General features: G+C 68.1%; 34 protein-coding genes (1 of these 34 running past the window's edge). 25 read left to right on the top strand and 9 right to left on the bottom strand.

The window, feature by feature from the left end:
* The 3 genes in view from AUP43_RS16985 to AUP43_RS16975 are tightly spaced (at most 10 nt apart) and all read left to right on the top strand, a layout consistent with a single transcriptional unit that may run on beyond the window.
* Positions 1-821, top strand: the 3' portion of a protein-coding gene (locus AUP43_RS16985) for a tripartite tricarboxylate transporter permease (RefSeq protein WP_067559881.1). 688 nt of this gene lie to the left of the window's left edge; the window shows 821 of its 1,509 coding nt (coding positions 689-1,509); its start codon lies off the left edge, out of view; it ends in the stop codon at positions 819-821.
* A gap of 10 nt (positions 822-831) precedes the next feature.
* On the top strand, positions 832-1,725 hold the full coding sequence (locus tag AUP43_RS16980) for an NAD(P)-dependent oxidoreductase (RefSeq protein ID WP_067559879.1): 894 nt from the start codon (positions 832-834) through the stop codon (positions 1,723-1,725).
* Positions 1,722-2,801 (top strand): Ldh family oxidoreductase, encoded by a 1,080-nt coding sequence (locus AUP43_RS16975; protein WP_067559877.1) that lies wholly within the window; start codon positions 1,722-1,724, stop codon positions 2,799-2,801. The genes AUP43_RS16980 and AUP43_RS16975 overlap by 4 nt, the downstream gene beginning before the upstream one ends.
* A 13-nt stretch (positions 2,802-2,814) precedes the next feature.
* Here AUP43_RS16975 and AUP43_RS16970 read toward each other — a convergent pair whose 3' ends face one another.
* Positions 2,815-3,576 (bottom strand): 4'-phosphopantetheinyl transferase family protein, encoded by a 762-nt coding sequence (locus tag AUP43_RS16970; RefSeq protein ID WP_067559875.1) that lies wholly within the window; start codon positions 3,574-3,576, stop codon positions 2,815-2,817.
* 265 nt (positions 3,577-3,841) lie between these two features.
* Between AUP43_RS16970 and AUP43_RS16965 the strand changes: the two genes are divergently transcribed.
* Genes AUP43_RS16965 through AUP43_RS16955 form a run of 3 tightly spaced genes read left to right on the top strand, consistent with a single transcriptional unit; the run spans position 3,842 to position 28,922 of the window.
* The gene (locus AUP43_RS16965) at positions 3,842-10,240 is read left to right on the top strand and encodes a type I polyketide synthase (RefSeq protein WP_067559873.1); all 6,399 of its coding nucleotides are present in this window, start codon (positions 3,842-3,844) and stop codon (positions 10,238-10,240) included.
* The gene (locus AUP43_RS16960; protein ID WP_067559871.1) at positions 10,240-25,422 is read left to right on the top strand and encodes a non-ribosomal peptide synthetase; all 15,183 of its coding nucleotides are present in this window, start codon (positions 10,240-10,242) and stop codon (positions 25,420-25,422) included. Before AUP43_RS16965 ends, AUP43_RS16960 begins: the two co-directional genes overlap by 1 nt.
* Positions 25,419-28,922 (top strand): alpha/beta fold hydrolase, encoded by a 3,504-nt coding sequence (locus tag AUP43_RS16955; RefSeq protein WP_067559869.1) that lies wholly within the window; start codon positions 25,419-25,421, stop codon positions 28,920-28,922. The genes AUP43_RS16960 and AUP43_RS16955 overlap by 4 nt, the downstream gene beginning before the upstream one ends.
* Here the strand turns inward: AUP43_RS16955 and AUP43_RS16950 are convergent.
* The gene (locus tag AUP43_RS16950) at positions 28,895-29,668 is read right to left on the bottom strand and encodes a thioesterase II family protein (RefSeq protein ID WP_067559868.1); all 774 of its coding nucleotides are present in this window, start codon (positions 29,666-29,668) and stop codon (positions 28,895-28,897) included. The two genes, AUP43_RS16955 and AUP43_RS16950, sit on opposite strands and share 28 nt — an antisense overlap.
* Before the next feature lie 28 nt (positions 29,669-29,696).
* Positions 29,697-30,584: a LysR family transcriptional regulator gene (locus tag AUP43_RS16945; protein ID WP_067559866.1), complete on the bottom strand. Its 888-nt coding sequence runs from the start codon at positions 30,582-30,584 to the stop codon at positions 29,697-29,699.
* A gap of 100 nt (positions 30,585-30,684) precedes the next feature.
* Here AUP43_RS16945 and AUP43_RS16940 point away from each other — a divergent pair, with 100 nt between their 5' ends.
* From AUP43_RS16940 to AUP43_RS16915, 6 genes are all read left to right on the top strand, one after another.
* The gene (locus tag AUP43_RS16940; protein WP_067559864.1) at positions 30,685-31,410 is read left to right on the top strand and encodes an SDR family oxidoreductase; all 726 of its coding nucleotides are present in this window, start codon (positions 30,685-30,687) and stop codon (positions 31,408-31,410) included.
* A 21-nt stretch (positions 31,411-31,431) separates the two neighbouring features.
* On the top strand, positions 31,432-31,794 hold the full coding sequence (locus tag AUP43_RS16935) for an Atu4866 domain-containing protein (RefSeq protein ID WP_067559862.1): 363 nt from the start codon (positions 31,432-31,434) through the stop codon (positions 31,792-31,794).
* Positions 31,795-31,836: 42 nt separating this feature from the next.
* Positions 31,837-32,328: a nuclear transport factor 2 family protein gene (locus tag AUP43_RS16930; RefSeq protein WP_067559860.1), complete on the top strand. Its 492-nt coding sequence runs from the start codon at positions 31,837-31,839 to the stop codon at positions 32,326-32,328.
* A 70-nt stretch (positions 32,329-32,398) separates the two neighbouring features.
* A complete protein-coding gene (gene gmd, locus AUP43_RS16925; RefSeq protein WP_067559858.1) occupies positions 32,399-33,430 on the top strand; it encodes a GDP-mannose 4,6-dehydratase in 1,032 nt (343 codons plus the stop codon).
* 103 nt (positions 33,431-33,533) lie between these two features.
* The gene (locus tag AUP43_RS16920; protein ID WP_067559856.1) at positions 33,534-34,700 is read left to right on the top strand and encodes a glutathionylspermidine synthase family protein; all 1,167 of its coding nucleotides are present in this window, start codon (positions 33,534-33,536) and stop codon (positions 34,698-34,700) included.
* Positions 34,693-35,244 carry a DUF1190 domain-containing protein gene (locus tag AUP43_RS16915; protein ID WP_067559854.1) on the top strand — a complete coding sequence of 184 codons (552 nt, stop codon included), beginning with the start codon at positions 34,693-34,695 and terminating at the stop codon, positions 35,242-35,244. Before AUP43_RS16920 ends, AUP43_RS16915 begins: the two co-directional genes overlap by 8 nt.
* Before the next feature lie 13 nt (positions 35,245-35,257).
* Here the strand turns inward: AUP43_RS16915 and AUP43_RS16910 are convergent, their stop codons facing one another.
* A complete protein-coding gene (locus AUP43_RS16910) occupies positions 35,258-38,461 on the bottom strand; it encodes an efflux RND transporter permease subunit (protein WP_067559852.1) in 3,204 nt (1,067 codons plus the stop codon).
* Between the two features lie 49 nt (positions 38,462-38,510).
* The gene (locus AUP43_RS16905; RefSeq protein ID WP_067559850.1) at positions 38,511-39,731 is read right to left on the bottom strand and encodes an efflux RND transporter periplasmic adaptor subunit; all 1,221 of its coding nucleotides are present in this window, start codon (positions 39,729-39,731) and stop codon (positions 38,511-38,513) included.
* A gap of 165 nt (positions 39,732-39,896) precedes the next feature.
* Here AUP43_RS16905 and AUP43_RS16900 point away from each other — a divergent pair, with 165 nt between their 5' ends.
* On the top strand, positions 39,897-40,517 hold the full coding sequence (locus AUP43_RS16900) for a TetR/AcrR family transcriptional regulator (protein WP_067559848.1): 621 nt from the start codon (positions 39,897-39,899) through the stop codon (positions 40,515-40,517).
* A gap of 38 nt (positions 40,518-40,555) precedes the next feature.
* On the opposite strand, the gene AUP43_RS16895 is transcribed toward AUP43_RS16900, so the two are convergent.
* A complete protein-coding gene (locus tag AUP43_RS16895) occupies positions 40,556-41,287 on the bottom strand; it encodes a GntR family transcriptional regulator (protein ID WP_067559846.1) in 732 nt (243 codons plus the stop codon).
* Between the two features lie 177 nt (positions 41,288-41,464).
* On the opposite strand from AUP43_RS16895, the gene AUP43_RS16890 reads away from it, so the two are divergent.
* From AUP43_RS16890 to AUP43_RS16865, 6 genes are all read left to right on the top strand, one after another.
* Positions 41,465-42,319, top strand: a complete 855-nt coding sequence (locus AUP43_RS16890) for an isocitrate lyase/PEP mutase family protein (protein WP_067559844.1) — start codon at positions 41,465-41,467, stop codon at positions 42,317-42,319.
* A 5-nt stretch (positions 42,320-42,324) separates the two neighbouring features.
* Positions 42,325-42,834, top strand: coding sequence for a LeuD/DmdB family oxidoreductase small subunit (locus tag AUP43_RS16885; RefSeq protein ID WP_067559842.1), 510 nt, complete (start codon positions 42,325-42,327; stop codon positions 42,832-42,834).
* Positions 42,815-44,074 carry a 3-isopropylmalate dehydratase large subunit gene (locus AUP43_RS16880; protein ID WP_067559840.1) on the top strand — a complete coding sequence of 420 codons (1,260 nt, stop codon included), beginning with the start codon at positions 42,815-42,817 and terminating at the stop codon, positions 44,072-44,074. Before AUP43_RS16885 ends, AUP43_RS16880 begins: the two co-directional genes overlap by 20 nt.
* A gap of 64 nt (positions 44,075-44,138) precedes the next feature.
* A complete protein-coding gene (gene dctP, locus AUP43_RS16875) occupies positions 44,139-45,137 on the top strand; it encodes a TRAP transporter substrate-binding protein DctP (protein WP_067559838.1) in 999 nt (332 codons plus the stop codon).
* A gap of 64 nt (positions 45,138-45,201) precedes the next feature.
* Positions 45,202-45,717 (top strand): TRAP transporter small permease, encoded by a 516-nt coding sequence (locus AUP43_RS16870; protein WP_067559836.1) that lies wholly within the window; start codon positions 45,202-45,204, stop codon positions 45,715-45,717.
* Positions 45,714-46,991 carry a TRAP transporter large permease gene (locus AUP43_RS16865; RefSeq protein WP_067559834.1) on the top strand — a complete coding sequence of 426 codons (1,278 nt, stop codon included), beginning with the start codon at positions 45,714-45,716 and terminating at the stop codon, positions 46,989-46,991. The genes AUP43_RS16870 and AUP43_RS16865 overlap by 4 nt, the downstream gene beginning before the upstream one ends.
* A gap of 102 nt (positions 46,992-47,093) precedes the next feature.
* On the opposite strand, the gene AUP43_RS16860 is transcribed toward AUP43_RS16865, so the two are convergent.
* Both AUP43_RS16860 and AUP43_RS16855 read right to left on the bottom strand, forming a co-directional pair.
* Positions 47,094-48,296, bottom strand: a complete 1,203-nt coding sequence (locus AUP43_RS16860) for a CaiB/BaiF CoA transferase family protein (protein WP_067559832.1) — start codon at positions 48,294-48,296, stop codon at positions 47,094-47,096.
* Positions 48,297-48,306: 10 nt separating this feature from the next.
* Positions 48,307-49,002 carry a GntR family transcriptional regulator gene (locus tag AUP43_RS16855; protein WP_067559830.1) on the bottom strand — a complete coding sequence of 232 codons (696 nt, stop codon included), beginning with the start codon at positions 49,000-49,002 and terminating at the stop codon, positions 48,307-48,309.
* Between the two features lie 103 nt (positions 49,003-49,105).
* Here AUP43_RS16855 and AUP43_RS16850 point away from each other — a divergent pair, with 103 nt between their 5' ends.
* The 6 genes from AUP43_RS16850 to AUP43_RS16825 all read left to right on the top strand — a co-directional run bounded on the left by AUP43_RS16850 (position 49,106) and on the right by AUP43_RS16825 (position 55,832).
* A complete protein-coding gene (locus AUP43_RS16850; protein WP_067559828.1) occupies positions 49,106-50,011 on the top strand; it encodes a hydroxymethylglutaryl-CoA lyase in 906 nt (301 codons plus the stop codon).
* Between the two features lie 210 nt (positions 50,012-50,221).
* On the top strand, positions 50,222-51,883 hold the full coding sequence (locus tag AUP43_RS16845) for an ABC transporter substrate-binding protein (RefSeq protein WP_067559826.1): 1,662 nt from the start codon (positions 50,222-50,224) through the stop codon (positions 51,881-51,883).
* Positions 51,884-51,967: 84 nt separating this feature from the next.
* Positions 51,968-52,921, top strand: a complete 954-nt coding sequence (locus AUP43_RS16840) for an ABC transporter permease (protein WP_067559824.1) — start codon at positions 51,968-51,970, stop codon at positions 52,919-52,921.
* 3 nt (positions 52,922-52,924) lie between these two features.
* On the top strand, positions 52,925-53,815 hold the full coding sequence (locus AUP43_RS16835) for an ABC transporter permease (RefSeq protein ID WP_067559822.1): 891 nt from the start codon (positions 52,925-52,927) through the stop codon (positions 53,813-53,815).
* Positions 53,812-54,852, top strand: a complete 1,041-nt coding sequence (locus AUP43_RS16830; RefSeq protein WP_067559820.1) for an ABC transporter ATP-binding protein — start codon at positions 53,812-53,814, stop codon at positions 54,850-54,852. Before AUP43_RS16835 ends, AUP43_RS16830 begins: the two co-directional genes overlap by 4 nt.
* Positions 54,849-55,832 (top strand): ABC transporter ATP-binding protein, encoded by a 984-nt coding sequence (locus AUP43_RS16825; RefSeq protein ID WP_067559818.1) that lies wholly within the window; start codon positions 54,849-54,851, stop codon positions 55,830-55,832. The genes AUP43_RS16830 and AUP43_RS16825 overlap by 4 nt, the downstream gene beginning before the upstream one ends.
* Here AUP43_RS16825 and AUP43_RS16820 read toward each other — a convergent pair.
* Entirely contained in the window at positions 55,829-57,535 is a 1,707-nt protein-coding gene (locus tag AUP43_RS16820) for an acyl-CoA dehydrogenase family protein (RefSeq protein ID WP_067559816.1), read from the bottom strand. The genes AUP43_RS16825 and AUP43_RS16820 overlap by 4 nt on opposite strands.
* Positions 57,536-57,671 lie beyond the last annotated feature (136 nt).

Here is a 57,671-nt window from a genome sequence, read left to right as displayed (position 1 = left end):
GCTTCGATCTGGACCAGGAGGACAGGGCGCGCAACCGCATCAGCCTGCCGGAGTGGCGCAGCCTGCTGCTGCCGATGACGCGGGCCTCGGGCATCGGCTCCTTCATCGGTATCCTGCCGGGCATCGGGGCCACCATCGCCTCCTTCATGGCCTATGCCGACATCAAGCGCTCGGCCCGCAACCCGGAGGCTTTCGGCAAGGGCGACATACGCGGCGTCGCGGCCTCGGAAAGCTCGAACAACGCCGTGGTCGGCGCGACCTTCATCCCCACCCTGGCGCTGGGCATTCCCGGCGATGCGGTGACGGCGATCCTGCTGGGCGCGCTGGTGATCCAGGGGGTGACGCCCGGCCCGCTGATCTTCGTGAACGCGCCGGAGGTGGTTTACACCATCTATATCGTGCTGTTCGCCTCCACCGTGCTGATGGGCGTCATCGGCTATTTCGCGATCCGGCCGCTGGCGCTGACCCTGCGCATCCCGAAAATCTACCTGATGCCCTGCGTCGCGCTGATGTGCGTCGCCGGCTCCTATGTGGCGCGCAACAACATCCTGGATCTGTTCGTGATGCTGGGTGCGGGCGTGCTGGGCTTCATCTTCAACCGCACCGGCGTGCCGGTGGCGCCGCTGCTGATCACCTTCATCATCACCCGGCCCTTCGAGGAGGCGGTGCGCCAGGCGCTGACCCAGTCCGAAGGCTCGATGGCGGTGTTTTTCACCAATCCCATCTCGGGCGGGCTGATCCTGTTCGCCATCGGGCTGATGGGCTTTACCTTGAGGTCCGAGAGGCGGCGCCGTAGCACCGCTCGATCCGCACCGCAGTAAGGATATTTCAATGGCTGAAAAAATTGGTTTCATCGGCTTGGGCGTGATGGGAAACGGTATGGCCCGCAACCTGCTCAAGGCCGGCTTCGATCTCACCGTCTGGACCCGCGACCCGGCGAAGGTGGCGGCGTTCCGCGAGCTGGGCGCGTCCGTCGCCGAGACCCCCAAGGCGCTGGCGGCGGCCTGCCCGCTGGTGATTTCCTGCGTGCCCGACGCGAGCGCGATCCGCGCCGTCGCATTCGGCGCGGACGGGCTGGTGGCCGAGGGTTGGCCGGGCGGGCTGCTGGTCGATTGCTCGACCATTGCACCGTTCGAGGCGCAGGACATCGCCGCCGGCCTGGCCGAGGCGGGGGCCGCGTTTCTCGACGCGCCGATCAGCGGCGGCAAGAAGGGGGCGGACGAGGGCACGCTGACCATCATGATCGGCGGCGAGGCGGCCCTCGTGGCGCGCGCCCGGCCGGCCTTCGAGGCGATGGGCAAGAACATCCACCATGTCGGCCCGTCCGGTGCGGGACAGGCGCTGAAGGCCTGCAACCAGCTGATGGTGGCGATCAATCTGATGGGCGTGTGCGAGGCGGTCGGCGTCGCCCGCGCCGCCGGCATCGACCCGAAGCTGATGCGCGAGGTGCTGTCCACCGGCACCGGGCGCAGCGGCGTGCTGGAGGGCCACGGCCTGCGCTATCTGGAAGGCACGCTGCAGGGCGGCTTCCGCGCCGCGCTGATGAAGAAGGATCTGGGCATCGCCACTGCCGTCGGGGCGCATTACGGCGTCTACCAGCCGGCGACCGGGCTGGCGCATCAGCTGATGACCGGTCTGTGCAATGCCGGCCACGCCAATCTCGACAATGCGGCGCTGGGCTTGCTTTACGACATGCTGAACGGCGGGCGGGAGAGCGCCTCGTGAATCACGCGGCCGCCAGTAGGGGCTTTCCGGTCATTGCGCTGCGCGACCACGCCGCCCGTCTGTTCGAGGCTGGCGGCGTGCCCCCCGCCGATGCCGCGATCATCGCCGAGGTGCTGGTGCATGCCGACCTGCGCGGCCATGGCTCGCACGGCGTGACGCGCATTCCGATCTATCTGGAACGCATCCTGAAGGGGGCGGCCAAGGCGAGGCCGAATATCCGCATCGAGCGCAAGGCCCCCGCCCTGCTGTGGGTCGATGGCGATAACGGCCCCGGCCCCGTGGTCAGCCTGAAGGCGGTGGACGCCGCCATCGGCGTGGCGAAGGAACAGGGCGTCTGCGCCGCCGTGGTCGCGCACAGCAACCATAATGGCGCGGGCTCTTTCTATGCCGAGCGCGCGGCGGCGGCGGGCTGCCTGCTGCTGGGCATGACCAACGCTCCACCCTCCATGGCGGTGCATGGCGGCCGGCAGGCGGTGATCGGCACCAACCCGATCACCTTCGGCTCGTTGCCGGCGGGCGATGTGCCGGTGCTGGCCGACATGGCGACCTCCGTTGTCGCGCGCGGCAAGATCGTCGAGGGGGCGAAGCGCGGCGAGAGCATCCCGGCAGGCTGGGCGCTGGATGCCGAGGGCCGGCCCACCACCGATGCCCGCGCGGCGGAAAAGGGCGTCGTGCTGCCGCTGTCCGGCGCCAAGGGCTCGGCGCTGGCGGTGATGGTGGAAATCCTGGTCGGCGTGCTGTCCGGCGGTCGCTTCGCCGGCTCGCTCGGCAATCTCTATTCCGATTTCGAGACGCCGCAGGATATCGGCCATTTCTTCCTGCTGCTGGATGTGGCGAAGCTGATGCCCGCCGTCGACTATCGGGCCCGCCTGTCCGCTCTGGTGGCGGAGCTGAAGGCGAGCGCCTGCGCCGATGGGTTCAGTGAAATCCTGATGCCGGGCGAGATCGAGGCGCGCCGCGCCGCCGACCTGGCGGCCAGCGGAATCGTGCTGCCGGACAATGTGATCCACGATATCGACGAGGCGGCAAGAAGCGTCGGCATGCCCGGCTTGCTGGAGCAGCCAGGACATCGCTGACGGGCGCGGCCTGTCAGCAGGCCGGCAGCCGGGATATCCGGGTGTTCTTCGGCAGGGCGATGGCGCACCAGCCCTGCGCGGTGCGGCTGCACACCGCCTTATATTGCGCGAAATGGGCGAAGCCGCAGGCGACGCGGCCGTCCGCCATCAGCTCGATATGGTTGAGCTCATACAGGCCGGGCGAGGTCATCAGGCCGGTGCCCAGCGCCTTGGCCAGGCTTTCCTGCGCCGACCAGAGGATGCCGGCGCGGTCGGTCTGCGGATGATCGGCCAGCGTGCCGAGCAAGGCGCGATCCGCCGCGGTGGCCGCCTGCATCACATCGGCCACCGCGTCGGGCGCGACCGCTTCCAGATCGATCCCCATCGGATGCGCCGCGTCGAAGGCGATGGCGACCGCGCAGGCTTGTATATGTGAAATGCCGATCCGCAGGCTGGCATCCGCCGGCAGCGCGCCGCGGATCACCGGCTGGCCGAAAATGCCGGGCTCGATCCACAAATCCCGAGGGGCCGGGCCGGATGGCCAGGCCGACAAGGCGGCCTTGGCGGCCGCCCGGCCAAGGATGAATCCGTCGTGCCGCGCCGCCGATGGAAACCCCGCCGCCAGCGCTTGCTCCGCCGGATGCAGCAAGCCATCAATGGCGCGGTCCTGCGGGCCGCCATCGCCGGGTGCCGCCATGGCGAAGGCCGCCCGCAGCCAGGGCCGGTCCCCGGCTTTCCCGGCGTCGCGCTCCAGCGTCAGCAGGGATGCGGCGAGAATTCGAACCGAAGGCAGCAACCAGGATACCCCCACTTATCGACCAACAATTTGGGCCTGGGCCGATGCTCGGCGAGGCCTTTCCTAAAAGATTTTTAAAGTGCAAAGCTTTATCGCATGCGCTTTTCTGTCCGTCACTTGTCATGGGTGAAGACCGAAGGCATGATTCCGCCAATTAAAAAATGATGCCGGTCATCGCATTGCAAGTAATAGGCGACTCCGTCGCCGATGCGACTAGATACCTGTCGGGGAGGCAGACTTGACGAGAGAGCAGCCAAGCCATGCCATGGACTCTCCCGATCACCGGGCGGATCGCGGGTCGGCGCTGACGGCGCCGCAAGCCGGCATGTGGCTGGATGGCGCGGGCGATCCCGTGTCGGCGAAGTACACGATCGGCAATTATGTGCGCCTTGTCGGCGATCTCGATGTTGAGGCTCTGTGCCGCGCCCTAACCCAGACCGACGCGGAATCCGACTGCGCCCAGTTGCGCTTCGGGCAGCATGACGGCCTGCCCTTTCAGTATCTGGCCGAAAAGGCGGCGCCAACCGATTTCGCGGTGATCGATCTGCGCCATGCCCCCGATCCGGCGGCGGCGGCGCGGCTGGAAATGGAAGCTTTCCGCAGGCGGCCCTTCGACAAGGGGGCGGGACCGCTGTGCGGGCATCGGTTGCTGCGGCTCGGCCCCGACGAGCATTGGTGGTTCCGCAGCTACAGCCATCTCATCACCGATGGGCTCAGCAGCCATATCCTGGCCGAACGGACCGCGCAAATTTACAATGCGTCGAAGCGGGGCGAGGCGCCGCCGGACGCCTGGTTCGGCCGCTATACGGATTTCATCGCCGAGGAAGAGGCCTATCCCGGCAGCGCCGCTTATGAGCGCGACGTCGCTTACTGGCGCGAACGGCTGGCGAACGCTGAACCGGCCAGCCGCTTCAAGCCCGGCGCCGGCGCGACAAGCACCGAGATCGCCGAGTTCCTCGCCAGGCTGGATGCCGGCCGGATCGCCGGCCTGCAAGCGTTGGCCGAGCGCAGCAAGGCGTCCTTGGCGGCCCTCGCGATGGCGCTCTATTACCTGCTGCTGGGTCGGATGGCGGGTACGCAGCGGCCGACCGCCCTCACGCCCTTCGGCAACCGCATCGGCCGGCAGGAACGGTCGACGCCCGGCGCTTTCGCCTTCGCCTTGCCTTTCACCGTCGATCTGGCGGGGAAGCACGATATCGGCGATCTCGCGCGCGAGATTTTTGGCCAGTTGCGGCGCGACATGCGTCATATGCGGCTGGCGCCCATCCGCATGCGCGCTGCCCTGGGCGGAAGCAGCCGGCCCGATGCCGACGGCGCGGGGGTGAATATCATCGGGGTGGTGCCGCCGCTCGCGTTCGATGGCCTGTCCGCCAGCGTGGTGAATTTCTATACCGGCTTGGCGTCCGACATTTCCTTGATCTTCGTCGGCGAGGAGCTGGGCGACGGCGGCACGGGGGCCTATCTGCATTGGCGCTACAATCCCGCGCTCTACACCAGGGCCGAGGTTGCGCGCATTGCCGCCCGCTTCGAGCATCTGCTGGACCGCGTGCTGGCCAACCCGGACCAGCCGCTCGCCGACTTGACCCTGACGCCGGAAGCCGAGATCGCAACGATCCGTCGCTGGGAGGCCGGCCCCGCGATACCGCCGGACATGCAAGCGCCGCTTCTGCCGGCGCGCATCGCCGATGTCATGCGCCGCTTCCCGGACCATGTTGCCGTCATCGCCGATGACGGGACGGAAACCCACTATGGCCAGCTCGACCGGCTGGCAAGCGCGATTTCGCGTAACCTGCTGGAAGCCGGCGTGCAGCGCGGCGATCTGGTCGGGCTGGGCTGCCTGCCGGGGCCGGCGCTGGTTGCCGGGCTGATCGCGCTGTGGCGGCGCGGCGCGGCGGCGGTAATGCTCGATCCGGTCCTGCCGATCGCCCGCCGCCGGGCCATGGCCGAGACGATCGATGTGCGGCTGGTGCTGTGCGACGCCGCGACCCTGTGGCCGGACGCGGATCGCGGCGCCATCCAGGCCGTCGACCTGACCGGCTGGATGACCGAGGCGGCAGGGCGCACGGCGGGGGAAGAGCCTGCCGGCGAAGGGGTGGAGCCGGCCGATGACGATATCGCCATTGTGTTCCACACAGCGGGCTCCACCGGCCAGCCGAAGCCGGTCGCGGTGCCGCATGGCGCGCTGTGCCGCAAGGTGGTCAGCGTCGCCGGGCATTATTCCCTGGGCAGCGCCGATGCGGGCGACCCGGAAACCGTCGTGCTGAGCCCGGCCATGGGGTTCGATCCCTGGATTCAGGAACTGGGCATGGCGCTGATAACCGGCGCGCGCCTATGGACCATGCGCCGCGAAACCCTGCTGGACGGACATCGGTTCTGGAATGAGGCAACGCGCCATGGCGCGACCTACATCAACTTGACCCCGACGGCCATGGAAAGCCTGATCGACAGCGCGCCGCTGGACGGTGGGCATGCCGTGCGCCACGTGGTTCTGGGCGGCGAAATTTTTTCTCCCGGCCTGGCGGCCCGCCTGCGCGCCGTTCTGGGCGATGCGGCGCTCTGGAACGGCTACGGCCCGACCGAGACGGTCGTCGATATAACCGCCTACCGCCTACCACACCGTTTTTCCGACGACCGGGTGCCCATCGGCCCCGTCTCTCCGGGCGGTCTGGTGCGGGTGATCGGGCCGGACGGCCGGCGCGCGCCGATCGGCATGCAGGGCGAACTGTATCTGGGCGGCGCCTGCGTCAGCCTCGGCTATATCGGCATGCCGGAGGCGACCGCCGCCGCGTTCCTGCCCGATCCGGTCGGCGAGGTGGAGGGGGTTTTCTACCGCAGCGGCGATCTGGCGTCCTGGGGCGAGGATGGCGCGCTGACTTATCGGGGCCGCAACGATTCGCAGGTCAAGGTGCGTGGCCAGCGCATCGAGCTGGGCGAGGTCGAAAGCAACCTGCGACGCCTGCCAGGCATCGCGCAGGCGGCCGTGCTGCATGTCGGCGATGCGCATGGCGGGCATCTGCGCGCCTTCGTCACCCGCGCGCCGGATGGCGGCGGCGACATTGCGCCCGCGTCGATCCGCCTGGCCCTTGCCCGGACTCTGCCGGAAGCCGCGATTCCTTCCATTGCGGTGCTGGAGAGCCTGCCTTATCTGCCGTCCGGCAAGATCGACCGGGCGGCGCTGGCGGCCCTGCCGGAACAGGCGGCGGCCGCCGCCGCGCCGGCGCGCGCGCTGCCGGGCTTCTCCGCCCGGGAGCATCAGGTGCAGCAGGCCGTCGCCGCGGTCTGGCGGGAGTTGATCGGCGCGGGCGAGATCGATCCGCAGGCCAACCTGTTCGATATCGGTGCGCACTCCCTGCTGGTGCTGCGCGCCCAGGGCCGGCTGGGGCGAATAGCCGGCCGCGAGGTCAGCGCCGTCGAGATTTTCGAGCATCCGAGCATCGCCGCCTTCGCCCGCTACCTGACCCACGGAAGCAACATCGCGGCCCCGGCGGCGGCCCCGGGGGCGGCCTCGGGGGCGGCCCCGGGGGCGGCGGGGCAGCCCCAGGCGGTGGAGCGCCCCGGCGCCATCGCGATCATCGGCATGGGAATGCGATTGCCGGGCGCGGACAACCGCGCGGATTTCTGGGCCCTGCTGGAGGCCGGGCGCGATTGCGTGCGCGATATCGACGCCGCGCGGCTGCGCGCCTTCGGCGTCGATCCTTCGCTGCTGCAGGATCCCGGCTTCGTTGCCCGCCATGGGCTGCTGGAGGATATCGACGGTTTCGATCCCATCCCCTTCGGCATGACGTCGGCCGACGCCCTGGAGACCGATCCGCAGCAGCGGCTGTTGCTGGAAACCGCCCTGACGGCGCTGGAGGATGCCAGCTGCGACCCGGCGCGTGATGGGCCGGTGGGGGTCTATGTCGGGGTCGGCTTTCCGACCTGCCTGCTCGACGCGCTCGCCCCGCAGCGGACGGGCAATACCCTCGACATGGCGCGCTACGCCCTTGCCCTCGGCAATGACAAGGACCATGCGGCGACAAGGCTGGCCTATAAGCTGAACCTGACCGGCCCGGCCATCGCCGCCGGAACGGCCTGCTCGACCGGGCTGGTGAACGTCGCCTCCGCCGTGCAGGCGCTGCGCGCCGGGCAATGCCGTGTCGCCTTGGCCGGGGGCGCGGCCTTCGGTACCGGGGTCACGGGCGGCTATCGCTATGCCGAGGGCGGCATCGGCTCGCGCAGCGGAATCTGCCGGCCGTTCGACAGCCAGGCCGACGGTGTGGTAGGCGGCAGCGGCGCGGCCATCGTGGCGCTGAAGCGGCTGGAGGATGCGCTGGCCGACGGCGATACGGTGCATGCCGTGATCCTGGGGGTCGGGCTTTCGAACGACGGGGCGCGCAAGGCCGCCTTCACCGCGCCATCGGTCGAGGGCCAGGCGGCCGCCCTGTCCGCAGCACTTGCCGATGCCGGCGTGGCGCCCGGCAGCGTGCGCTTCATCGAGGCGCACGGCACCGCCACCAGCCTGGGCGACCCGATCGAGGTCGCGGCCCTCAACAAGGTCTACGGCCCCCGGCAGGAGAGGCCGATCTGGCTGGGATCGCTGAAGGGCAATATGGGGCACCTGGATACGGCGGCGGGCATCGCCGGTCTGCTGAAGGCGGTGCTGGCCCTGCAGCACCGCCTGGTGCCGCCAAGCTGCAACTTCCAGCAACCCAACCCGCGCATCCCGTTTGATCAGGGGCCGTTCCAGGTGGCCGACCGGCCGGTTCCGCTGGACGCGGATGAGACGCCGCTGCGCGCCGGCGTCAGCAGCTTCGGCGTCGGCGGGACCAATGCGCATGTCATTCTGGAGGCCGCCCCGCCGCGTCCCAATGCCGCCGCCGCGGCCGCCCTGGCGAAGCCGCAGATACTCGTTTTCTCCGCCGCGAGCGAGAAGCCGCTGGACGCGCTGCTGCGCCTGACCGCTGACGCCCTCGGGGGCGATCTGGCGAGCGCCGGGCTGACCGACATCGCCTTCAGCCTGCGGGCGCGGCGGCGCTACCCGCACCGGGTCGCCATCCTGGCCCGCGACACGGCCGAGGCGGTGGCGGCCCTGCGCGCGCCGGACCATCCCGGCCATATCCGCGCCATCGCGGCGAAATCCACGCCGCCGGTCGCCTTTCTGTTTCCCGGCCAGGGCTCGCAAAGCCCGGGCATGGCCGCCGCCCTGTATCGCGACGATGCCGCGATCCGCGACCGGATCGACCGCGCCTGCGCCGCCGTGACGGCGATGGGCGGACCGGTCGATCTGCACGATCTGCTGCTGACCGACAGGCGCGACGCGGACAGCGTCGCGCGCATGGCCCGCACCGAAATCGCCCAGCCCGCCCTGTTCATCGTCTCCTACGCGATTGCCGAGCGGCTGATGGCCTATGGCGTGCGGCCCACCGCGCTGGCCGGGCACAGCATCGGCGAGTATGCCGCCGCCTGCCTGGCCGAGGTGATGTCGTTCGACGATGCGCTGCGCCTGGTCACGCTGCGCGGCCGGCTGATGGGCCAGAGCGGCCCCGGCGCGATGCTGGCCCTGCCGGCGACCGAGCCGGAGGTGGTCGAGTTGCTGTCCGCCGTTGCGCCGACCCTGTCCCTGGCGGCGGTCAACGGCCCCCGCCAATGCGTCGTCGCCGGCCAACCGGAGGAGATCGACGCGCTGGAGGCGCATCTGCGCGCCATCGGCAAGCCGGGGCAGCGCCTGACCGTATCGCACGCCTTCCATTCCGCGACGATGGAGCCGATTCTGGAGGCGTTTCGCGCCGAGGCGGCGAAGACCGCCCTCTATGCGCCCGCCATCCCCCTGCAATCGAACCTGACGGGCGACTGGCTGAGCGACGCGAATGCCCGCAGCCCGGATTACTGGACCCGGCATCTGCGTCATTCGGTGCGTTTCGCCGACAATATGAACAGCCTGCTGGCGCGCTTTCCCGACAGCCTGGCCATCGAATGCGGCGCTGGCCGGACAGCTAGCCGGCTGGCGCAGATCAACGGCCTGGCCGGCGACCGCGCTGTCGCCAGCCAGCCGTTCGACCGGACACAGCCGGCGATGGATGGCGAAACCGCGCTGCTCCAGGCGGTGTCGCGGCTCTGGGCGCAGGGTGTTGAGCCTGACTGGAGCAGCATGGCGCCAGCGGGAGAGCGCCGGCGCATCCCGCTGCCGACCTATCCGTTCGACCGCAAGCGCTTTTGGCCGGAGGTTTTCCAGCGCGACGCAGCGCAACCCGAAGCGGCGCGGAACGGCGCGGCGCATGGTCATCTGTCGGCCACGCTGCAATTCTCCGCTGCGAACGATGCCGCCCTGGGGGCGGGACAACAGGCGGGGGAACAGCCGACGCGCGATACGCTCGAAACCGTCATCTCCGTTTGGTATCGTCTGTTCGGGGACACGACCATCGGGGCGCATGACGATTTCCTGGAGCGCGGCGGCGATTCGTTGCTGGCGGTCAGGATCGCATCGATCTTGAGCGCGGAGTTGGGGACCGATATTCCGGTAGCCGAACTGTTCGAGGGCCGCACCCCGGCGGAGATGGCGGCGCGGATCGACGCCCGATTCGCCCGGTCGGCCACGCCGCCCATCGGCGCGGCCCCCGCAGGCGGGGCCATCGACAGGCCGGCTGCGGTCGGAGAGGGGAAACCGCGGGAACGGGGGGTCTTGTAATGAATATCGACACCCGTATCGGCCGCGAGCGGATGGTGCAGGAATTGCTGGCCGACCTGGCGGCGCGCGACATCCGCCTGTCGCTGCACAATAACGGCACGGAGCTGGATTACGACGCGCCCGGCGGGGCCTTCACCGAGGCGCTGAAGTCGCGGGTGCGCGACCTGAAGCCGGAAATTCTCGCATCCCTGCGCGCCGCCACCGCCGCCGATAATATCGTCGCCGTCTTTCCCGCTCACCCGGCCATTGAGGGCCAGTGGCTCGCCCGGCGCGACCGCCCGGCGAGTGCGGTCTATACCGTGCTCGCCACCCTCCCGCTGCCGGCCGGCACGCTTATCGAGGCGGTCCGGACGGCGCTCGACCGCATCGTGGCGCGCCACGATGCCTTGCGCTCCACCTTCGTCGAGGCCGGCGGCGAGCTGTTGCAGCGCGTTCACGCCAGCATGCCGCTGGATCTGGTGGAGAGCGACGCGCTTTTCCCTGAGAGCGAGCATTTGTTCGACCTGCGGACCGGCCCGCTGATCCGCTTCCGATTCCGGCCCGAAACCGCAGGCCAGCCGCCCCATCTGGTTTTCGCCGCCGATCATCTGTGCTTCGACGGGCAATCCCTGACCATCCTGACCCAGGAGATCGCAGCCGAGCTGCAAGGCAAGAGTCCGGCCCGGCCGTCAAGCTCGGCGGCCGATCTGGCGGGGCAGGCGCATCTCGACCTTGCCGGCGCGCGTGGCGCGGCGGCGCGGCAATTCTGGCAGGAACGGCGGGAGGCCTTGCAGTCGGTTGGCCTGCCCGACGATCCTGAAGCCGAGCCCATGGCCGGCAGCCGGCGGATGCTGGTCGATCTGGACGCGGAAATTCTCGCCGCGCTGAAGCAGCTCGCTACATTCGGTCGGCGCGCCACCCAGGCGGCGACCTGGATCGCGCTTTCCATCGTCGCCATCGCCCGACTGAAGGAAAACGAGACGGCGGTGATCGGCGTGCCCTTCGCCGGGCGGCACGGGCCGGGGGGTCATCAGGCCATTGGCTGCTTCGCCAATGTGCTGCCGGTCGCGATCCGGCCGGACATGGAGCGCGAATTCGGCGTGCTGGTCGATCAGGTGACGCGGGAAATCCTGTCGATCCTGAATGTGCAGGATTATCCGCTGGCGCGGCTGCACAGCGACATGGCGGCCTGGTCCGACGGCCTGGCGGAGCAGGGCGGCCAGGGGCCGTTCGACGCGGTCGGGCTGATCGAGGTCGGCACGGCACTGCCGGATAATCTGGATCTCGATGCCGGGGCCGGCAAGTTCCCCTTGATGATCGGCCTGTATCTGGCCGGCGACCGGAACATACTCACCATCGAATATGATGGCAGCCGCTATGGCGAACGCTGGGTCGGCCGGCTGGCGGAACGGTTCCTGGGCATATTGCGCGCCATCGCGCGCGTGCCGGACATGCCGCTCGGCCGGATCGACATGCTCACCGGCGCGGAGCGCGATTTGCTGGATGCGGTCAACCGCACCGCGTCGGATTATCCGCGCGACCGGGGGCTGGGGGCGCTGTTCGCCGCCGTCGCCGGCAATCCGGCCCATGCCGACCGGCCAGCGCTGAGCGACGGCAAGCAGAGCCTCACCTATCGCGCGCTGGCGGCGCGGGCCGCAGGGGTGGCGGCCGCTCTATCGGATCAGGGGCTGGCGCCGGGGGCGGTCGTCGCGCTGGCGGCGGGGCGCGGCATCGACAGCATCGCCGCCATCCTGGGCATCGCCTGGCACGGGTCCGCCTATCTGCCGATCGATAGATCCCTGCCGGGGCAGGCAAGCCTGGCGCTGATGCGGGCCTGCGGCGCAACCACGCTGCTGGCCGACCGTGACGGGTTGGGCCGCCTGGCCGACATCGCCACGGAAATCGACCTGCGCCCGATACCCGACGCTACGCAGGACACGCCGCCGCCGCCGGCCGACCGGCGGGGCGAGGACGCGGCCTATATCATGTTCACCTCCGGGTCGACCGGCCAGCCGAAGGGGGTGACGATCCCCAATCGTGGCGTGGCGCGGCTGGCGCTTCGCAATGCCGCCCTCCCGTTCGGGTCGGAGACGGTGATGGCGCAGGCCGCAGCCCTGGGCTTCGACGCGGCGACGCTGGAAATCTGGGGCGCGCTGCTGAATGGCGGCCGGCTGCATGTCGTCGATGACGAGACGCTGTTCGACCCGCAGGCGCTGCGCAGTGCGCTGGAGGCCGGCGGCGTGACCACGATGTGGCTGACCGCCAGCCTGTTCAACCGTATTGCCGACGATGCGCCGACAGCCTTCGCGCCGCTGCAGCTGCTGCTGACCGGGGGCGAGGCGCTGAGCCCGGCGCATCTGCGGAAGGTCCAGGCAGCGTGCCCGACGCTGCGGCTGGTGAATGGCTATGGCCCGACGGAGAATACCACCTTCACCACCACCCATGCGGTGACGGCGGACGATATCGCCAGCGGCGACATTCCCATCGGCCGACCCATCGGCAATACCCGCTGCCATATCCTCGACCGACGCGGCATGCCGGTTCCGATCGGCGTGTGGGGCGAGCTGCATGCCGCCGGTGACGGGCTGGCACTGGGCTATGCCGGCTTGCCGCAAGCGACGGCGGACGCGTTCCGCGCCATTGACGGTATCGCCGAGGACCGGCTGTACCGGACCGGCGACCGGGCGCGCTGGCGCGCCGATGGCACGATCGAATTCGGCGGCCGGCGCGACGGGCAGGTGAAGATACGCGGCCATCGCATCGAAACCGCAGCGGTGGCCGGCCGGCTGGCGGCGCTGCCCGGGGTGCGCGATGTCTGCGTGCTGGCGGTCGGCAGCGGCGCGGACGCGCTGCTGGGTGCCGCCGTCGCCGCCGACGAGGACAGGCGCGCCGACTGGGCGGCGGCCCTGGCGCAGTCGTTGCCGGATTATATGGTGCCAGAACGCTTCGTCGTGCTGCCGCATCTGCCGGTGACCGTCAATGGCAAGGCGGACCGCAAGGCCATCGCCGTCCTGCTGGACACGGCCGCGTCGGTGGCGGCCCGTTCGTTGGCCAGCAGGCCGGCCAGCGATCATGAGCGTTTTGTGGCCGAGCGGTTCCGGCTGCTGTTCGGGCGCGAGGATATCTCCCCGGCGTCGGATTTCTTCGGTCTTGGCGGGCACAGCCTGCTGGCGATGCGGCTTGCCGGCCAGATCGAGACGGAATTCGGCCTGCGGCCGAAATTGCAGGACATCTTCACCGCGCGCAGCGTTGCCGGCATTGCCCGGATGATCGACACGCTGGTCGCCCGGCGCGGCGACAACGGCGCGCCGCTTACCCTGCCGCGCGCCGCAGGGCCGGATTTTCCGCTCTCCAGCGGCCAGGCGCGCCTGTGGGTACTGCAACGGCTGCAGCCGGAAATGGCGGCCTATTCGGTGCCGGCGACGCTGGAGATCGACGGCCCGGTCGATGCCGATGCGCTGCAACGCGCGCTGCACCGGCTGGAGGATCGCCAGCATGCGCTGCGCCTGCGCTTCCGCAGCGATCCCGGCCATCCCGATGGGGTGACGCAATATCTGGCTCCCGCCGGCGGCTGGCGGATGGGGCGTCACCGGATGGATGCGGCGACCGCCCGGCGCTTCGTCGATGCCGAGACCGTGCGGCCCTTCGTGCTGGAGGACCGGCCGCTGGCCCGCGCCGAGCTGATGACGTTGAACGGCGAACGGCACTGGCTGATGCTGTCGCTGCATCACGCGATCTGCGACGGCTGGTCGATGCCGCTGCTGCTGCGCGACCTGGCGGCGCTCTATGCCGCCGAGACCGGCGGGCCCGCCCCCGGGCTGCCGGCGATAGAGCGGCATTATGAGGATTTTGCCGCCTGGCAGCGCGGCTATCTGGCGGGACCCGATGGCAAGGCCGTGCTGCAGCGCTGGCAGGAGCGGCTGACGCCGCTGCCCGAGCCGCTGAACCTGCCCACAGACCGCCGCCGCCCGGCAGAGCGGCGCTTCAACGGGCAATTCCTGGATATCGCGTTCGATGCGAACACGGTCCGGATCGTCGAGGCCATCGCGCAGGATCGCGCGACTACCGCCTTTTCGGTGCTGACGGCGCTGGTGCAGGTGCTGCTGCACCGCCATTGCGGACAGACCGACATACCGCTCGGCATGCTGGTCGCCGGGCGCGAGCAGGCGGCGCTGGACGATGTGATCGGCTTCTTCGTGAACACGGTCGTGCTGCGCCAGACGGTCGATCCCGAGGCCGGCTTCGGCGCGCATCTGGACGTCACTGCGCGCACGGTGATGGAGGCGCTGTCCGACCAGGCGGCCCCGTTCGAGGCCGTAGTGAAGGCGGTGCGCGCGCCGCGCGACCCCTCGCGCAACCCGCTGTTCGACGTGCTGGTCGCCTGGCAGGACGGCGTGCCGGAGCTGGGCAGGCTGGGCGAAGCCGGGCTATCGCTGGTGCCGACAGAGTTTCCCTTCTCCAAATTCGACCTCGCCTTCTATTTCTGGCGCAAGGACGGCGCGCTGGGCGGGCAGATCGAATATGACACCGATTTGTTCGACCCGGCGACCATCGCCGCGCTTGTCGACCGGCTGGCGCTGTACGCCGCTGCCATCGCCGAGCAGGGCCTCGGCACCCCCATCGGGCAATTGCCGGCGCAGACCGGGGAGGACCGCGCGCTTATCGCCGGCTTCAACGCCACCGCGCGCGACCTGCCCATCGAGCGCGGCATCTGCGACCCGTTCCTGGACCAGCTCCGCCGAACCCCGGACGCCCCGGCGGTGATCGGCGATGGCGGCGCGCTGAGTTTCACGCAATTCGCCCGGCGCGCCGCCGGCATCGCCGCCAGGCTGCACGCCGCTGGCGTGCGACCGGGCGATATCGTCGCCCTGTCGATCCGCCGGTCGGTCGATATGCTGGCGGGCATTCACGGCATTCTGCTGGCCGGCGCCGCCTATGCGCCGATAGACCCCGACCATCCGCCGCAGCGCCGTGCCGACATGCTGGACGATCTCGACCGGCCGGTGGTGCTGACCACGGCCGATCTGGCGGCGCTGTTCGACGGGCGCGACCGGGTGATCCTGGAAGGCGGCGAGGATGCTGACATTGTCGCCCCGCCGGGGGATCCGGACGGGCTGGCCTATGTGCTGTTCACCTCCGGCTCGACCGGCCGGCCGAAAGGCGTCGCCATCGAGCATCGCGGCGTGCTGAACCGCATTCTGTGGATGCAGGAATGCTTTCCCCTCGGCCCCGACGACGTGGTTCTGCAGAAGACGCCGATCACCTTCGACGTCTCGGTGTGGGAGCTGTTCTGGTGGTCCTGGACCGGTGCGCGAATCGTCCTGCCGCCGGCCGGCGCGGAGCGCGACCCGCAGCAGATCGCCGCCGCCGTGCGCGAGAATGGCGTCACGGTCATGCATTTCGTGCCGTCGATGCTGGCCAGCTTCCTGGCTGCCATCGAGGCCGGCCAGGTGGATGCCGGCGATCTCGCCAGCCTGCGCTACGTCTTCGCCAGCGGCGAGGCGCTGGACAAGCCGCTGGTGAAGCGATTCAACGCCCTGCTGCATGCCCGCTTCGGCGCCGAGCTGCATAATCTTTACGGGCCGACCGAGGCGACGGTGGACGTCACCTGGCATCCCTGTTCGCCGGGCGACGCCAACCCGGCCGTGCCCATCGGCAAGCCCATCGCCAACACCCAGGTGCATATTCTGGATGACCGGCTGCGGCCAGTGCCGCTGGGCGTTGCGGGCGAGATCGTGCTGGGCGGCCCGCAGATTGCGCGCGCCTATCTGAACCGTCCGGAGTTGACGGCGGAGAAATTCCCGGCCGACCCGGACCGGCCGGGCGGGCGACTGTACCGCACCGGCGATCTCGGCCGCTGGCGGCGGGACGGCACGGTCGAGTATCTCGGCCGCATCGACCATCAGGTGAAAATCCGCGGCTTCCGCATCGAATGCGGCGAAATCGAAACCGCGCTGGAACGCCACCCGCTGGTGGAGCGCGCGGTGGTGGTGCCGGCGCGCGCCGACGGCCTGGACGAGTTGCACGCCTATGTCCTGGGCGATACGGGCCTGACCGCCGGCGCGCTGCGCGAGCAGCTTCGCCAATCGGTGCCGGATTACATGATCCCGGCGCGCTTCCTTGCCCTCGACGCCCTGCCGCTGACCAGCAGCGGGAAGATCGACCGCAAGGCGCTGACCGGCCGGCCGCTGCCGAATGCCGCCCCCAGGGCCAAAACGCCCGACGCCGCCCCGATTTCCCCCAGCGCACCCGATACCGCTTCAGACGCCGCTCAAGGCACAGCCCCCGATACCGAGCTGCTGGAGCGGCAACTGGCCAAGCTCTGGCGTGACCTGCTGCCCGGCGTGAACATCGACCGGCTGGACGGTTTCTTCGATGTCGGCGGCAATTCGCTGCTGCTGCTGCGGCTGCACGAGAAGATCGTCGCGCGCTGGCCCGGCAGTTTTTCCATCGCCGAGCTGTTCGGCCGCGCCACCATCGCCGGCCAGGCCGAGAAGCTGGCCGGACTGGCGCAGGACGGGCCGGATTTGGCGGCACCCATGGCGTCGGCGCTGGACGAGCCCATCGCCATCGTCGGCATGGCGCTGCAACTGGCCGGGGCCAGCGATGCCGGCGGCTTCTGGCGCGACGTGGCGGCCGGCGCCGACCGTATCGGCCCGCTGCCGGCGGCGCGCGAGGCGGAGGTTCGCGCGATGCTGGCCGGGATCGGCCGCCCGGCCCCGGCGCGCTTCCGCGAAGCCGCCTATCTGGAGACGATTTTCGCTTTCGACCCGGCGCGCTTCCGCATGGCCCCGGCGGATGCGGCGCTGCTCGACCCGGAGCATCGGCTGTTCATGGAAATCGCGCTGATGGCGATGGAGGATGCCGGCTATGGCGGGCAGGCGCTGCGCGGCCGCAAGGTTGGCATCTATGCCGGCGGCGGGGCGAACCCGGCCTGGCGGCTGGCGCTGGAGCATCTGCCGCCCGGCAAGGCGGAGCAGGTCTTCGCGCTGAACGTACCGTCCAACATCGCCACCCGCCTGTCCTTCCTGAAGGATTGGCGCGGCCCGGCGGCGGTGATCGACACTGCCTGTTCGTCCTCGCTGGTCGCCGTGCATCAGGCCTGCGGCGATCTGCGGGCCGGCGCTTGCGCCGTGGCGCTGGCCGGCGGGGCGAAGCTGCTGCCCTTCCCGCCGGATGCGGAGGGGCGGTTCACCATCGATTCCTCCACCGCCCGCACCCGCGCCTTCGCCGAGGGCGCGGACGGCACCGGCATGGGCGAAGGCAGCGTGGTCTTCGTGCTGAAGCGCCTGGGCGACGCCCTGCGCGACGGCGATAGCGTGCTGGCTGTCATTCGCGGCAGTGCTGTCAATCAGGATGGTGCGTCCAGCGGTGCCGCCGCCCCGAACCCGGCCATGCAGGCGGAGGTCGTCCGGCTGGCGGCGCAGAATGCCGGCATCGACCTCGCCAGCCTGTCCTATATCGAGGCGCACGGCACCGGCACCGCGCTGGGCGACCCGATCGAGATCGACGGGCTGACGCGGGCCTTCGAGCTTGGCGAATTCGGCGCGGCGGCCAGCGATTCCGACCGGGCGCTGATCGGCTCGGCCAAGGGGAATTACGGCCATCTCGACGGCGCGGCCGGCGCGCTGGGACTGGCCCGCGCCGTCATGGCGCTGCGCCATGACGCGGCCCCGCCGCAGCCCTTCTATGACCGGCCGAATCCGAAGATCGATTTCGCCCGCGCCCCGGTCCGCGTCGTTGACCGGCTGCAGCCTCTGCCGGCGCGCGCCACCCCGCGCCGCGCGGGCGTCAGCTCCTTCGGCCTCAGCGGCATCAACGCCCATATCGTCGTCGAGGCGGCGCCGCCCGCCGATACAGCGACGGCGGCGCCGGCGGCCCCTGGGGCGTGTGTGGTCGCCCTGTCGGCCGCCAGCGCGGCCGGGCTGGTGGCCTATGCCGGTACGCTGCGCGCCCGGCTGCGCGAGGACCCCACGCTGCTACCGGTCGATATCGCCCATACGCTGGCGACCGGGCGGGATGTGCTGACGCATCGCTTCGCCGCCGTGGCGACGGACAGGGATTCCCTGATCGCCGCCCTGGACCGGCTGATCGCGGGGGAGAACGATGGCTGCGCCGCGCCGAAGCCCGACCCGTCCCGCCGCGTCGCCGCCATCGCCGCCGATGCGACGGACGCGGAGATCGCCGCCCGGCTCTGGCTGGCCGGGGCGGAATTGGCCTGGCCGGCGGAGATCGCCGCGCGGCGGGTTCACCTGCCGCCCGCCCCGTTCGCCCGGATCGCCTGCAAGCCTGCCTTCGGCAAGACCGGGGCGGACACCGGCCTGCTGGGCAAGCCGGTGGCGACGCCGCAGGGCTTGTGTTTCGCGGTGCCGGCTGGCGATCCCGCTTTCTGGCCGGTGGCCGAACATCGGGTGAATGGCAATCCGGTGCTGGTCGGCATGGCGGTGCCGGCGCTGATCGCCCTGGCGGCCCGGCAGGAAGAAGCGCGGCAGGAGAGGACGCCGCTGGTTCTGAGCGATCTGAAATGGCAGAAGCTGCTGGTCGCCCCGGCGCTGGCCGGCCGGGACGCCACCCTCTGCCTCGCGCCGGACGGGGCGGTGGAGTTGGGTGCGCGGCTGAAGAACGGGCAATGGCGGGTCTATGCCAGCGCCCGTTGCGGCGGCGAGGCGGGGACGCTTCCCGATCTGGCGCGCTTCCGCGCGCGCTGCACGATCAACGTGCCGATTCCAGGCTTCGCCGCCGAATTCGGCGAGATAAAGATAGGCGACCGATGGGATTGCCAGGTCGCCAAGCAGGTCTCCCCGGATGGCGAGTGCCAGATGGCGCGGTTGCGGCTGCCGGAGAAATACCGCGCCGACCTGGCGGAATGGCCGCTGCATCCGGCGCTGCTCGATATCGCCGCCAGCCTCGGTTTAACGGCGGCGGATGGCGATGCCGGGACAGTGCCGGTCGGCTTTGCGCGGATGACGCTGTTCCGCCCCTTCGCCGCCGAGATCGTCGCGTGCAGCCGGCGCAGCGGCGCGGGCCGGGTCGATATCGCCCTTTTCGATACCGAGGACCGGCCGATCTTGGCGATTGAGGGGCTGAGCTTCGCGCGCACCGGCATTGTCGAGACAGTGCAGGATACGCCGCCGATCCTGGAGACTCTCTGGGAGGCGGCTGCCCTGCCGCCGCAGCCCCTGCCGGCCGATGTGCTGATGATCGCCGATGGCGATTATTGGCCAATGCCGGCGGGCTGTCATCGTTTGCAGCCTGATCGCATCGGCCCGGACAGCCTTGCCGGGCGCAGCCACGCCATCCTCGCGCTTGATCCGGGCACGGATCTGGCGCTGCGGCTGGCGACCGCGTTGCGGCTGATATTGCGCCAGATGCGCGGCAGGTTGCGGCTCGTCGTGCTCGGCGTCGGCGCCTGCACAATAGAGAATGACCCGCTCGCCCCCGACCCCGACCAGTCGGCCGCGATGGGGCTGTCGCTGTCGGCCGCCCGCGAGGAGCCGCAATTGCGGCTCAGCTTCGTCGATGCCGGGCCGGACGGCGATCTCGCCGCCATCCTGGGCGCGGAGCTGGGCCATGAGCCAGGCGACGACCCGCTCTCGGTCTGGCGCGCGGGGCAGCGCTTCGTGCGGCGGCTGGCCCGAATCGTCCCAGCGGACGATACAGCGCGGCCGGCCTGGCCGGCGGAGGGCGTCTGCGTGGTCACCGGTGGCACCGGCGGTTTCGCCCTGGCGCTGGCCGAGGAGATGAGTGCCGGCGGCGCGGTCGCGCTCGCCCTGCTGTCGCGCCGGGGCGATGACGGGCTGGAGCCGGCGGCGGCCGCGCATATCGAGGGGCTGCGGGCCAAGGGCGCGCGGATCGAGCTGTTGGCCTGCGACGTGGCCCAGCCGGCGGAACTGGCCCGCGCGCTGGCGCATATCCGTGCTGAAATCGGGCCGATCACCGCCATCGCCCATGCCGCCGGGCTTGCCGATGGCGGATTCCTGGCGACGCGCGACATGGACCGTTTCGCCGATATTCTGCGCGCCAAGATCGATGGTGCGCGGGCGCTGGACGCCTTGACGCAGGACGATCCGGTGCAGGCCTTCGTGCTGTTCGGCAGCCTCAGCGTCCTCGGCCTGCCGGGGCAGTCCGCCTATGGCGCGGCGAATGCCTTCCTGGACGGGTTTGCCCAGCATCGCCGCCGGCGCGGCCTGCCGGCGCTGACCGTCGATTGGTGCGCCCTGTCCGGCCAAGGCATGGCGGCGCGCCATAAGGTGGCGATGAAGCCCGGGGCGATGGTGACGCCGGAACAGGCCGTGACTGTCTGGCGCGCCGCGCTGCGCAGCGGCCGGGCGCAGGTCACAGTCGTCGATCCCGCGCTGATCGGCGCGGCGGCCGCCGTGCCGCCCGCTCCCGTCGCAACCGGGCCGGTCGCAGCCGTTGCCGATGCGTCTGCCGGCCTTGCGGATCGGCTGGCGGCGATCTGGGCCGAGGCGCTGGGATATGAAACGGTCGCGGCGGAAGATGATTTCTTCGCGCTGGGTGGCGATTCCATCACCGGCATGCAGATCGCCGAGCGGGTCACCCGCGAGCTCGGGTTGGCCATCACCGTGTCTGATTTGTTCGAATATCCCACCGTGGCGGGGCTGGCCGAGCGTTTCGGCGCGGCCGCTCTTCCCGTGGTGCCGGCGGAGCCCATGCCCGTCCCGTCCGCCACGCCGGAGAATCCGCGCCGCGCGCCGGAGCAAGAGACCTATCCGCTGGCGTTCGAGCAGATATCCGTGCTCCAGGCGGTGCAGAAGGGCGGCATGGGCACCGCCTTCAACCTGCCGCACGCCTTTTCTTTCGCCAGCGCGCCGGACTTGCCGCGGCTCGCTTCGGCGGTTCATCAATTGATCGAGCGGCATGAAAGCCTGCGCACCCGCTTCCTGCGGGAGGGCGACGAATGGCGCATGCGCATCGAGCCGGTGGGCGTAGCCTTCCCCGACCTGACGCCAATCATGGTCGACGGCGACGATCTCCACGCCGCCTGCCTGTCCCAGATAGCGCCGTTCGAGCTGGCGGCGGGTATTCCCGTGCGCTGGCGGTTGCTGCGCAACGCTGCCGGGGAGCATGCGCTGTTCTTCGACATTCATCACGCGCTGGCGGACGGCTATGGCACGGAAATGCTGTTCGGCGATTTGATCGCGCTGTATCGCGGCGAGCGCCTGCCGCCGGTCGCCTACCAGCCGCGCGATTATGCCTGGTGGAGCCACGGCGCGGAAAACCGCCAGCGGCTGGAAGATGCCAAGCGCTACTGGACGGCGCTGTATGACGGGCCGTTGCCGATGCTGGACCTGCCCGCCGATCGCCGCCGGCCCGCCTATCATACCTTCGAGGGCGATCTCGTCGGCTTCCATCTCGATCCGGATCTGCTGCGCGCAGCGCGTAAATTCGCCGCCGAGCGGCGGGTCAGCATGTTCACCCTGGTGCTGGCCGCCTGGTTCCTGGCGCTGCGCCGGCTGGCCGGGACCGACGATGTGACGATCAGCGTGCCGGTGGGATCGCGCGACGCCGCCGGCTTCCCCGACATTATGAGCATGATGGTGGCGCTGCTGCCGCTGCGCCTGCGAATCACGGGCGACGAAACGGTCGCCGACCTGCTGCGCCGGACCCAGACGCACCATGCGGAGGCGCTGCGCAACCGCGCCTATTTCCTCGACATGCTGCTGCGTGACCTGGCCCCGCCGGCCACGCCGGACCGGACCCTGCTGTCCGAGGTGTCGCTGTCCTATATGAATTACGGCGAGTATGGCGGCAGCACCGAAGCCGCGCAGGGCGACATCGCCGTTGTCGGGCTGGAGCGCCGTCACAGCAAGAACGATCTGTCGATCTTCATCCGCGACCTGCCGGACCAGATGTCGGTGCAGCTCGATTACTACGCCGCGATGTTCGACCGCGAGCGGATGGAGGAGTTGGGGCGCCTCTTCACCGCGACCTTGCATGCCATGACAAGTGAAGCCGATGCGCCCTTGCGGGCGATCTCCCTGCTGCCCGACGACCAGGCGGCCCGGCTGCGCGTGCTGGAATGCGGCCCGACGCCGCCGCTGCCGCTGGAGCGCGATCTATATGGCCTGTTCGCCGACCAGGCGGCGGCGCTGCCGGACGCCATCGCCGTGCGCGATTCGGGCGGGGAGTGGAGCTATAGCGCGCTGCGGGCGCGGGCGGCTGCCATTGCGCAGGCCCTGGCCGGGGCCGGCATCCGGCGCGGCGATCTGGTGGCGATGCATGTGGAGCGCGGGCGCGAGACGGTTGCGGCGATGCTGGGCATCACCGCGCTGGGGGCCGGCTATGTGCCGCTCGACCCGGCCTATCCGCCCGCGCATAACGCCTTCATTCTGCGCGATTGCGGCGCGGCGGCGGTGCTGGCGGATATTGCCGGGCAGGCCGCCCTTACGGCAATCGGCAACGATCTTGCCGTCCCGATTCTGGCTCTGTCGGCGATTGATGCGGCCGGTGAGCTCGCGTTGCCCGCGCCGGTCGATCCGGCCCGTGCGCCGGCTTATGTGATGTATACCTCCGGCTCCACCGGGCAGCCGAAGGGCGTGCTGATCGAGCAGCGCGCCGTCATCGGGCTGGCGCTGGGCGCGGATTACGCCGATCTTGCGCCGGGCGCCGTGGTGGCGCAGGCCGGTCCGCTGGCCTTCGACGCCTCGACCTTCGAAATCTGGGGCGCGCTGCTGCGCGGCGGGCAAATCGCCGTTATCGACCGGGACGCCCTGCTCGATCCGGCGGCCTTCGGCGCGGCGCTGGCCGGCTTCGGCGTAACCACGATGTTCATGAGCGTCGGGCTGTTCAACCGGCAGATCGACCATGACCCCGCCAGCCTCGCCGGGCTGTCGACCCTGCTCATCGGCGGTGACGCGATCAGCAAGCCGCACGCGCTGGCCTGCCTGGAGCACTGCCCGGATACCACCTTGCTGAATGGCTATGGCCCGACGGAAAGCACGACTTTCGCCGCTGTCGCCCCGATTCGGCGGACCGATCTGGGCGAGGCGAGCGAACACAGCATCATCGGCCGTCCCATTGCACACACCCGCACGATCATTCTGGATGCGGACGGGCAGCGTGCGCCGGTCGGCATCTGGGGTGAGTTGCTGATCGGCGGTCCCCGCCTGGCGCGGGGCTATCACAACCGGCCGGAGCTGACGGCGGAGAAATTTATCGCTGACCCCGAAAACCCCGCCGAGCGGCTGTACCGCACCGGCGACCGTGCGCGCTGGACCCGTGACGGGCGTATCGAGTTCGGCGGGCGGACAGATACCCAGGTGAAGCTGCGGGGTTTCCGTATCGAGCTGGACGAGATCGAGCGGCATCTGGCGCAGGCCCCCGGCGTGGGCAGCGCCGCAGTGCTGTTCGACCGGGATGCGGCGCAGGGCGCGGAAATCGTCGGCTGTGTGACGGGCGAGGCGGTGGAGATTGCGGCTCTCGCCGAGTGGCTTGGCGCGCGACTGCCGGCCTATATGGTGCCGACCCGTTGGTGCCGCGTGGATGTGCTGCCGATCACCGCCAACGGCAAGGTCGACCGGGCGGCGTTGCTGGCGCAATCGCGCCGGCAACCGGCCGAGGCGCCGGATGGCGGCACGCCGCCGCAATCGCCGACCGAGGCGCTGGTGGCCGAGATTTTCACTGAGATATTCGGCCGTCCGGTTGTCGACCGGCAGGCCAGCTTCAACGCCCTCGGCGGGCATAGCCTGATGGCGATCCGCATCGTGAACCGGATCGAGGCCCGGACCGGCAGCCGACTTGCCATGGCCGACTTCTTTGCCGCGCCGACGGTGGCCGGCATCGCCGATCTTATCGGGCCGGTCGAGGCCGGGTCCGGCGCAGTAATCCCGCCGGCACCGGAGATGGCGGCGTATCCCGCCAGCCATGCCCAGCAGCGACTGTATCTGCTGTCCAGAATGGAGGGCGACAGCGGGGCCTATGGCATGCTGTTCGCGTTCCGCTGTTCGGGCGCTCTCGATCCCACGGCGCTCCAGGCGGCGCTGACGGCGCTGGTGCGGCGGCACGAAACGCTGCGCACCGGCTTCCTGGAGCAGGAGGGCGCGATCCTCCAGCGTATTGCCGAGGAGGCCATGCCGGTCGTTGCCTTCGACGATATCGCCGCTCATGCCGACCCGCTGCGCGAGGCGCTGCGTCTGACCCGGCGGGAGGCGGCGACGCCCCTCGCGCTCGACCGGCCGCCTTTGATCCGGGGGCGGGTGATCCGCGTTTCGGCCGACGAGCAGCTGATGGTGCTGGCGACCCACCATATCGTCGGCGATGGCTGGTCGTCGCGCCTGCTGATGCGCGAATTGGGGGCGCTGTACCGGGCGGCGGTATCGGGCGTGCCGGCGACGCTGCCGCCGCTGCCGATCCGCTACCGCGATTTCGCGGTCTGGCAGCATGGCCGCGACTGGGGCGATGCCGCGGCCTATTGGCGCGCGCAACTGGCCGGCGCGCCGGAGCGTATCGCCCTGCCGGCAGACCGCGCCGCGCCGGTTGCCCAATCCTATCGCGGCGGCCGCGCGCATCTGCCGGTGTCCGCCGATGTCTTGAGCGGGCTGCACGCCCTGGCCGCGCGGCATGGCGTGATGATATCGGCGGTCGGCATGGCGCTGTTCGCCGCCTTGCTCTACCGGCTGACCCGGCAGGGCGACATGGTGATCGGCATGGGCGTGTCCGGGCGTGAACGGGCAGAGACCGAAGGGCTGATCGGCTTCTTCGTGAATGTGCTGCCGATCCGCGTGACGCTGGATGCCGAGACCGAGCTGGGCGGGCTGATCGAGGCGCTTCACGGCACCATGACTGCGGCGCTGGACCGGCAGGACTACCCGTTCGACGCGCTGGTGCGGGAGGTCGCCCCGAAGCGGCAGGCCAACCGACAGCCGCTGGTCAATGTGGTGTTCGAATATCAGCGCTTCGAATCGCTGGCCGGCATTGGCGATATCGACGGGCTGCCCCTGTTGCCGCCCGAAGCCGAGGGCGTGCTGGCCGGGGCGCTGGATGCGTTCGTCGAGAACGGCACCGCCAAGCATGACGCGATCCTGTTCCTGACCGAGGAAGCCGGTGCTGCGCGCTTCACGCTGGAATATGACAGCGACCTGTTCGAGGCGGCGACCGTTCGCCGCTGGCTCGATTTCCTCGGCAAGATCGCTGCCTCCGCCGCCCGCGATGCCCTAGAAGACCAGAAGGACACGGCATGAAGATCGGCGATTTCGGTTTCGACGATACCCTCTCGCTCCAGGACGAATCCGAGAGCGGCGTCGCCGCCGTCACCGGCAGCATCGTCGACCGGCTGGCGGCGATGGCGCGGGCCTATCCCGACCGCATCGCCGTGTGCGACGAGGCGGGGGCGCTGAGCTATGGCGAGCTGGCCCGCCGCAGTCACCGGGTCGCTCGCTTCATCGCCTCCCTCGGCCTGCCGCGCGAGAGCCTGGTGGGCGTGATGACGGGGCGCAACGGGAATTATCTTGTCGGGCTGATGGGCGTGCTGGCGGCTGGCTGCGCCTTTGTGCCGCTCGACCCGGCGGTTCCGCTGGAGCGCCGGCGGCAGATGGTGCGACAGGCCGATATCGCGTTGGTCCTGTCGGAGGGCCGGCATATCGGCGCGCTGCACCTGCTGCAATGGCGCTGCCCCAGCCTGCGCGACATACTCTGCCTGGATGGCGAGGATATCGACGCGCTGGCCGAGACTGCCGGCTCGCTGATGTCGGTCGAACTCTGGGACCATCTGGCGGGCGACCGCGCGGACGACGTGCTGGCCGGCGGCTGGAAAAGCGCCTTCACCGGCCAGCCGATCCCGGCCGAGGCGATGGCCGGCTTCGGCGAGAATGCGCGGCGCAAGACCGCCGCCTTCCTGACGCCGGACTCGCGGGTGCTGGAGATCGGCTGCGCGTCGGGCTTCACCATGCGCCATGTGGCCCCCAATGCCGGCCATTATGTCGCCACCGACCTGTCGCGCCGGAATGTCGAGCGCACCGAGACCTTCGCCGTGCAGCACGGCCTGCGGCATGTGACCTGCCGCCAGCTCGCCGCCCACGATATCGACGTGTTCGAGCCGGGATCGTTCGACCTGATCATCCTGAACAGCGTGGTGGAGAACTTCCCCGGCTTCGGCTATCTGCGCATCGTGCTCGCCAAGGCGGCGCGGTTGCTGGCGCCGGGCGGCACGATCTTCCTCGGCAATATCTGGGATGGCGACCGGCGCGATGCCTATCTGGCCGATCTGGCGGCCTTCGCGCGCGAGAATGCCGGCAAGGGCTACGATACCCGCCTGGATTTCGCGGAAGATTTGTTCGTCCCCGAAGGCTTTTTCGCCGATTGGGCGGTGGAGCGCGGCGGCTTTGCCCTCACCCGCTCCGCCATCGACGCGCCGGGGTTCGACCCGGCCGCCTATACGTTCGACCTGACACTGACCGCGATGCCGGAGATCGCCCCCGGCCAGCCCGCCAGGCGGCGGCACGACCGGCGGGCGCTGGACGCGCAGCCCGACACCGCGCCGGAGATCGCCACTAGCGCCGGCGACCTCGCCTATGTGCTGTTCACCAGCGGCACCACCGGCACTCCCAAGGGCGTGATGATCGAGCATGGCGCTGTGGTCAATCTGGCGCATGCGGTGGCGCAGACCCAGCTTGCCCCGCTCGGCGGCGCGGCGCGTGCGCTGCGGCTGACTTGCGTTGCCCCCTTCGCGTTCGACGGCTCCATCGTGCAGCTTTTCGCGGCGCTGCTGAATGGCCATGCCGTGCATATACCGGAGGCCGATACGCGGATGGACCCGGCGGCGCTGGACGTCTTTCTGCACGCCCACCGGATCGACCAGCTCGACGCCACGCCCAGCCTGTTCGCCCTGCTGCTCGACCATTGGGAGGAGAGCGGCGGCCATTGCCCCGCCGGCATGGTGGTGCTGGGCGGCGAGCCCGTGCCGGCCAGCCTGCCGGAACGTTTCTTCGCCCTTGCCGGGCATCGCGACGCCCGGCTGGTGAACGCCTATGGCCCGACCGAATGCTGCGTCTCGGCGGCGCAATACATCATGACCGCGCAGAACTACCGGCACATCCTGCCGCCGCCCATCGGCCGGCCGATCCTCGGCGTGACAGTCGATATCTGCGACGAGAGCGGCCGTCCGCTGCCGCCCGGCATTCCCGGTGAGATTCGCATCGGCGGGGCCGGGGTCGGGCGCGGCTATCTGGGCGACGCGCTGCTGACCCGCCGCCGCTTCGACACCGACGCGGCCGGCGCGCGCCGCTATCGCAGCGGCGATATCGGCCGGCGGCGGCCGGACGGCGAGATTCACTTTGTCGGCCGCGAGGACCGGCAGGTGAAGATCCGCGGCAACCGGGTCGAGCTGGGCGATGTCGAGGCGGCCCTGCTGGCCTGCCCGCATATCCGCCAGGCCGTGGTCTTGCTGAGCGAACCGGCGGACGGCGCGTCAGCGCTGCTGGTCGCCTATATCGTCGCCGACCCCGGATTCACGGTCGCCGCCTGCAAGGCGCAGCTTGAGCGGGCGTTGCCGGCCTATATGGTGCCCAGCCATCTGATCATCGTGGATGAGATCGCGCTGACCGTCACCGGCAAGGTCGATACCGCGCGCCTGCCGCTGCCGGGCGCAGCAGACGCTGACGCTCCTGCCAGGCCGGCGCGGCCGCTGGAAGGCGCGCTGGAGCGGCGGATCGCCCGGCTGATGGGCGATCTGCTGGACCGGACGGTCGAGGATGCGGACGCGGATTTCTTCGCGCTCGGCGGGCACAGCGTGCTGGCCGTGCAGTTCCTGTCGAAGCTGAACCGGGGGAGCGAGACCGCGCTGCCGCTCAGCGACCTGTTCACCTGCTCGACCGTGCGCGGGCTGGCCCGGCGGATCGCGGAGCGCGAAAGGGCGCGCGACCGGCGAAGCCCGGTTGTCGCGGTGAATACCGAGGGCCGGCAAGCGCCCATCGTCTGCTTCCCCCCGGTCGGCGGCAATGTGCTGTGCTACCGCGATCTGGCGCGCGAGCTTGGCCCCGACCGGCCGGTCTATATGGTCGAGGCGCTCGGCCTGCGCGACGGGGAGGCGCCGGCCTCAACGGTCGAGGAGATGGTGGCGGGCGCGCTGCCCTATCTTCGCGCGGCGCTGCCGGACGGGCCGGTGATCCTGCTGGGCTGGAGCTTCGGCGGGCTGCTTGCCCATGAGGCCGCCTTCCGCCTGCAACAGAGCGGCATCGATGTACGCCACCTGATCCTGCTGGACGCCGTCGCCGTGCCGGAGACGATCAAGGCGATCCTGCGCAAGGACGAGGCGGACTATCTCGCCGACATGTTCGGCGAGATCGGCAGCGTGGATGCCGAGACGCTGCGGCCGCTGACGCCGGAACAGCGCCTCGATCTTCTGGTCGAGCAGGGCAAGGCGACGGCGCTGCTGCCGCAGGATGCCGACCGCAGCGTCATGCGCCGCCTGCTGGCGGTGTTTCAGAACAATGCCCTGGCGGCGGTGCGCTATGCCCCGCCGGCGCTGGGCGGGCTGGATATCCTGCTGGTCCGGCCGCGCGAGGCAAGCCGGATGGCGCCCGGTGTGCCCGGCGACGATTACAGCGGCTGGCGCGACCTGCATGGCGACCGGGTCACGCTGCACTGGATGGATGGCAACCACAGCACGATGCTGATGGAACCGTATGTCCACGCGCTGGCTGGGCTGATCGCCGATCAGATCGGTCCGCGGGAGCCCGTCTGACCGCTCAGCCGGTCACGCACCAGCACGGCGATGGCGGTGTTGGAAGTGTGAATGGCGAAATGCCCGCCGGGAAACACCGCCTTGTCGAATCGGCCGGTTGTCGCCTGGTCCCAGCCATCCAGCCGGTCGGGCGTCGGGTCCGGATCGTCCGCCCCGCCGATGGCGGTGATCGGGCAGGAGAGAATATCGGCCGATAGCGGCGGTTCCTGCTCGGCCAGCTTGAAGTCGGCGCGCAGCACCGGCTCGAACAGCTCGCGCACTTCGCGCTCGGCCAGCACTTCCGCCGGCGTGCCGCCATAAGCGGCGATCCGCTGCCAGAAGGCGGCGGAGGGCAGGGCGTGAATCGGGTCCCGCGCGGCAGGCAGGCCCGGGGCGCGCCGGCCGCCGACGAACAGATGCGCCGGCTCGCCCGCGCCGTCCTGGCTCAGCCGGTGCGCCAGCCGCCAGGCGATCAGCGCCCCCATCGAATAGCCGAACAGGGCGAAGGGCCGGTCCAGTAGCGGCCGCAGCGCGGCGGAAAGCTGCGCCAGCATATCCTCCAGCCGGTCGATGGCGGGCTCGCCCAGGCGCTGCTCTCGTCCCGGCAGGGCGATGGGCACGAGGTCGATATCCTCGCCCAGAATACTGCCCCAGTGCCGATAGGGGGCTGCCCCGCCGCCGGCATAGGGCAGGCAGAACAGCCGCAGTCGCGCCTTCTCCCGCCGCGTGCCGAAACCGATCCAGGGATTTTCCCGCCGCCCGTCCATGCCTGCCTCTCCCGCCGATTGAGACGCTTTATCGGCTTTTGACGAAGTCGACGAGCGCCCGGAGTTTCGGCGCAAGGTTGCGGCGGCTGGAGAAATAAAGAAAGAAGCCTGGAAAGCTCGGGCAGAATTCCTCCAGCAGCATAACCAGCTCGCCGCGCGCCAGCCAGGGGCGGAAGCTCTCCTCCATGCCGACGGTGACGCCGGCGCCCATGCAGGCCAGGCGGATCATCAGTTGCATGTCGTTCGTCGTGATCTCCGGGTTGACGGCGACGTCGAAATCCCGCCCATTCTCGGAAAATTCCCATCGGTAGGGGGCCACCCCCGGCGCCGGCCGCCATCCGACGCAGCGATGATGCACCAGGTCGCGGGGATGCGTCGGCGGGTCGACCCGCGCCAGATAGCTGGGCGCGCACACGGCGACCTGGCGCTGATCGTCGGACACCGGGATGGCGATCATATCCTGCTCGATCACCTCGCCGAGGCGGACGCCGGCATCGTACCCCTCGGCGACGATGTCATGCTCCTCGTCGGTGATGACGATATCGAGCTGGATGTCCGGATAGGTCCGCGCGAAGGAGGCCAGCAGCGGGCCGGACAGAAACGTCTCGGCAATCGACGACACCGCAAGGCGAAGCTGACCGGCCGGCCGCTCGGTCCGGTCGATGGTCTTCTGCAAGGCCGTCGTGATGTCCGAAAGCGCGGGGCCTATCGTCTGGTAGAGCTGGCTGCCCGCCTCGGTAAGATTGACGCTCCGTGTCGTGCGCTGGAACAGCGCCACGCCGAGCCGCGCCTCCAGGCCATTGATCGCCTGGCTGACGGCCGAGCGCGTGACGCCAAGGCGATCCGCGGCCGCGCGAAAGCTGCGCGCCTCGGCAACGGCGACGAAGACGTTTATCGATTTAAGGTCCGGCATCATTGGTTAGGAGGTCTTACCAGAGAATATAAGAATCAGCAAATTCTCATGCCAATGATCAGCGCCTACCTTCTTCTGAACACGAACTTCAGAGGAATGCAAAATGTCGCTCGACAAAGTTGTCGTGGTCACCGGCGCCTCAAGCGGGATCGGCGAGGCCATCGCCCGCGATCTTTCGGAGCATGGCGCCAAGGTGATGCTCGGCGCCCGCCGCACCGAACGGCTGGAGGCAATCGCGAAAGAGCTGAGCTGGGAAGGCGGCGCCGTTCAAGCCCGCCAGGTCGATGTCACCCGCCGTGACGAGGTTCAGCAACTGGTCGACGCCGCCTGTGCCGAATGGGGCCGCGTCGACGTCATGATCAATAATGCCGGCGTCATGCCGCTCTCTCTCATGGCCTCGCTGAAGGTCGATGAATGGGACCGGATGGTGGATGTCAACATCAAGGGCGTGCTTTACGGCATCGCCGCCGTGCTGCCCGGCATGACGGCGCGCCGGTCGGGACACATCATCAACATCGCGTCGATCGGCGCGCTGTCCGTGGTGCCCACCGCCGCAGTCTATTGCGCCACGAAATACGCGGTGCGCGCCATTTCCGACGGGTTGCGGCAGGAGAATGACGCCCTGCGCGTCACCTGCATCCATCCCGGCGTGGTGGAGAGCGAACTGGCCTCGACCATCACCGATCCGGTCGCGGCGGACGCGATGAAGACCTATCGCGCCATCGCGCTGACGCCCGACGCCATTGCCCGCGCGGTTCGCTATGCGATCGAGCAGCCGGGCGATGTCGATGTGAACGAGATCGTCGTTCGCCCCACAGCCGCTTCCTGAACAATGAAGAAGGAGAGATCGATGCTTCGCTTGCAGATCATTGCGGTCGCCTTGCTGGCGACCGTCCCGGGCGCGCTTGCCGCCCCGCAGAGCTTGGCGCAAGGCAGCGCCAGCCAGTCCGAGCAAACGGCCCATCCCTATACCGGGATGTGGGTCACCGCCGATGGCCATATCCGGCACGAATTGCTGCCGAACGGCCGCTATGACGAAGCGCGGGGCAACCGCGTCAGCGCCTATCAGGGTCGCTACACCGTGACCGGCAACCGCATCGAGTATGTCGACGATACCGGCTTCACGGCCGACGGAACCTTCATCGACGACGTGCTTTATCACGGCGGCATGGTGTTGCGGCGCGAGACGGCGTCCCGAAACAAGTCCGACTGAACCCAGGCCCGCGGCAGCGGGCGCACATGAAGGAGATTGTTCATGCTTATCCAGAATATCGGCCGATTCCATCTCGCCCTAGTTTGCGCGGTTTTCCTGGCGGCCGCGCCGTTGCTGCCGGCCAAGGCATCGCAAAGCGCAACGCAGGAAGCCACGAACACCGCCCTGGTCCAGCAGGCTTTCGACAATTGGCGGCAAGGGCGCGGCAGCGTGTTCGACCTGCTGTCCGACGATGCCGTGTGGGTCGTCGCCGGCATCAGCCCGTACTCCGGCACTTACGAAACGCGCGAGGATTTCCTGGAGCGCGCGGTGCGCCCCATCGTCGGCCGCCTGGCGACGCCGATCACGCCGGACGTAAAGCAGATCGTCGCCCAGGGCGAGCATGTGGTGGTGATGTGGGACGGTACGGCCACCGCGAAGAACGGTGATTCCTACCGTAACAGCTATGCCTGGCACCTCGTCCTCGCCGAGGGAAAGATCACCCGGGTCACCGCCTTCCTCGATACCTGGAGCCTGAACGAACTCATGCGCTAAGCTGATGTCCTGCCCCGCCACGTCGGCAGCCGGCGTGGCGGGGATAAAGGCAGCGTGGAGACGGGCTTTCATGAAAACCGCGTTCGTGACCGGTGTGCTAGGCCAGGATGGCGCCTATCTGTCGAAGCTGCTGCTGGAAAAGGGTTACAAGGTCTATGGCGCTTATCGCCGGAGCGCGTCGGTCAATCGCTGGCGGCTGAAGCGGCTGGGCATCGACCGCGAGGTCGAGATGGTGCCGTTCGAGCTGCTGGAATATTCCAACATCCAGCGCTGCATCGCGAGGATCAGGCCGGATGAATTCTACAATCTGGCCGCCCAGAGCTTTGTCGGCGTCTCTTTCGAGCAGCCGGTCTTCACCGGCGAGGTGGACGGCATCGCGGTCGCCCGCATCCTGGAGGCGATCCAGACGGTCAGTCCGGAGACCCGCTTCTACCAGGCCTCGACCTCGGAGATGTTCGGCCGCGTCCAGTCGCCCACCCAGTCGGAGACCACGCCGTTTCATCCGCGCAGCCCATATGGCGTGGCCAAGCTGTACGGGCATTGGATAACCGTCAATTTCCGCGACTCCTTCGGGCTGCATGCCTCGTCCGGCATTCTGTTCAACCATGAGAGCCCGCTGCGCGGCCGGGAATTCGTGACCCGCAAGATCACCGCCGCCTTCGCCGAGAGGGTCGAGGGCGGCGATCAGGTGCTGGCGCTGGGCAATCTGGATGCCGAGCGGGACTGGGGCTATGCCGGCGATTATGTGCGCGGCATCCACCAGATGCTGCAGCAGGACCGGCCGGGCGATTACGTGCTCGCCACCGGCCGCAAGACCAATGTGCGCGCGTTTGTCGAGGCCGCCGCGGCGGCCTGCGGCTATCGGATCGCCTGGGAGGGTGAAGGCGCGCAGACCGTGGGGCGCGACGCGCGATCCGGGCGCGTGCTGGTGCGGATCGATCCGAATTTGCGGCGACCGGCCGAGGTCGACGAGCTGGTCGGCGACTATTCGAAGGCCAGGCGGCTGTTGGGCTGGCAGCCATCCGTCTCGCTGGAGCAGTTGGTCGAGATGATGGTGCGGGAGGATTTGGCCGCGCTTCGCCGGGGCGAGCTGTTGATGTGAGGCGAATGAAAATAGCGGACAGGACGGCAAAAGCCGTTAGAGTGCCCGCGAAAAATAAAAAAGAGGCGCGGCCGGTGGGGAAAGCCAGGAAAGTTTTGGCGGCATGAGGCGGGTGGACCTGCCGGAGCGTCCGGATTGGCGCGCGCGCTGCGAGCAGATCGGCTTCGATTGGCACACCATGTACGGTGCCGCCTACTGGACCGAATCCTACGCCTATGCGTTGAGCGAGGCGGAAATCGACCGGCTCGACGACGCCACGGCGGAATTATACGGCCTGTGCATGCGCGCCGTGGACGTCGCCTGCGATACGCCCGGCCTGCTCGACAAGCTGCAAATTCCGGCCGCCCTGCACGATCTGGTGCGGCAATCCTGGCGCGAGGGCGACAAGGATTTGTACGGTCGCTTCGACCTGCGCTTCGAGGCCGACCAGATCAAGCTCTACGAATTCAACGCCGACACGCCGACCGGGCTGTACGAATCGAGCGTGGTGCAGTGGCTGTGGCTGGAGGAGCAGCGCCAGGCCGGCCTGCTGCCGGCGGCGAGCGACCAGTTCAACTCGCTGCATGAGAGGCTGTGCGACGCGCTGCCGGTGCTGGCCGGAAACAAGACGCTCTACATGGCCAGCGCCCATGCGGCGCGCGAGGATGAGGGCACGGTCGATTATCTGATCGACTGCGCGCAGCAGGCGGGCATCCGCACGGTCAAGCTGGACGCCGCCGATATTGGCGTCTGCGCCGAGAACTGGCTGCGCGACGCCCGCGACGGCCAGCTCATCCAGCGCCTGTTCAAGCTGATCCCCTGGGAGACCATGGCGCGCAGCACGATGGCGCCGACGCTGCTGAACAGCGGCCGGTTCCTGATCGAGCCGGCGTGGAAAATGATCCTCAGCAACAAGGGGCTGCTGCCGCTGCTATGGGAGCTGTTTCCCGGTCACGAGCTGCTGCTGGCCGCCTCCTGGGAGCGGCCGGCCGGGGACGCGGCAGCCTATGTGGAAAAGCCGATCTTCAGCCGCGAGGGGCAGAATATCCGCATCTATTCGACCGATGGGGCCTTGATTCAGGACACCGGCGGTGAATACGGCGCGGAGCGCACCATATTCCAGGAATATGCGCCGCCGCCGAAATTCGAGACGGGCTATGTCGTCATCGGCAGTTGGATCGTGGCCGGGCAGCCGGCCGGCATTTGCCTTCGCGAGGATGACGGCATCGTCACCTTCAACCTCAGCCGCTTCGTGCCTCATTATTTCGTCAAGGAGTCCGACAATGCGTAGAAGCCGCTCCATCAAGCTGCTGTTCATGAGCGCCAGCGTGGTCGCGCTGACGGCCTGCGGCGAGGAGATTCAGACCGGCGTCTACGACACGGTCGAGCGTTGCGCCCTGGAGAACCCGGTAGCGGAGTGCGAGAAAAGCCTCGCCGCCGCCCGGCAGGTGCATGAAGAAACCGCGCCGCGCTTCCAGGCCAAGGAGGATTGCGAGCAGGAATTTGGCCCTGGCCGCTGCGAGCCCAGTGGGGTTACGGGTGGGGTTGCGGGTGGCGCTGCGGGCGAGCAGCAGCAGGCCAGCGCCGGCTCCACCTTCATCCCCTTCATGATGGGCTACATGCTGGCCAACAGCCTGCGCAGCTCCTCGGTCGCCGCGCAGCCGGTCTATCAGCGCAACGGCGCGTCGGGCTTCTTCACCGGCACCGGCTCCAAGGTCAGCGACGGGCTGGGCCGCACCATGGTCAACAGCGCCAGCAGCGTCGCCAAGGCCCCGGCCATGCGCGCGCCCATCGTGGCGCGCGGCGGCTTCAGCTCCTACAGCGCGGCGAGCTGAAGCCGCCGCCCGCTCACGCCGAATGTTCGGTGTGGGCCAGCGGGGAGGCCGGTGCGTCCTCTGACGCGCCGCGCAGGTGCTTCAGCGGGCGGTTGCCGGCCAGGCGGCGCAGCAGCACATAGAATACCGGCGTCAGGAAGATGCCGAAGATAGTGACGCCGATCATGCCCGAGAACACGGCGATGCCCATGGCCTGGCGCATCTCCGCGCCGGCGCCGGTCGAGATCACCAGCGGCACCACGCCCATGATGAAGGCCAGCGAGGTCATCAGGATCGGCCGCAGCCGCAGCCGGCTGGCCTCGATGGCGGCCTCCACCGGTGTGCGGCCGGCGAATTCCAGCTCGCGGGCGAACTCCACGATCAGGATGGCGTTCTTCGCCGACAAGCCCACCAGCACGATCAGGCCGATCTGGGTGAAGACGTTATTGTCGCCGCCGCTGAGCCAGACGCCGGTCATCGCCGCCAGCAGCCCCATCGGCACGATCAGGATGATCGCGATCGGCAGGGTCAGGCTTTCGTACTGCGCGGCCAGCACCAGGAATACCAGCAGCAGGGCCAGGGGGAACACCCACAGCGCCGAATTGCCGGCCAGGATTTCCTGGTAGGTCAGCTCTGTCCATTCGTAGGACATGCCGGCCGGCAGCGTCTCGGCGGCGATGCGGGCGATGGCGTCCTGCGCCTCGCCGGTGGAATAGCCGGGGGCTGCCCCGCCATTCACGTCTGCGGTCAGGAAGCCGTTATAGCGCATCGCGCGTTCCGGCCCGGCCGCCGTCTGCACCCGCAGCACGGCGGATAGCGGCACCATCTCGCCATTGCCGGAGCGCACCTGGAGCCGCCCGATATCCTCGGCCCGGGCGCGATATTGCGCATCGGCCTGCACGCGCACCGAATAGGTGCGGCCGAATTTGTTGAAGTCGTTCACATAGAGCGAGCCGAGATAGATTTGCAGCGTCTCGAACACGTCGGTGACGGAGACGCCGAGCTGGCGCGCCCGCGTGCGGTCGATATCGGCATAGAGCTGCGGCACGTTCACCTGGTAGCTGGAGAACACGCCCGCCAGCTCCGGCGTCTGATGGGCGCGGCCGACGAAGGCCTTGGTCACCTCGTCCAGGGCGGCATAGCCCTGGCCGGTGCGGTCCTGCAATTGCAGCTTGAAGCCGCCGATGGTGCCCAGCCCCTGCACCGGGGGCGGCGGGAACATGGCGATGAAGGCTTCCTCGATACCGGCGAATTTCTGGTTCAGCTGCATGGCGATGGCGTTGCCGCCCAGCGCCGGATCCTTGCGCTTGTCGAAATCGTCCAGCCCGACGAACACGATGCCGGCGTTGGAGCTGTTGGTGAAGCCGTTGATCGACAGGCCGGGGAAGGCGATGGCGTCGCGCACGCCCGGCTGCTGCAGGGCGATGTCGCCCATCTTGCGGATCACCTCTTCCGTGCGGTCCAGCGTGGCGCCGTCGGGCAATTGCGCGAAGCCGACCAGATACTGCTTGTCCTGGCCCGGCACGAAGCCGCCCGGCACGGTCTTGAACAGTCCGGCGGTGAGGCCGACCAGCAGCAGATAGACCGCCATCATCAGCGTCTTGCGCGAGATCACGCCGCGCACGCTGCCGCTATAGGCGCGGGTGCCGCGGCTGAAACCGCGGTTGAAGCCGCGGAACAGCCAGCCCAGCGTCTTGTCCATGAACCGGCTCAGCGCGTCCTTCGGCGCATCGTGCGAGCGCAGCAGCAGGGCGGCCAGCGCCGGGGAGAGCGTCAGCGAATTCACCGCCGAGATGATGGTGGAGATCGAGATGGTCAGCGCGAACTGCTTGTAGAACTGGCCGGTCAGGCCGGTGATAAAGGCCAGCGGCACGAACACCGCCACCAGCACCAGGGCGATGGCGATGATCGGCCCGGAGACCTCCCGCATGGCGCGGTAGGTGGCGTCGACCGGGCTTAAGCCCTCCTCGATATTGCGCTCGACATTTTCCACCACGACGATGGCGTCGTCGACCACGATGCCGATGGCCAACACCAGGCCGAACAGCGTCAGCGCATTGATCGAGAAGCCGAAGACATACATCACCGCGAAGGTGCCGACGATGGAGACCGGCACCGCCAGCAGCGGGATGATCGAGGCCCGCCAGGTCTGCAGGAACAGGATCACCACCAGCACGACCAGCAGCACGGCTTCCAGCAGTGTCATCACCACGGCGTCGATGGAGGCGCGCACGAATTGCGTGGTGTCGTAGACGATCTGGTATTCCACGCCTTCCGGCATGCTCTGCTGGATTTCGTCCATCACCACGCGGACCTGGTCGGAGATCTCGATGGCGTTGGAGCCGGGCGACTGGAACACCGGCACGGCGACGGCCGGCTTGTTGTTCAGCAGCGAGCGCAGGGAATATTCGGCGGCGCCCATCTCGATGCGCGCGATGTCCTTCAGGCGGGTCACCTGGCCGTCGTCGCCGGACTTCACGATGATCTCGCCGAATTCCTCCTCGCTCTCCAGCCTGCCCTGGGCATTGACGGAGAGTTGCAGGTCGATGCCCGGCACGCTGGGCGAGGCGCCGACCACGCCGGCGGCGGCCTGCACGTTCTGGGCGCGAATCTCGTTCACCACGTCGCCGGCCGACAGGCCCAGCTCGGCCACTTTCTGCGGGTCGAGCCAGACCCGCATCGAATAATCGCCGGAGCCGAACAGCTGCACCTGGCCCACGCCGTCGATGCGCGCCAGCCGGTCCCGCACATTGAGCACGGCATAATTGCGCAGATAGGTCATGTCGTAGCGGTCGTTGGGCGACAGCAGATGCACGACCATCATCAGGTCCGGCGAGCTTTTCACCGTGGTGATGCCAAGGCGGCGAACCTCTTCCGGCAGGCGCGGCTCGGCCTGGGAGACCCGGTTCTGCACCAGCTGCTGGGCCTTGTCGGCATCGGTGCCCAGCTTGAAGGTGACGGTCAGCGTCATCAGCCCGTCGGTGGTCGCCTGGCTGCTCATATAGAGCATGTCCTCGACGCCGTTGATCGCCTCCTCGATGGGCGTGGCCACGGTTTCGGCGATGACGCGCGGATTGGCGCCGGGGTAGTTGGCGCGCACGACGATCTGCGGCGGCACCACTTCCGGATATTCCGAGATCGGCATGGAGCGCAGCGCGATCAGCCCGGCGACAAGAATCAGGACCGACAGGACACCGGCGAAGATGGGGCGGTCGATGAAGAATTTTGACAGGTTCATAACTCGGAGATTCCCCGAATGCCGATGCGGTCTGGACGGCCGGTGGCGCTTAGCGCTGCGCCACCGCCGTATTGCCGGCGGGCTGGGTGTACATGCTGACCATTTGCGGGGCGACCTGGACGCCCGGGCGCACCCGGTGCAGGCCGTTGACGACGATGCGTTCGCCGGCTTCCAGCCCGCTGGCGATCACGCGCAGGCCATCCTCGGTCGCCGCGCCCAGCGTCACTTCGCGATAGGCGACGCGGTCCTCGGCGCCGACAACCAGGACGAACTTCTTGTCCTGGTCGGTGCCGATGGCGCGCTCGCTGACCAGCAGCAGCGAATCGGCCTTGGCCTCGCCCATGCGCAGCCGCACGAACTGGCCCGGCATCAGTAGGCCCTGCGGATTGTCGAACTGGGCGCGCACCCGCACCGTGCCGCTGCGGGCATCGACCTGATTGTCGATCAGCTGCAGCTTGCCGCCATGCGGCGTGCCCGCGCTGCCGATGGTGCCCATCTGCACGGGAATGCGCGCAATATCGGTCGTGCCTTGCGCGGCCAGCTCCTGCAAGGCCTCGCTGACGATGCGCTCATTGGCGTCGAAGCTGGCATAGATCGGGCTGACGGACACCAGGGTGGTGAGCACCGGCGCGCCGGGGCCGGCGGCGATCAGATTGCCGACGGTAATCTCCAGCCGGCCGACGCGCCCGGCGATCGGCGCGCGAATTTCGGTATAGCCGAGGTCGAGCTGCGCGGTCTGCAAGCCGGCCTGGGCGGCGCGCAAATTGGCGACGGCCTCGTTATAGGTGCTGACCCGCTGGTCGACCACGCTCTGCGAGATCGTGCCGCGATTGGCCTGCTGCAGCTGCTGGGCGCGGTCCTGCTCCTTCTTCGCCAGGGCGACGCGCGCCTGGGCGGCCACCAGTTCGGCCTGATAGCGGGCGACGGCGGCGGCGTAGGGGGCGGGGTCGATGGTGATCAGCAGGTCGCCCTTCTGCACCAGCCCGCCCTCGCGGAAATGCACGGCCTGGACGGCGCCGGTGACGCGCGAGCGGATTTCCACCCGCTCCACCGCTTCCAGCCGGCCGGAGAAATCGTTCCACAGGCCGGTTTCCCGGCGTTCGGCGGTGGCGACGGAAACCGGCACCAGGGCGGGCGCCTGCGCCTCGGGCTGCGGGGCGGCGTCGGCATAGGCCTTGTGCCAGCCTTGCGTGACGAACAGGCCGCCACCGGCGGCGAGGGCGGCAATGACGAATCCGGCGCCTAAAAGGCGCCGCGTACCCTTGTTCATGATGAAAGCTCCTTGACCGGCATCGGTCCGCTGAATGGCGGGGTGGCTCGGTCATGGAGCCGGCTGCCCATCCATTTCTGTAATGAATGATACAGATATGCGACTGGACGGCGGCCGTCAAGCGGTTTATATAGTGATTATTAAAAAAAGAAAAGGAGGATCGCCATGGCTAAAGGACGACCCCGCGCCTTCGATATGGACGAGGCTTTGGACCAGGCGCTGAAGCTGTTCTGGACCAAGGGCTATGAGGGCACGTCGCTGTCCGATCTCACCCAGGCGATGGGCATATCTCCGCCCAGCCTGTACGCCGCCTTCGGCAATAAGGAAGGCTTGTTCCGCCGCGCCCTCGACCGTTACATGAACGAGATGTCGGGCGTGTGCGGCGTGTTGAACGCGCCGACCGCCCGGGGCGTCGCCGAGGCGATGCTGTATGGCGCGGCCGATATCGATCCCGAAAACCCGCCGGGCTGCATGCTGGTGCAGGCGGCGCTGTCCTGTTCCGATGCGTCGGAAGCGGTGCGCCAGGAATTGATCGGCCGCCGCAAGGCCGGCGAGGATGCGCTGACCGAACGGTTCGCGCGCGCCGTGCGGGAGGGCGACCTGCCGCCGACCGCCAACCCGGCCACATTGTCGCGCTTCCTGACCGCCGTGGTCCAGGGCATGGCGGTCCATGCCGCCAGCGGCGTCGGACGCGAGGTGCTGGTCGATATTGCCGGCGCAACCCTGCAGGCCTGGTCGGCGCTTGTCGATACCGGGATGTCGGCGCAGGATCGCGCGGCGGAATAGCGGGCCGCTCCCGCCAACGGGCTCTGTTAATGGCCCTGTTAACGGGGGTGGCGAAACACTTTTTCCGGCAAGGTCTGCACCCACGCGCCGGAGCGGCGCAGATGCGCGCTCATCGACTGCCGGGCGCCGTTCGTGTCGCCCGCCAGGATCGCCTCGGCGATCTGCTGGTGTTCGCGCGTGGAATGCTGGAACTGGTCGGTGCGCATGGCGTGCTGCACCTGCAGCATGATGATGGGCAGCTGCATGCGCGACAGCAGCCCCTGTAACTCCGTGTTGCCGCTGATCTTCAGGATGGTGTCGTGGAAGGTCAGGTTCTTGCCGAAGAATCCGGCTTCCGATTCGGCTTCGTTCATGTCGATCTGGGCCAGCATCGCCTCGAAGCGCCGCCGGTTGTCGCGATCATCGATGCGCTCCGCCGCCAGCTCCGCCGCCAGCGCCTCCAGCACGGCGCGGATGCGAAACAGATCCTGCATTTCCTGGCGCGTGAAACGACGCACCGCCGCCCCCTGGTTAGGCACCAGGTCGAGCAGCCCGTCGGCGGCCAGCCGGCTCAGCGCCTCGCGGATGGTGCCGCGCCCATAGCCCAGATCGGCCATCAATTCGCGGGTGATCAGCCGCTGGCCGGGGGCATAGCGCCCGGAGACGATGGCGTCGCGAACCTGCTGCACCACCATGTCCACCGCTTCGCCGCGCTTGCCGGCAGCCGGCACGGAGTCGGTCGCCCCGTCCGGCGTCTCCTCGGTCTCGGTCAGGGAAGGCCCAGTCTGCATCTGTCCTCGGCTTGGTGACGGCTCTCGCGGCATCTTCCCGTCAGTTTCCGGTTGACACAAGAAGATGATAATTTGATTGTAAGCCAAGATTGTATGACAAAAAAGGCCGATAATCGTATCCTCCTCCGGCATCACAACCGGTCGGCGGCCGCGAAACGGCCGTAACGGAGGAAATGCATGGGTACCCTGCGGCAGATATTGCAGCGTGGCGAGTTCGTCACCGGCATCGGCGTCTACGACATGATCTCGGCGCGCATCGCCGACCGCACCAGCGCCAACGCGATCTATGTCACCGGCTATGGCACGGTGGCCTCGCATCTCGGCCTGCCGGACGCCGGCATCGCCACCTATACCGACATGGTCGGCCGCATCGAACGCATCGTGGCGGGCACCTCCAAGCCGGTCATCGCCGATGCCGATACCGGCTATGGCGGCTTGCTGAACGTGCATCACACGGTGCGCGGCTACGAGAAGGCCGGCGTCTCCGCGATCCAGCTTGAGGATCAGGAATTCCCCAAGAAGTGCGGCCACACTAAGGGCCGCCGGGTGATTCCGATGGCCGACATGGCGCAGAAGATCCGCGTCGCCAGCGATGCCCGTTCCTCCGAGGATTTCCTGATCATCGCGCGCACCGACGCGCGCACCGGCCTGGGGCTGGAAGAGGCGCTGCGGCGCGGCGAGGCCTATGCCGAGGCGGGCGCGGACATCATCTTCATCGAAAGCCCGGAGAGCGAGGCGGAGATGGCGGAGATCGCCAAGCGCTTCGACAAGCCGACGCTGATCAATCTGGTGCATGGCGGCAGCACGCCGATCCTGCCGAAGGAACGTCTGGTCGAGCTGGGCTTCGGCGTGGCGATCTATCCGGGGCTGGGCTTCCTAGCCGCGGCCAAGGCGCTGGAGGATGCCTTCAACGATCTCGCGGCGGGCAAGGAAAACACCACGCCGATCTACGATTTCGCCAAGTTCAACGAGGTGATCGGCTTCCCCGAAGTGTGGGAGTTCGACCGCAAATACGCCGCGCCCGGAAGCTGAGCGCCATGAAAGTTTCCGGCACGGTCACCACCATCGGGGACGATATCGATACCGATATCATCTTCCCGGCCCGCTATCTCGCCATCCTGGACCCGAAGGAGCAGGCGAAATATCTGTTCGAGCCGCTGGGCGCGGATTTCCGCGACCAGGTGTGCGCCGGCGGCGTGCTGGCGGCCGGCTGGAATTTCGGCTGCGGCTCGTCGCGCGAGCATGCCGTCACCTCGCTGATCGGGGCGGGGGTAAAGCTGGTCGTCGCGAAATCCTTCTCCCGCATCTTCTTCCGCAACTCGATCAATACCGGCCTGCCGGTGATCGTCTCGCCGGAGCTGGCCGACGCGGTGGCGGATGGCGAGCAGGTCGAGGTCGATCTGGAAGCCGGCGGCGCGCGGGTGGGGGAGCGGATGCTGGCATTCACGCCGCTGTCGGCGGAGTTGCTGGCGATCCTCACGGCGGGCGGGTTGTGGGCGGCGCATGCGCAGAAAACGGGAGGCAACCATGCCGCACACGCTGGCTGAGAAGATCATGGGCCGGCTGGCCGGCCGGCCGGTGACGGCGGGCGAATTCGTCGAGATCGGGCCGGACTGGACCTTCAGCCTGGATGACGGCATCGGCCTGGTCGACCGCTATTTCAAGCTGCACAACGTGCATAAGATCGCCGATCCCAGTCGGATCGCGCTGTTCTACGATCACTACTCGCCGGCCGACACGCCGTTGCACGCCCATGTGCAGCGCATCGGCCGGGAGCTGTGCGCCAAGTTCGGCATCGACAAGCTGTTCGATGTCGGCGAGGGCATCTCGCACCAGATCGCCGTTGAGCAGGGCTTCGTGCGGCCGGGCCACATGGTCACCAACACCGATTCCCATACCTGCACCATCGGGGCGGTCGGCGCGGTCGGCTGCGGCATCGGCGTGGCCGAGATGGCCTATCTGTGGGCGCACGGCAAGCTGTGGTTCCGGGTGCCGGAATCGGTGAAGATCACGCTGGAGGGCAAGCTGCCGCCCGGCTCCTCGGCGAAGGACATCGTGCTGGCGATCCTGCAGCGCATCTCGGCCCGCGGCGCGCTCTACAGCTCGGTCGAGTATCACGGGCCGGCGCTGGCGCATCTGTCGATCCCGGAGCGCATGACCTTGTGCAACATGGGCATCGAGATGGGGGCGAAATTCGCCGTGGTGCCGGGCGACGAGGTTACCCGCGCGCATTACGCCTCCCTTGGCATCGAGGTCGGCGACATGCCGCAGCCGGATGCGGATGCGCGCTATGCCGCCAGCCACACCATCGACCTGTCGCAAGTCGGGCCGATGCTCTCGGCGCCGAACAAGGTGGATAACGTGCATGCCGTCGGCGATGTCGAGAAGCTGGCGATCAACCAGGCGTTCCTCGGCACCTGCACCAACGGGCGTTTCGAGGATCTGGCGGCTGCCGCCACAATCCTGAAGGGCCGGCGGGTGGCGCCGGGCGTGCGGATGATCGTCACCCCGGCCTCCAAGGCAGTCTATCGGCGGGCCTTGCGCGAAGGCGTGATCGAGACGCTGGTCGAGGCCGGCTGCGTCGTCACCACGCCGGGCTGCGGGGCCTGCGCGGGCATCCATCAAGGCGTGCTTGCGGAAACGGAGGTCTGCATTGCATCCTCCAGCCGAAATTTCCTGGGCCGGATGGGCAACAGGGATGCCAAAATCTATCTCGGCTCGCCCGCGACCGTGGCGGCCAGCGCCGTGAATGGCCGATTGACCGACCCCAGGGAGTTCTTGCCCTGAGGCGGCTTTCGCCGGTACAGCACGAACAACCCGCCATAAAGGCGGACATTAGGGAGGACCATCGATGAAAAAATTACTGCTCACATCCGCCATGGCCGTGACCCTGGCCATCGGCTCCTACAGCCAGGCGATGGCGGAGCGCACGCTGCGCATCACGCTGCAGATCGCCACCAATCACGAGCTCGGCCAGAACGTCCTGTTCTTCAAGGAGCAGATGGAGAAGGAGAGCAACGGCGCGCTGAAGCTGGAAGTGTATGATTCGGCGCAGCTCTACAAGGGCAACGAGGTGCCGCAGGCGGTCTCCTCCGGCGCCATCGACATGGGCATGGTGCTGATCGACGAATATGCCGGCACGATTCCGTCGGCCGCCGTGTTCAGCGTCGCCTTCATGTTCCCGGACTACAAGACCCTGGCGAAGGCGGTCGATCCGTCCAGCCCGGTGCGCAAGCTGATCGATGACGAGATTCTGGCCACCGGCACGCGGGTGCTCTGGTACCAGGATTACGGCGCCGTGCAGCTGCTGGCCCGGCGCGGCGAAATCCGCACCCCGGCCGACATCAAGGGCAAGAAGGTCCGCGTGCTGGGCAAGCCGTCGGGCGACTTCATCAATGCGCTGGGCGCTTCGCCGGTCAAGGTCGGCGGGTCCGAGCAGTTCATCGCCTATCAGCGCGGCACGGTCGATGTCGGCATGACCGGCACCACGGCCACCAAGAGCCGCAAGATCTACGAGGTGATGGATTCGATCACCATCACCAACCATGCCCATACCGAATTCCTTATCGTCATCAGCGAGCTGACCTGGAAGAAGCTGAGTGACCAGGAGAAGGCGTGGATCACCAAGGCTGCCCAGGCCGCCGAGATGAAGATGCGCGAGAACACCGAAAAGGCCAATATCGAGGCCGAGAAGTGGCTCACCGCCAACACCAAGATGAAGGTCATCAACCTGACCGCCGAAGAGCTTGCCCTGTGGAAGAAGGCGGCCGAGCCTTCGGTCCAGGCCTTCATCAAGGATTCCGGCGCGACCGGCCAGAAGCTCGTCGACGAGCTGCGCAAGCTGCAATAGCACCGATACGGCCCCGTCCCTCGTGACGGGGCCGCTTTTCTCGTTCTCCTTCCAGGAGGTTTCCATGGGACGGATTGGCGCGGTTTGCGGCGCGATATCCGACTGGCTCGGCTATCTCAGCGCCGGGCTGCTTTTCGCTACCGGGCTGATCCTGTCCTACGAGGTCTGCGCCCGGTATTTCTTCAACGCGCCGACCATCTGGATTCACGACTACGCCGTGACCTTCCAGGTCTGGTTCACCTATTTCGCCCTGGCCTATGTGCTGCGAAGCGGGGAGATGATCCGCATCACCGCCGTCATCGGGCTTCTCGGGCCGAACGGCCGGCGCTTGGCGGAGGCGTTCTCGCTTGTCGTCATCATCGCCATTTCGATCCTGGTCGTCGTGCTGGGCAGCGATATCGTGCGCGATTCCATCGCGCTCGGCCGCCGGCAGCCGACCATGCTGGCCCTGCCGAACTGGATTGTCGAGCTGCCGGTGGTGGTGGGCTTCGCCCTGCTGGCCGTCCAGGCGCTCCTCAACCTGATCCGACTGCCCTTCGAGGAAGCCCCGGTCTTCCGGGTAGAGGAGATGCATAAGTGACGCTGTTCCTCATTCTAGGCGGGCTTCTGCTGCTGTTGTTCAGCGGTCTGCCTGTCGCCTTCGTGCTCATGTCGATGGGCACGGTGATGCTGATCGCGCACGGCCTGCCGCTGATCATGGTGGCGCAGAACATGCTGAGCGCGGTCGATAATTTCGTGCTGCTCTCGGTGCCGATGTTCCTTTTGATGTCGAACATCCTGCTGCGCGGCGGGGTCGGTAAGGATCTGTTCCAGGCGGTGCAGAGCTGGGTCGGCCATTGGCCGGGCGGGCTGGGCGTCGCCACGCTGCTATCCTGCGGCATCTTCTCGGCGATCAGCGGCAGCTCCGTCGCCACGGCGGCCACCATCGGCACGGTGGCGGTGCCGGAGATGACGGCGCGTGGCTACAAGCGCAACTTCACGCTGGGCCTGCTGGCGGCCGGCGGCACGCTGGGCATCATCATCCCGCCCTCGATTCCGCTGATCGTCTATGGCGTGATCACCGAAGAGAGCATCGGCAGCCTGTTCCTGGCCGGCATCGGCCCGGGCATCCTGCTGATCGTGCTGTTCGGCGTCTTCGTCGTCGGCCATTCGATGTATACCGGCAATTACGACAGGCTTGGCCGGGCGAGCTGGGCGGAGCGGCGCGCATCGACCATCCGCGCCTTCCCGACGATCCTGCTGGCGGTGGTGATCATCACCGGCATCTATGCCGGCATCTTCACCCCGACCGAGGCGGCCGCCATCGGCTTCATCATGGCGCTGCTGATCACCGGCGTCATCCTGCGCACGCTGACCTGGAAGATCGCCGTGGAGGCGACGATATCGGCCCTCCGCACGACCGTGGTGCTGTTCCTGGTGGTCGTGGGCGCCAAGATTTTCGGCAAGGCGATCACGCTTTACCAGATTCCCAACATGGTCTCGGCGCTGGTCGACACGCATGTCTCCGAGCAATGGCTGTTCCTGCTGATCGTGACCGGCATCCTGCTGGTGATCGGCCTGTTCCTGGAAAGCCTGTCGATGCTGCTGATCATGGTGCCGGTGCTGTTCCCGACCGTGCTGGCGCTGGGCGTCGACCCGATCTGGTTCGGCATCTTCTTCGTGCTGCTGATCGAGATCGCGCTGATCACGCCGCCGGTGGGGCTGAACCTCTTCGTCATCCAGGCGGTGGCGAAGGCGCAGCTCAGCACCGTCGTCAGCGGGGTGCTGCCCTATATCTTCATCATGCTGGGCAGCGTGCTGCTGATCTACCTGCTGCCGCAGATCGTGCTCTACATCCCCTTCCAGCTGTTCTAGGGGGGCTGTCACCCCCGGGTCGAGCCCGGCAATGACAAGGGAAGCGCTAAAAAGCCCGCGACCGAAAGGCCGCGGGCTTTTCCGTTACGGCAGCCGGTGGCGTCAGACGATGCCGGCCGTGCGCAGGGTGGCGATCTTCTCGGCGCTGTAGCCCAGCTCGCCCGTCAGGATTTCCTCGGTATGCTGGCCCAGCTCCGGCCCGCAATGGCGCACCGAGCCCGGCGTGTCGGACAGGCGTGGGGCGACGTTCTGCATCGCCACCTCGCCGAATTCCGGATGCATCAGCCGCACGATGGCGTTGCGTGCCTTGAAATGCGCGTCCTCCAGCATTTCCGGCGCGCGGTAGATGCGGCCGGACGGCACGCCGCTCTCCTCCAGCAGGTCCAGCAGCTCGGTCGCGTTCACCGTCGCGGTCCAGCGGGCGATGATCTCGTCCAGCTCCTGCTGGTGCTGGCCGCGCGCGCCGTGGGTGGCATAGCGCGGATCGTCGCCCAGCTCGGCCTGGCCCATCGCCTTGGCCAGGCGTTTGAACACCGTGTCCTGGTTGGCGCCGATCAGGATCTGCTGGTCGTCGGCAGTCGGATAGACGTTGCTGGGCGAGATGTTCGGCAGGATCGGCCCGGTGCGCTCGCGGATATAGCCGGTCTTGTCGTACTCGATGACGATGCTTTCCATGAAATTCAGCACCGCCTCGTAGATCGCGCTGTCGACCACCTGGCCGCGCCCGGTGCGATGGCGGGCATTCACCGCCATCACCGCGCCGAAGGCGGCATGCATGGCGGCCAGCGTGTCGCCGATGGCGATGCCGGCGCGCGACGGCGGGGTGGAGGGATCGCCGATCACATAGCGCAACCCGCCCATTGCCTCGCCAATCGCGCCATAGCCGGCACGCTGGGAGTAGGGGCCGGTCTGCCCGTAGCCGGAGACCCGCACCATGATCAGGCGCGGGTTGATCGCCGACAGTTCCTCATAGCCCAGGCCCCAGCGCTCCATCGTGCCGGGACGGAAATTCTCGATCAGAATATCGGCCTTGGCGATCAATTCGCGCACGATGGCCTGGCCCTCGGGCACGCGCAGATTGCAGGTGACGGACTTTTTGTTGCGGGCGATCAACGGCCACCAGAGCGTCTTGCCGTGGGCCTTCTCGCGGCCCCATTCGCGCATCGGGTCGCCGATTCCGGGCTGCTCGATCTTCACCACGTCGGCGCCGAAATCGGCCAGCAGCTGGCCGCAGAACGGTCCGGCGATCAGCTGCCCCATTTCCACCACGCGCAGATCGGCCAAGGGGCCGGATTTCACTTCCATCGTTTCCTCGCTATTGGTCTTGGTTCGGTGCGCTATCCAGCTGCCGCAGGCGGCGCATCACCGCATGATGGGCGGACAGGATATGGCTCTTCATCGCGGCACTAGCCCATTCGGCGTCATGCGCTTCCAGGGCGGCGACGATCTCGTGATGGTGGGCGGCGCTGCGGCGAATTTCCGCCGGCTGGTAGCTGCCGAACACCCATTTCACCATCGGTATCTCGACCACCAGGTCGAGCAGGCGCTTCAGCCGCTGGCTGCCGGCGGCCTCGACCAGCAGCTCGTGGAATTCGGCATTCACGGTTGAACGCTCGTCCAGCACCTGGTCGACCGGGCAGTCGGCCATCGCGCTCATCTGCTCGGCCAGGGCGCGCAGGCGCTCGATCTGCGCCTCGGTGGCGCGCTGGGCGGCGCGGCCGGCGACCCGCGATTCGATCAGCATGCGCACCTCGAACACTTCCTCGATGTCGCGCGGCGACCATTCGGCCACCTTCACCCCGGCGTTCGGCGTGATCTCCAGCCAGCCCTCGGCGCCCAGCCGGCGGAACGCCTCGCGCACCGGCGTGCGGCTGAGGCCGAGCTGGGTTGCGATGGCGCCCTCGCGCAGATGCATGCGCGCGGCGAATTCGCCCGATAGAATGGCGTTCTTTAGATAATCATAGGCCTGCTCGACAGCGCGGGCCCCTTTGGCGGGTGTGGCGACATTCATGTAAGTTGCATACAATTATAGTGGATGCCGCGTCAATATCCGTTATCATATCCGCCATATCGTCAATTTTGTATGCAATAACGAAATATCAGGAGAGGATGCTGTGCAGCCCACATCGACCACCATCGTCGAGGTCTCGCCGCGCGACGGCCTGCAGAACGAAGCGAAAATCCTGTCGACCGAGCAGAAGCTGGAGCTGATTCGCCGCTCCATCGCCGCCGGCATCAAGCGCATCGAGGCGACCAGCTTCGTGAACCCCAACCGCGTGCCGCAGATGGCCGATGCCGAGGCGGTGATGGCCGCCGTGCCGCGCCGCCCGGACATCCAGTATATCGGTCTGGCGCTGAATGTGCGCGGGGCGGAGCGCGCGGTGGCCGCGGGCGTGGACGAGATCAACTACGTCGTCATCACCACCGACAAGTATAATATGGCCAACCAGGGCTGCCTGACCGCCGATACGCTGGCCGGCTGGCCAAAGGTGGCGGCGATGGCGCGCGCTGCCGGCAAGACCGCCACTTTCACCATGGCGGCCACCTTCGGCTGTCCGTTCGAAGGCGAGGTGCCGGTGCAGCGCGTGGTCGACCTGGCGCGCGAGGGCGCGAAGGAAAATCCGTCGGAGATCATCCTGGCCGATTCCATCGGCGTCGGCGTGCCGACCGATATCGAGGCCAAGGTGGCGGCCGTGCGCGAGGCGCTGCCGGGCATCCCGCTGCGCTGCCATTTCCACAATACCCGCAATACCGGCATCGCCAATCTGGTGGCCGGGCTGCGCGCGGGGGTGTCGGGATTCGACGCCTCGATCGGCGGCATTGGCGGCTGCCCCTTCGCGCCGGGGGCGACGGGCAACATCCCGACCGAGGACGTCGTCTACATGCTGAACCGCATGGGCGTGGAAACCGGCGTCGATCTGGAGGAGTTGATCGACACCGCCAAATGGCTGTCCGGCGTGTTGGAAAAGACCATGCCGGGCATGCTGTCGCGCGCCGGCAATTTCCCCCGCGCGGCATAGGGCTCTCCCAGGGCCGCTGCTGGATAAAGGCGGCGGCCCTGGGCGGCGTGGAGTTGGGCATTAAAATGCATGCACTGCTCAAATTATAGGCATTCTTTCCCCTTCTGATTAGCGCTATCCTTTAACGCGACAGGCAACGCGGTATTTCGCGTCCCTGGCATGGCCCTTGCGACTTTGCAGGTTCTGGGTTGCGTTTCAGGAGGCTGCACAATGATAAAAACCTACCGCTCTTTGCTGTTGGCCGGCACCGTCGCCCTCGCCGCCGGCATGCTGCTGAATTCGACCGCCGCGCAGGCGGAAAAGGTGCTGCGCATCGGCATGACCGCCGGCGATATTCCGCGCACGCTCGGCCAGCCCGACCAGGGCTTCGAGGGCAACCGCTTCACCGGCATCCCGATCTATGACGCGCTGGTGCATTGGGATCTGTCCAAGGCCGATGCGCCGTCCGTGCTGATTCCGGGCCTGGCCACCGAATGGGCGGCTGCGGAGGACAAGACCAAATGGGTGTTCAAGCTGCGCCCGGGCGTGAAATTCCATGACGGCTCGCCGTTCAATGCCGATGCCGTGGTCTGGAACGTCCAGAAGGTGCTGGACAAGGAAGCGCCGCATTTCGACCAGAGCCAGGTCGGCGTCACCGCCTCGCGCATGCCGACGCTGCGCTCGGCCAAGAAGATCGACGATCTGACGGTGGAATTGACCACCTCGGAGCCGGATTCCTTCCTGCCGATCAACCTGACCAACCTGTTCATGGCCTCGCCGGCCCACTGGGAGGCGAAGCTGAAGGCGGTGCCGGCCGACGTGACCGACGCCAAGCAGCGCGCCGCGCAGGCCTGGACCGCCTTTGCCGCCGACCCGTCGGGCAGCGGCCCGTTCAAGGTTGTCGGCTTCGCGCCGCGCGAGCGGCTGGAGCTGGCGAAGAACGCCGGCTATTGGGATCCCAAGCGCACGCCGAAGCTCGACAAGGTGGTGCTGCTGCCGCTGCCGGAAGCCAATGCCCGCACCGCCGCGCTGCTGTCCGGCCAGGTCGACTGGATCGAAGCGCCGGCCCCCGACGCGGTGCCGCAGATCAAGGAGCGCGGCTTCAAGATTTACGCCAACGCCCAGCCGCATGTGTGGCCGTGGCAGCTTTCCTTCGTCGAGGGTTCGCCCTGGCTGGATAAGCGCGTGCGCCATGCCGCCAATCTGTGCATCAACCGCACCGAGATGAAGGAGCTGCTGAACGGCTTCATGGAAGAGCCCAAGGGCACCGTGCCGCCGGGCCATCCCTGGTGGGGCAATCCGAAGTTCGAGATCAAGTACGACCCCGCCGCCGCCAAGAAGCTGATGACCGAGGCCGGCTTCTCCGACTCCAAGCCGCTGAAGGTGAAGGTGCAGACCTCCGCCTCCGGTTCCGGCCAGATGCAGCCGATCCCGATGAACGAGTATGTCCAGCAGAGCCTGAAGGAATGCTATTTCGACGTCGAGCTGGACGTGATCGAGTGGAACACGTTGTTCACCAACTGGCGCGTGGGGGCGAAGGACGCCACCACGGCGCGCGGGGCGAACGCCATCAACGTCTCCTTCGCGGCGATGGACCCGTTCTTCGCCATGGTGCGCTTCACCTCCACCAAGACCTTCCCGCCGGTCTCCAACAATTGGGGCTATTTCGGCAATGACGAGTTCGACAAGCTGATCGCCGCCGCGCGCACCAGCTTCGACGGCACCGAACGCGACGCGGCGCTCGCCAAGCTGCATGCCCGCATTGTCGAGGAAGCGCCATTCGTGTGGATCGCGCACGATGTGGGGCCGCGCGCCATGTCGCCGAAGGTGACCGGCGTGGTGCAGCCGAAAAGCTGGTTCATCGACATCGCGCCGATGGACATCCAGCCTTAAAGCCTGTCGTGAACGGGGCGTCGCCTGTGCCGGCGGCGTCCCGTCCTCGCCGCTATCCTCCTTTCCGACGCCGGGTGACCGCCGATGCTGGTCTATCTGACGAAGCGCATCGTCTACACCATTCCCATCGTGGTGGGCGTGTCGCTGGTCTGCTTTCTGCTGGTGCATCTGGCGCCGGGCGATCCGCTGGTTTCCGTGCTGCCGCCGGACGCCTCGGAGGATCTGAAGCAGCAGCTTCTCATCATCTACGGGTTCGACCGCCCTTACTGGGAGCAGTTCCTGCGCTGGGTCTGGCGCGCGCTGCACGGCGATTTGGGCAATTCCATCGCCAGCGGCCGGCCGGTCACCACCGAGGTGCTGCGCGCCGTGGTGAATACGCTGATCCTAGCCACCGTGGCCACGGTGATCGGCTTCTTCTTCGGGCTGCTGTTCGGCTTCGTCGGCGGCTATTACCGCGAAAGCTGGATCGACAAGACCGCCTCGGCCCTGTCCGTATTCGGCGTGTCGGTGCCGCATTACTGGCTCGGCATGGTGCTGGTCATCATCTTCTCCTCGCAGCTCAACTGGCTGCCGCCGACCGGGGCCGGCCCCGGCGGATCGGGCGAATGGACGCCTGACTGGGCGCATATCCGCCATCTCATCCTGCCGGCCATCACCATGTCGGTGATCCCGATGGGCATTATCGCGCGCACCATCCGCGCGCTGGTCGCCGACATCCTGTCGCAGGATTTCGTGCAGGCGATGCGCGCCAAGGGGCTGGGCGAGCGCGGCGTGTTCCTGCATGTGGTGAAGAACGCCGCGCCGACCGCGCTGGCGGTGATGGGCCTGCAATTGGGCTATCTGCTGGGCGGCTCGATCCTGATCGAGACGGTGTTCTCCTGGCCCGGCACCGGCTTCTTGCTGAACGCCGCCATCTTCCAGCGCGATCTGCCGCTGTTGCAGGGCACGATCCTGGTGCTGGCGCTGTTCTTCGTGCTGCTGAACCTGATCGTGGATCTGGTGCAGAGCCTCCTCGACCCCCGTATCCAGCGGAGCTGACCGATGGCCCTTCTGCGATTCGGCGCCGACGCCATGCCCAGCGCGATCGAAAGCTCGGAAGGCTACTGGGCCTCCGTCTGGCGGCGGCTGAGGCGCGACAAGGTGGCGATGATCGCCGGCGCGGTGGTGCTGGCGCTGATCCTCATGGCGGTCTTCGCGCCCTACATCGTGCCGGCCGATCCGTTCTCCGGCCGCATGCTGCGGCGGCTGCGGCCGATCGGCACCGAGGGCTATCCGCTGGGCAGCGACGAGCTGGGGCGCGACATGCTCTCCCGCCTGATCTATGGCGCGCGCATGTCGCTGCTGATGGGCGTCACCCCGGTCATCATCGCCTTCGGGCTGGGCTCCACGCTGGGCATCGTGGCCGGCTATCTGGGCGGCTGGTTCAACACCATCGCCATGCGCACCATCGATATCTTCTACGCCTTCCCCTCGGTGCTGCTGGCGGTGGCCCTGTCGGGCGCGCTGGGCGCGGGGCTGACCAACGCGCTGGTGTCGCTGTCCGTGGTGTTCATCCCGCCCATCGCCCGCGTTGCCGAATCGGTGACCACCCAGGTACGCAACCGCGACTATGTGGAGGCCGCGCGGGCCTCCGGCGCGCCGGGCTTCACCATCGTGCGCGTGCATGTGTTGGGCAATGTGCTGGGGCCGATCTTCGTCTATGCCACCAGCCTGATCTCGGTCTCGATGATCCTGGCCTCGGGCCTGTCCTTCCTGGGCCTCGGCGTGCGGCCGCCGGAGCCGGAATGGGGGCTGATGCTGAACACGCTGCGCACCGCGATCTATACCCAGCCCTGGGTAGCCGCCTTGCCGGGGGCGATGATCTTCATCACCTCGATCTCCTTCAATTTGCTGTCGGACGGGTTGCGATCCGCCATGGATGTGAAGCAATGAGCGCCGCCGCTCCCCTGGACCGGGGCGGGCCCGCCCAGCCGTTGCTGACGGTGCGCGGGCTGGTGAAGCATTTCGCCGTGAAGGGCAGCCTGTTCGGCGCGAAGGCGATGGTGCGCGCCGTCGATGGCGTGGATTTCGAAATCCTCAAGGGCGAGACGCTGGGCGTGGTCGGCGAATCCGGCTGCGGCAAGTCAACAACCGCGCGGCTGCTGATGCATCTGATCGAGCCCGATGCCGGCACGCTGATCTTCGATGGCGAGACGGTCGGCGATGGCGGGCTGACGATGCGGGAATTCCGCCGCCAGGTGCAGATGGTGTTCCAGGACAGTTACGCCTCGCTCAATCCGCGACTGACGGTGGAGGCTTCCATCGCCTTCGGCCCGCAGGTGCATGGCGTGCAGGCGCGCCAGGCGGTGGACCGGGCGCATGGACTGCTCGACCGGGTGGGGCTTGACCCCAGCCGTTTCGCCGGGCGCTATCCGCACGAGCTGTCGGGCGGCCAGCGCCAGCGGGTGAACATCGCCCGCGCGCTGGCGCTCCAGCCGCGCCTGCTGATCCTGGACGAGGCGGTCTCCGCGCTCGACAAGTCGGTCGAGGCGCAGGTGCTGAACCTGCTGCTCGATTTGAAGGAGGAGTTCGGGCTGACCTATCTGTTCATCAGTCACGATCTGAACGTGGTGCGCTTCATGTCTGACCGGGTGGCGGTCATGTATCTCGGCAAGATGGCGGAGATCGGCCCGGCCGGGGCGGTGTTCGACAAGGCCGCCCACCCTTATTCGGCGGCGCTGACCCGCTCGATGCCGTCCATGGACCCTGACCACCGCACCGAGGAAGCGCCGATTGCCGGCGATCCGCCGAACCCGATCAACCCGCCGACCGGCTGCCGCTTCCATACGCGCTGCACCTTCGCCGAATCGGTTTGCAGCACCCGGGTTCCAGCCCTCGACCCGGTCGGTCCCGAGGGTGGCCCCAGCCATCTGGCGGCCTGCCTGATGCATGAACCCGGCTCCGGCCATAGCAAGGCGGAGGCGTCATGAGCGAGCCCCTCGTCCAGGTCCGCGGCCTGACCGTCAGCTTCATGGGCGGCCCGAGCCCGATCCGCGCGGTCAATGGCGTCGATTTGGAGCTGCGCGCCGGGGAGACCTATGCGCTGCTCGGCGAATCCGGGTCCGGCAAGAGCGTGACGTTGCGCGCGCTGATGCGCCTGAACCCGGAGAAGAAGACCAGGGTGGAAGGCTCCATCCGCGTCGACGGGCAGGATGTGATGGCGCTGAACCGCAAGCAGCTTCAGCAATTTCGCGGCAAGACCCTGTCGATGGTGTTTCAGGAGCCGGCCCTGGCGCTGGACCCGGTCTATACGCTGGGCCAGCAGATCGCCGAGGCGGTGGCGATCCATGAGGGTGTCAGCCATGCCGAGGGTCGAAAGCGCGCGCTGGAGCTGTTCGAGCGGGTGCGCATTCCCTCGCCGGAGCGCCGGCTGGACGCCTATCCGCACGAAATGTCCGGCGGCATGCGGCAGCGGGCGATGATCGCCCTGGCGCTGTCTTGCCGGCCGCAGGTGCTGCTGGCCGACGAGCCGACCACGGCGCTGGACGCGACGGTGCAGATTCAGATTCTGCTGCTGCTGCGCGAATTGCAGCGCGAGCTGGGGTTGGCGGTGATTTTCGTCACCCACGATATCGGCGTGGCGGTCGAGGTGGCGGACCGCATCGCGGTCATGTATGCCGGCCGCATCGTCGAGACCGGCGCGGTGCGCGATATCATCCGCAACCCCAGTCATCCCTACACCATCGGCCTGCTGCGCTCGCGCGCGCATGGCGCGTTGCAGAAGGGCGCGCGGCTGGAAACCATCCCCGGCTCGCCGCCGGACCTGGCGAATTTGCCGGCCGGCTGCCCCTTCGCCCCGCGCTGCCGCTATGCCATCGACCAGTGCCAGACGGTGACGCCGGAGCCGGTGGCGGTACGCGACGGGCAGATCGTCCGCTGCCTGCGGGTCGGGGAGCTGGAGGCGGTCTAGTTCCGCCCTTCCAGCCGGCGCGACAGCAGCCCGCGCCCGACGACATGGGCCTGAATCTCCGCGGCCCCTTCGAAGATGTTCAGGATGCGGGCGTCGCACAGCACCCGGCTGATCGGGTATTCGTGCGCGTAGCCGTTGCCGCCATGCACCTGCAGCGCATTGTCGGCGTTCGACCAGGCGACGCGAGCGGCCAGCAGCTTGGCCATGCCGGCCTCGATGTCGCAGCGTCGGTCGCTGTCCTTCTCGCGCGCCGCGAAATAGGTCAGCTGCCGGGCGATCATGGTCTCCACCGCCATCCAGGCCAGCTTGCCGAAGACGCGCGGGAAGGCGTAGATCGGCCGGCCGAATTGCACGCGCTCGCGGGCGTAGGCCAGGCCCAGCTCCAGCGCGTTCTGCGCCACGCCGACGGCGCGCGCGGCGGTCTGGATGCGGGCACTCTCGAAGGTCGCCATCAGCTGCTTGAAGCCCTGGCCCTCGATGCCGCCCAGCAGATTCTCCGCCTTTACCTGGAAGCCGTCGAAGCCCAGCTCGTATTCCTTCATGCCGCGATAGCCCAGCACATGGATCTCGCCGCCGGTCATGCCCTCGGCCGGGAACGGGTTCTCCTCCGTGCCGCGCGGCTTTTCCGCCAGGAACATGGACAGGCCCTTATAGCCGCTGTCGGGCGAACCAGTGCGCGCCAGAATGGTCATCATGTCGGTGCGCGCGGCATGGGTGATCCAGGTCTTGTTGCCATGGATCGCATAGGCGTCGCCCTCGCGCACGGCGCGGGTGCGCAAAGAGGCGAGGTCGGATCCGGTATTGGGTTCGGTGAACACGGCGGTCGGCAGAATCTCGCCGCTGGCCAGCTTCGGCAGCCAATGCTCCTTCTGCTGCGGCGTGCCGCCCAGACGGATCAGCTCGCCGGCGATCTCCGAGCGGGTGCCCAGCGAGCCGACGCCGATATAGGCGCGCGACAGCTCCTCCGTCACCACGCACATCGCCATCTTGCCGAGGCCGAGGCCGCCATTCTCTTCCGGGATGGTCAGGCCGAAGACGCCCAGCTCTGCCATCTGCTCGACAACCGGCAGCGGGATCAGCTCGTCCTTCAGATGCCATTCATGGGCATGGGGCGTTACCTTCTCCGCGCCGAAGCGGCGGAACTGGTCGCGCATCATCTCCAGCATCTCGTCATCGAAGCCCAGCGCGCCGAAATCGCCGCTCGACAGCCCGTCTTCCATCAGTGCTGCCAGGCGCTGGCGGGTGGCGTTGGTGTTGCCCGCCGCGATCAGCGCCGTGACCTCGGCGGTGCGGAAGGCCGACAGATCCTCCACTTCCAGCCCGAAATCGCGCGGCCGCACGATTTCCACCTGGGAAATCGCGATGCCGCCCTCGATCTGCGCCAGATATTCGCCGAACGCCGCCTGCAGGATCAGCGCCTCGAACTCGCGCAAGGCTCCCTGGGCCTCCAGCCGCTCGGCCCAGCCCAGCATCTGGCGCAGCGCCTCCGTATAGGTCGCCAGCCAGGAGATGCCGTGCACCGCCAGCTGTTCCTGGTCGAGCAGGGCGCTGCTGATCTTGCCGTCCGGGGCGACCCGCGCGCCGACAGTGCGCATCGCGGCGTCGGTCAGCCGGTCGGCGGCCTCGACGGCCATCCGGCAGGCCGGAATCAGCTCGGCGAGAAGAATGTCGGCGGTTTCGGTCTTCGGCGCGGCGGAGGACATGGCATTCGCAATCGTTGGGAAAGGATGGCTAGTACATGGCACAAATCGGCCCCTTTGCCAGCCCCCAAGCGGCGCAGGGGAGATAGTCCGGATGCGGCCGATCTCCCCTCACCCGGCTTCCGCTAGGCTCATTGCA

It is taken from the genome of Oceanibaculum pacificum (genome assembly GCF_001618175.1).
Taxonomy (GTDB): domain Bacteria; phylum Pseudomonadota; class Alphaproteobacteria; order Oceanibaculales; family Oceanibaculaceae; genus Oceanibaculum; species Oceanibaculum pacificum.
Note: the sequence above shows the minus strand (reverse complement) of the source record. Positions and strands in the feature narration are given on the sequence as shown.

What these genes read in the sequence shown, in the direction of transcription:
- AUP43_RS16980 (WP_067559879.1), top strand. Translation starts at nt 832, where the DNA reads ATGGCTGAAAAAATTGGTTTCATCGGCTTGGGCGTGATGGGAAACGGT.
- AUP43_RS16965 (WP_067559873.1), top strand. Translation starts at nt 3,842, where the DNA reads ATGGACTCTCCCGATCACCGGGCGGATCGCGGGTCGGCGCTGACGGCG.
- AUP43_RS16960 (WP_067559871.1), top strand. Translation starts at nt 10,240, where the DNA reads ATGAATATCGACACCCGTATCGGCCGCGAGCGGATGGTGCAGGAATTG.
- AUP43_RS16955 (WP_067559869.1), top strand. Translation starts at nt 25,419, where the DNA reads ATGAAGATCGGCGATTTCGGTTTCGACGATACCCTCTCGCTCCAGGAC.
- AUP43_RS16950 (WP_067559868.1), bottom strand. Translation starts at nt 29,668, where the DNA reads ATGGACGGGCGGCGGGAAAATCCCTGGATCGGTTTCGGCACGCGGCGG.
- AUP43_RS16945 (WP_067559866.1), bottom strand. Translation starts at nt 30,584, where the DNA reads ATGATGCCGGACCTTAAATCGATAAACGTCTTCGTCGCCGTTGCCGAG.
- AUP43_RS16940 (WP_067559864.1), top strand. Translation starts at nt 30,685, where the DNA reads ATGTCGCTCGACAAAGTTGTCGTGGTCACCGGCGCCTCAAGCGGGATC.
- AUP43_RS16935 (WP_067559862.1), top strand. Translation starts at nt 31,432, where the DNA reads ATGCTTCGCTTGCAGATCATTGCGGTCGCCTTGCTGGCGACCGTCCCG.
- AUP43_RS16930 (WP_067559860.1), top strand. Translation starts at nt 31,837, where the DNA reads ATGCTTATCCAGAATATCGGCCGATTCCATCTCGCCCTAGTTTGCGCG.
- gmd (WP_067559858.1), top strand. Translation starts at nt 32,399, where the DNA reads ATGAAAACCGCGTTCGTGACCGGTGTGCTAGGCCAGGATGGCGCCTAT.
- AUP43_RS16920 (WP_067559856.1), top strand. Translation starts at nt 33,534, where the DNA reads ATGAGGCGGGTGGACCTGCCGGAGCGTCCGGATTGGCGCGCGCGCTGC.
- AUP43_RS16915 (WP_067559854.1), top strand. Translation starts at nt 34,693, where the DNA reads ATGCGTAGAAGCCGCTCCATCAAGCTGCTGTTCATGAGCGCCAGCGTG.
- AUP43_RS16910 (WP_067559852.1), bottom strand. Translation starts at nt 38,461, where the DNA reads ATGAACCTGTCAAAATTCTTCATCGACCGCCCCATCTTCGCCGGTGTC.
- AUP43_RS16905 (WP_067559850.1), bottom strand. Translation starts at nt 39,731, where the DNA reads ATGAACAAGGGTACGCGGCGCCTTTTAGGCGCCGGATTCGTCATTGCC.
- AUP43_RS16900 (WP_067559848.1), top strand. Translation starts at nt 39,897, where the DNA reads ATGGCTAAAGGACGACCCCGCGCCTTCGATATGGACGAGGCTTTGGAC.
- AUP43_RS16895 (WP_067559846.1), bottom strand. Translation starts at nt 41,287, where the DNA reads ATGCAGACTGGGCCTTCCCTGACCGAGACCGAGGAGACGCCGGACGGG.
- AUP43_RS16890 (WP_067559844.1), top strand. Translation starts at nt 41,465, where the DNA reads ATGGGTACCCTGCGGCAGATATTGCAGCGTGGCGAGTTCGTCACCGGC.
- AUP43_RS16885 (WP_067559842.1), top strand. Translation starts at nt 42,325, where the DNA reads ATGAAAGTTTCCGGCACGGTCACCACCATCGGGGACGATATCGATACC.
- AUP43_RS16880 (WP_067559840.1), top strand. Translation starts at nt 42,815, where the DNA reads ATGCCGCACACGCTGGCTGAGAAGATCATGGGCCGGCTGGCCGGCCGG.
- dctP (WP_067559838.1), top strand. Translation starts at nt 44,139, where the DNA reads ATGAAAAAATTACTGCTCACATCCGCCATGGCCGTGACCCTGGCCATC.
- AUP43_RS16870 (WP_067559836.1), top strand. Translation starts at nt 45,202, where the DNA reads ATGGGACGGATTGGCGCGGTTTGCGGCGCGATATCCGACTGGCTCGGC.
- AUP43_RS16860 (WP_067559832.1), bottom strand. Translation starts at nt 48,296, where the DNA reads ATGGAAGTGAAATCCGGCCCCTTGGCCGATCTGCGCGTGGTGGAAATG.
- AUP43_RS16855 (WP_067559830.1), bottom strand. Translation starts at nt 49,002, where the DNA reads ATGAATGTCGCCACACCCGCCAAAGGGGCCCGCGCTGTCGAGCAGGCC.
- AUP43_RS16845 (WP_067559826.1), top strand. Translation starts at nt 50,222, where the DNA reads ATGATAAAAACCTACCGCTCTTTGCTGTTGGCCGGCACCGTCGCCCTC.
- AUP43_RS16840 (WP_067559824.1), top strand. Translation starts at nt 51,968, where the DNA reads ATGCTGGTCTATCTGACGAAGCGCATCGTCTACACCATTCCCATCGTG.
- AUP43_RS16835 (WP_067559822.1), top strand. Translation starts at nt 52,925, where the DNA reads ATGGCCCTTCTGCGATTCGGCGCCGACGCCATGCCCAGCGCGATCGAA.
- AUP43_RS16830 (WP_067559820.1), top strand. Translation starts at nt 53,812, where the DNA reads ATGAGCGCCGCCGCTCCCCTGGACCGGGGCGGGCCCGCCCAGCCGTTG.
- AUP43_RS16825 (WP_067559818.1), top strand. Translation starts at nt 54,849, where the DNA reads ATGAGCGAGCCCCTCGTCCAGGTCCGCGGCCTGACCGTCAGCTTCATG.
- AUP43_RS16820 (WP_067559816.1), bottom strand. Translation starts at nt 57,535, where the DNA reads ATGTCCTCCGCCGCGCCGAAGACCGAAACCGCCGACATTCTTCTCGCC.